This is a genomic window from Microbispora siamensis, from assembly GCF_016863095.1.
Lineage (GTDB): Bacteria > Actinomycetota > Actinomycetes > Streptosporangiales > Streptosporangiaceae > Microbispora > Microbispora siamensis.
Genome location: NZ_BOOF01000032.1, coordinates 57,672 through 112,912, shown reverse-complemented (window position 1 = coordinate 112,912; position 55,241 = coordinate 57,672). Strand labels below are relative to the sequence as shown.

At 70.1% G+C, this 55,241-nt stretch carries 59 protein-coding genes and 3 pseudogenes (2 of these 62 cut by a window edge); 35 read left to right on the top strand and 27 right to left on the bottom strand.

Going from position 1 to position 55,241, the window contains the following annotated elements; all coding sequences use genetic code 11:
* Positions 1-5,760: the 5' portion of a non-ribosomal peptide synthetase gene (locus Msi02_RS26575; RefSeq protein ID WP_239108722.1), read on the bottom strand. The gene continues 951 nt to the left of window position 1, outside the view; 5,760 of the gene's 6,711 nt are visible here — the first part of the coding sequence; its start codon is at positions 5,758-5,760; its stop codon lies off the left edge, out of view.
* Between the two features lie 172 nt (positions 5,761-5,932).
* Here Msi02_RS26575 and Msi02_RS26570 point away from each other — a divergent pair, with 172 nt between their 5' ends.
* Positions 5,933-7,042, top strand: coding sequence for an AMP-binding protein (locus Msi02_RS26570; RefSeq protein ID WP_373308311.1), 1,110 nt, complete (start codon positions 5,933-5,935; stop codon positions 7,040-7,042).
* A 51-nt stretch (positions 7,043-7,093) separates the two neighbouring features.
* Entirely contained in the window at positions 7,094-7,582 is a 489-nt protein-coding gene (locus Msi02_RS44615) for an AMP-binding enzyme (protein ID WP_373308310.1), read from the top strand.
* Between the two features lie 67 nt (positions 7,583-7,649).
* Here Msi02_RS44615 and Msi02_RS26565 read toward each other — a convergent pair whose 3' ends face one another.
* The 7 genes from Msi02_RS26565 to Msi02_RS26535 all read right to left on the bottom strand — a co-directional run bounded on the left by Msi02_RS26565 (position 7,650) and on the right by Msi02_RS26535 (position 15,050).
* Complete coding sequence (locus Msi02_RS26565; RefSeq protein ID WP_204050782.1) at positions 7,650-9,212, bottom strand: ABC transporter ATP-binding protein; 1,563 nt, start codon at positions 9,210-9,212, stop codon at positions 7,650-7,652.
* A gap of 20 nt (positions 9,213-9,232) precedes the next feature.
* Positions 9,233-10,084 carry an ABC transporter permease gene (locus Msi02_RS26560; protein WP_204050781.1) on the bottom strand — a complete coding sequence of 284 codons (852 nt, stop codon included), beginning with the start codon at positions 10,082-10,084 and terminating at the stop codon, positions 9,233-9,235.
* Positions 10,081-11,034 carry an ABC transporter permease gene (locus tag Msi02_RS26555; protein ID WP_204050780.1) on the bottom strand — a complete coding sequence of 318 codons (954 nt, stop codon included), beginning with the start codon at positions 11,032-11,034 and terminating at the stop codon, positions 10,081-10,083. Before Msi02_RS26555 ends, Msi02_RS26560 begins: the two co-directional genes overlap by 4 nt.
* Positions 11,031-12,620, bottom strand: coding sequence for an ABC transporter substrate-binding protein (locus tag Msi02_RS26550; protein ID WP_204050779.1), 1,590 nt, complete (start codon positions 12,618-12,620; stop codon positions 11,031-11,033). The genes Msi02_RS26555 and Msi02_RS26550 overlap by 4 nt, the downstream gene beginning before the upstream one ends.
* Before the next feature lie 128 nt (positions 12,621-12,748).
* The gene (locus Msi02_RS44315; protein ID WP_204050778.1) at positions 12,749-13,684 is read right to left on the bottom strand and encodes a (4Fe-4S)-binding protein; all 936 of its coding nucleotides are present in this window, start codon (positions 13,682-13,684) and stop codon (positions 12,749-12,751) included.
* 5 nt (positions 13,685-13,689) lie between these two features.
* Complete coding sequence (gene rpsR / locus Msi02_RS26540) at positions 13,690-13,914, bottom strand: 30S ribosomal protein S18 (protein ID WP_079314764.1); 225 nt, start codon at positions 13,912-13,914, stop codon at positions 13,690-13,692.
* Entirely contained in the window at positions 13,911-15,050 is a 1,140-nt protein-coding gene (locus Msi02_RS26535) for a CobW family GTP-binding protein (RefSeq protein WP_204050777.1), read from the bottom strand. The genes rpsR and Msi02_RS26535 overlap by 4 nt, the downstream gene beginning before the upstream one ends.
* A gap of 74 nt (positions 15,051-15,124) precedes the next feature.
* Here Msi02_RS26535 and rpmG point away from each other — a divergent pair, with 74 nt between their 5' ends.
* The 5 genes from rpmG to rpmF are packed head-to-tail and all read left to right on the top strand — an operon-like array spanning position 15,125 to position 16,239.
* Positions 15,125-15,289, top strand: a complete 165-nt coding sequence (gene rpmG / locus Msi02_RS26530; protein ID WP_079314766.1) for a 50S ribosomal protein L33 — start codon at positions 15,125-15,127, stop codon at positions 15,287-15,289.
* A complete protein-coding gene (locus Msi02_RS26525) occupies positions 15,286-15,531 on the top strand; it encodes a type B 50S ribosomal protein L31 (RefSeq protein WP_079314767.1) in 246 nt (81 codons plus the stop codon). The genes rpmG and Msi02_RS26525 overlap by 4 nt, the downstream gene beginning before the upstream one ends.
* Entirely contained in the window at positions 15,531-15,767 is a 237-nt protein-coding gene (rpmB, locus tag Msi02_RS26520; protein WP_204050776.1) for a 50S ribosomal protein L28, read from the top strand. The genes Msi02_RS26525 and rpmB overlap by 1 nt, the downstream gene beginning before the upstream one ends.
* On the top strand, positions 15,767-16,066 hold the full coding sequence (gene rpsN / locus Msi02_RS26515; RefSeq protein WP_204050775.1) for a 30S ribosomal protein S14: 300 nt from the start codon (positions 15,767-15,769) through the stop codon (positions 16,064-16,066). Before rpmB ends, rpsN begins: the two co-directional genes overlap by 1 nt.
* Before the next feature lie 2 nt (positions 16,067-16,068).
* A complete protein-coding gene (gene rpmF, locus Msi02_RS26510; protein WP_079314770.1) occupies positions 16,069-16,239 on the top strand; it encodes a 50S ribosomal protein L32 in 171 nt (56 codons plus the stop codon).
* A 135-nt stretch (positions 16,240-16,374) separates the two neighbouring features.
* On the opposite strand, the gene Msi02_RS26505 is transcribed toward rpmF, so the two are convergent.
* On the bottom strand, positions 16,375-16,905 hold the full coding sequence (locus Msi02_RS26505; protein WP_204050774.1) for a GNAT family N-acetyltransferase: 531 nt from the start codon (positions 16,903-16,905) through the stop codon (positions 16,375-16,377).
* 56 nt (positions 16,906-16,961) lie between these two features.
* The gene (locus tag Msi02_RS43460) at positions 16,962-17,201 is read right to left on the bottom strand and encodes a flavin reductase (RefSeq protein ID WP_239108721.1); all 240 of its coding nucleotides are present in this window, start codon (positions 17,199-17,201) and stop codon (positions 16,962-16,964) included.
* Between Msi02_RS43460 and Msi02_RS44610 the strand changes: the two genes are divergently transcribed.
* A complete protein-coding gene (locus Msi02_RS44610; RefSeq protein ID WP_373308313.1) occupies positions 17,200-17,295 on the top strand; it encodes a 4-hydroxy-2-oxovalerate aldolase family protein in 96 nt (31 codons plus the stop codon). The two genes, Msi02_RS43460 and Msi02_RS44610, sit on opposite strands and share 2 nt — an antisense overlap.
* Before the next feature lie 44 nt (positions 17,296-17,339).
* Here the strand turns inward: Msi02_RS44610 and Msi02_RS26495 are convergent, their stop codons facing one another.
* From Msi02_RS26495 to Msi02_RS26480, 4 genes are all read right to left on the bottom strand, one after another.
* Complete coding sequence (locus Msi02_RS26495) at positions 17,340-18,059, bottom strand: TetR/AcrR family transcriptional regulator (protein WP_204050772.1); 720 nt, start codon at positions 18,057-18,059, stop codon at positions 17,340-17,342.
* A complete protein-coding gene (locus Msi02_RS26490) occupies positions 18,043-18,180 on the bottom strand; it encodes a hypothetical protein (RefSeq protein ID WP_204050771.1) in 138 nt (45 codons plus the stop codon). The genes Msi02_RS26495 and Msi02_RS26490 overlap by 17 nt, the downstream gene beginning before the upstream one ends.
* Before the next feature lie 159 nt (positions 18,181-18,339).
* Entirely contained in the window at positions 18,340-18,645 is a 306-nt protein-coding gene (locus tag Msi02_RS26485; protein ID WP_204050770.1) for a hypothetical protein, read from the bottom strand.
* Between the two features lie 23 nt (positions 18,646-18,668).
* Complete coding sequence (locus tag Msi02_RS26480) at positions 18,669-18,842, bottom strand: hypothetical protein (RefSeq protein WP_204050769.1); 174 nt, start codon at positions 18,840-18,842, stop codon at positions 18,669-18,671.
* A 412-nt stretch (positions 18,843-19,254) separates the two neighbouring features.
* Between Msi02_RS26480 and Msi02_RS26475 the strand changes: the two genes are divergently transcribed.
* Positions 19,255-19,656: a hypothetical protein gene (locus Msi02_RS26475; protein ID WP_204050768.1), complete on the top strand. Its 402-nt coding sequence runs from the start codon at positions 19,255-19,257 to the stop codon at positions 19,654-19,656.
* A 494-nt stretch (positions 19,657-20,150) separates the two neighbouring features.
* Here the strand turns inward: Msi02_RS26475 and Msi02_RS26470 are convergent, their stop codons facing one another.
* Both Msi02_RS26470 and Msi02_RS26465 read right to left on the bottom strand, forming a co-directional pair.
* Positions 20,151-21,977: an FtsX-like permease family protein gene (locus tag Msi02_RS26470; protein WP_204050767.1), complete on the bottom strand. Its 1,827-nt coding sequence runs from the start codon at positions 21,975-21,977 to the stop codon at positions 20,151-20,153.
* A 5-nt stretch (positions 21,978-21,982) separates the two neighbouring features.
* Complete coding sequence (locus tag Msi02_RS26465; RefSeq protein ID WP_373308309.1) at positions 21,983-22,606, bottom strand: ABC transporter ATP-binding protein; 624 nt, start codon at positions 22,604-22,606, stop codon at positions 21,983-21,985.
* A gap of 446 nt (positions 22,607-23,052) precedes the next feature.
* Here Msi02_RS26465 and Msi02_RS44605 point away from each other — a divergent pair.
* Positions 23,053-23,250 (top strand): annotated as a pseudogene (locus tag Msi02_RS44605) (response regulator); the annotation flags it as partial.
* Positions 23,251-23,303: 53 nt separating this feature from the next.
* On the top strand, positions 23,304-23,393 hold the full coding sequence (locus Msi02_RS44600; protein ID WP_373308312.1) for a helix-turn-helix domain-containing protein: 90 nt from the start codon (positions 23,304-23,306) through the stop codon (positions 23,391-23,393).
* 438 nt (positions 23,394-23,831) lie between these two features.
* Here Msi02_RS44600 and Msi02_RS26455 read toward each other — a convergent pair whose 3' ends face one another.
* On the bottom strand, positions 23,832-24,617 hold the full coding sequence (locus Msi02_RS26455) for a DUF1963 domain-containing protein (RefSeq protein ID WP_204050765.1): 786 nt from the start codon (positions 24,615-24,617) through the stop codon (positions 23,832-23,834).
* Positions 24,618-24,753: 136 nt separating this feature from the next.
* Between Msi02_RS26455 and Msi02_RS26450 the strand changes: the two are divergent.
* Together Msi02_RS26450 and Msi02_RS43455 are read left to right on the top strand one after the other, a co-directional pair.
* A pseudogene (locus Msi02_RS26450) lies at positions 24,754-24,879 on the top strand (YciI family protein); the annotation flags it as partial.
* Between the two features lie 180 nt (positions 24,880-25,059).
* Positions 25,060-25,248: a DUF5999 family protein gene (locus Msi02_RS43455; RefSeq protein ID WP_239108720.1), complete on the top strand. Its 189-nt coding sequence runs from the start codon at positions 25,060-25,062 to the stop codon at positions 25,246-25,248.
* Between the two features lie 374 nt (positions 25,249-25,622).
* On the opposite strand, the gene Msi02_RS26445 is transcribed toward Msi02_RS43455, so the two are convergent.
* Positions 25,623-26,051, bottom strand: a complete 429-nt coding sequence (locus Msi02_RS26445; RefSeq protein WP_275414180.1) for a type 2 periplasmic-binding domain-containing protein — start codon at positions 26,049-26,051, stop codon at positions 25,623-25,625.
* A gap of 343 nt (positions 26,052-26,394) precedes the next feature.
* On the opposite strand from Msi02_RS26445, the gene Msi02_RS26440 reads away from it, so the two are divergent.
* Positions 26,395-27,471: a DEAD/DEAH box helicase gene (locus Msi02_RS26440; protein WP_204050764.1), complete on the top strand. Its 1,077-nt coding sequence runs from the start codon at positions 26,395-26,397 to the stop codon at positions 27,469-27,471.
* Between the two features lie 180 nt (positions 27,472-27,651).
* On the opposite strand, the gene Msi02_RS26435 is transcribed toward Msi02_RS26440, so the two are convergent.
* Positions 27,652-28,734, bottom strand: a complete 1,083-nt coding sequence (locus tag Msi02_RS26435; RefSeq protein WP_204050763.1) for a M20 family metallopeptidase — start codon at positions 28,732-28,734, stop codon at positions 27,652-27,654.
* A gap of 348 nt (positions 28,735-29,082) precedes the next feature.
* Here Msi02_RS26435 and Msi02_RS26430 point away from each other — a divergent pair, with 348 nt between their 5' ends.
* The 3 genes from Msi02_RS26430 to Msi02_RS26420 are packed head-to-tail and all read left to right on the top strand — an operon-like array spanning position 29,083 to position 32,064.
* Positions 29,083-30,411, top strand: coding sequence for an amino acid permease (locus Msi02_RS26430; RefSeq protein ID WP_204050762.1), 1,329 nt, complete (start codon positions 29,083-29,085; stop codon positions 30,409-30,411).
* Between the two features lie 30 nt (positions 30,412-30,441).
* Positions 30,442-31,284, top strand: a complete 843-nt coding sequence (locus Msi02_RS26425; RefSeq protein ID WP_204050761.1) for a 3-hydroxyacyl-CoA dehydrogenase family protein — start codon at positions 30,442-30,444, stop codon at positions 31,282-31,284.
* A gap of 15 nt (positions 31,285-31,299) precedes the next feature.
* Entirely contained in the window at positions 31,300-32,064 is a 765-nt protein-coding gene (locus tag Msi02_RS26420; protein WP_204050760.1) for a crotonase/enoyl-CoA hydratase family protein, read from the top strand.
* Position 32,065: 1 nt separating this feature from the next.
* Here Msi02_RS26420 and Msi02_RS26415 read toward each other — a convergent pair whose 3' ends face one another.
* Positions 32,066-32,737, bottom strand: coding sequence for a TetR/AcrR family transcriptional regulator (locus tag Msi02_RS26415; protein WP_079317239.1), 672 nt, complete (start codon positions 32,735-32,737; stop codon positions 32,066-32,068).
* Positions 32,738-32,840: 103 nt separating this feature from the next.
* Here Msi02_RS26415 and Msi02_RS26410 point away from each other — a divergent pair, with 103 nt between their 5' ends.
* From Msi02_RS26410 to Msi02_RS26400, 3 genes are read left to right on the top strand one after another with little or no spacing between them, the layout of a single operon-like run.
* Positions 32,841-33,992, top strand: coding sequence for an acyl-CoA dehydrogenase family protein (locus Msi02_RS26410; RefSeq protein ID WP_204050759.1), 1,152 nt, complete (start codon positions 32,841-32,843; stop codon positions 33,990-33,992).
* A 21-nt stretch (positions 33,993-34,013) separates the two neighbouring features.
* The gene (locus Msi02_RS26405) at positions 34,014-34,316 is read left to right on the top strand and encodes an acetyl-CoA C-acetyltransferase (RefSeq protein WP_204050758.1); all 303 of its coding nucleotides are present in this window, start codon (positions 34,014-34,016) and stop codon (positions 34,314-34,316) included.
* A 17-nt stretch (positions 34,317-34,333) separates the two neighbouring features.
* Positions 34,334-34,711, top strand: a complete 378-nt coding sequence (locus Msi02_RS26400; RefSeq protein ID WP_204050757.1) for an AMP-binding protein — start codon at positions 34,334-34,336, stop codon at positions 34,709-34,711.
* A 140-nt stretch (positions 34,712-34,851) separates the two neighbouring features.
* On the opposite strand, the gene Msi02_RS26395 is transcribed toward Msi02_RS26400, so the two are convergent.
* The 3 genes and pseudogenes from Msi02_RS26395 to Msi02_RS26385 form a co-directional block, all read right to left on the bottom strand.
* Positions 34,852-35,016 (bottom strand): hypothetical protein, encoded by a 165-nt coding sequence (locus Msi02_RS26395; RefSeq protein WP_204050756.1) that lies wholly within the window; start codon positions 35,014-35,016, stop codon positions 34,852-34,854.
* 26 nt (positions 35,017-35,042) lie between these two features.
* Positions 35,043-35,407: pseudogene (locus tag Msi02_RS26390) on the bottom strand (transposase); the annotation flags it as partial.
* Positions 35,408-35,754: 347 nt separating this feature from the next.
* Positions 35,755-36,684 carry a LysR family transcriptional regulator gene (locus Msi02_RS26385; RefSeq protein ID WP_204050755.1) on the bottom strand — a complete coding sequence of 310 codons (930 nt, stop codon included), beginning with the start codon at positions 36,682-36,684 and terminating at the stop codon, positions 35,755-35,757.
* Between the two features lie 92 nt (positions 36,685-36,776).
* Between Msi02_RS26385 and Msi02_RS26380 the strand changes: the two genes are divergently transcribed.
* From Msi02_RS26380 to Msi02_RS26360, 5 genes are read left to right on the top strand one after another with little or no spacing between them, the layout of a single operon-like run.
* The gene (locus Msi02_RS26380) at positions 36,777-37,766 is read left to right on the top strand and encodes a cyclase family protein (protein ID WP_239108718.1); all 990 of its coding nucleotides are present in this window, start codon (positions 36,777-36,779) and stop codon (positions 37,764-37,766) included.
* Positions 37,767-37,781: 15 nt separating this feature from the next.
* Positions 37,782-38,912, top strand: coding sequence for an FAD-dependent monooxygenase (locus Msi02_RS26375; protein WP_204050754.1), 1,131 nt, complete (start codon positions 37,782-37,784; stop codon positions 38,910-38,912).
* A gap of 35 nt (positions 38,913-38,947) precedes the next feature.
* Positions 38,948-39,886 (top strand): VOC family protein, encoded by a 939-nt coding sequence (locus Msi02_RS26370; RefSeq protein ID WP_193209162.1) that lies wholly within the window; start codon positions 38,948-38,950, stop codon positions 39,884-39,886.
* Positions 39,887-39,890: 4 nt separating this feature from the next.
* The gene (locus Msi02_RS26365) at positions 39,891-40,859 is read left to right on the top strand and encodes a fumarylacetoacetate hydrolase family protein (RefSeq protein ID WP_204050753.1); all 969 of its coding nucleotides are present in this window, start codon (positions 39,891-39,893) and stop codon (positions 40,857-40,859) included.
* Positions 40,860-40,903: 44 nt separating this feature from the next.
* Positions 40,904-42,160, top strand: a complete 1,257-nt coding sequence (locus Msi02_RS26360) for an alpha/beta hydrolase family protein (protein ID WP_204050752.1) — start codon at positions 40,904-40,906, stop codon at positions 42,158-42,160.
* A 148-nt stretch (positions 42,161-42,308) separates the two neighbouring features.
* Here Msi02_RS26360 and Msi02_RS26355 read toward each other — a convergent pair whose 3' ends face one another.
* On the bottom strand, positions 42,309-43,574 hold the full coding sequence (locus Msi02_RS26355; RefSeq protein ID WP_204050751.1) for an ROK family transcriptional regulator: 1,266 nt from the start codon (positions 43,572-43,574) through the stop codon (positions 42,309-42,311).
* Between the two features lie 380 nt (positions 43,575-43,954).
* On the opposite strand from Msi02_RS26355, the gene Msi02_RS26350 reads away from it, so the two are divergent.
* From Msi02_RS26350 to Msi02_RS26305, 10 genes are all read left to right on the top strand, one after another.
* Positions 43,955-45,253 carry an ABC transporter substrate-binding protein gene (locus tag Msi02_RS26350; protein ID WP_204050750.1) on the top strand — a complete coding sequence of 433 codons (1,299 nt, stop codon included), beginning with the start codon at positions 43,955-43,957 and terminating at the stop codon, positions 45,251-45,253.
* A 75-nt stretch (positions 45,254-45,328) separates the two neighbouring features.
* The gene (locus Msi02_RS26345; RefSeq protein WP_204050749.1) at positions 45,329-46,267 is read left to right on the top strand and encodes a carbohydrate ABC transporter permease; all 939 of its coding nucleotides are present in this window, start codon (positions 45,329-45,331) and stop codon (positions 46,265-46,267) included.
* 14 nt (positions 46,268-46,281) lie between these two features.
* A complete protein-coding gene (locus Msi02_RS26340; protein ID WP_204050748.1) occupies positions 46,282-47,124 on the top strand; it encodes a carbohydrate ABC transporter permease in 843 nt (280 codons plus the stop codon).
* Between the two features lie 56 nt (positions 47,125-47,180).
* The gene (locus Msi02_RS26335; protein WP_204050747.1) at positions 47,181-47,591 is read left to right on the top strand and encodes a C-glycoside deglycosidase beta subunit domain-containing protein; all 411 of its coding nucleotides are present in this window, start codon (positions 47,181-47,183) and stop codon (positions 47,589-47,591) included.
* Positions 47,588-48,682, top strand: a complete 1,095-nt coding sequence (locus Msi02_RS26330) for a sugar phosphate isomerase/epimerase family protein (protein ID WP_204050746.1) — start codon at positions 47,588-47,590, stop codon at positions 48,680-48,682. The genes Msi02_RS26335 and Msi02_RS26330 overlap by 4 nt, the downstream gene beginning before the upstream one ends.
* Entirely contained in the window at positions 48,682-49,080 is a 399-nt protein-coding gene (locus Msi02_RS26325; protein WP_204050745.1) for a C-glycoside deglycosidase beta subunit domain-containing protein, read from the top strand. The genes Msi02_RS26330 and Msi02_RS26325 overlap by 1 nt, the downstream gene beginning before the upstream one ends.
* 10 nt (positions 49,081-49,090) lie before the next feature.
* Positions 49,091-50,155 carry a sugar phosphate isomerase/epimerase family protein gene (locus tag Msi02_RS26320; protein ID WP_204050744.1) on the top strand — a complete coding sequence of 355 codons (1,065 nt, stop codon included), beginning with the start codon at positions 49,091-49,093 and terminating at the stop codon, positions 50,153-50,155.
* A gap of 3 nt (positions 50,156-50,158) precedes the next feature.
* A complete protein-coding gene (locus Msi02_RS26315; protein WP_204050743.1) occupies positions 50,159-50,935 on the top strand; it encodes a TIM barrel protein in 777 nt (258 codons plus the stop codon).
* Between the two features lie 35 nt (positions 50,936-50,970).
* A complete protein-coding gene (locus Msi02_RS26310) occupies positions 50,971-51,840 on the top strand; it encodes a ThuA domain-containing protein (RefSeq protein ID WP_204050742.1) in 870 nt (289 codons plus the stop codon).
* Positions 51,841-52,036: 196 nt separating this feature from the next.
* Positions 52,037-53,308 (top strand): ROK family protein, encoded by a 1,272-nt coding sequence (locus tag Msi02_RS26305; RefSeq protein WP_204050741.1) that lies wholly within the window; start codon positions 52,037-52,039, stop codon positions 53,306-53,308.
* Positions 53,309-53,410: 102 nt separating this feature from the next.
* Here the strand turns inward: Msi02_RS26305 and Msi02_RS26300 are convergent, their stop codons facing one another.
* The 3 genes from Msi02_RS26300 to Msi02_RS26290 form a co-directional block, all read right to left on the bottom strand.
* Entirely contained in the window at positions 53,411-54,433 is a 1,023-nt protein-coding gene (locus tag Msi02_RS26300; protein ID WP_204050740.1) for a sugar phosphate isomerase/epimerase family protein, read from the bottom strand.
* Positions 54,434-54,446: 13 nt separating this feature from the next.
* Positions 54,447-54,845, bottom strand: coding sequence for a C-glycoside deglycosidase beta subunit domain-containing protein (locus Msi02_RS26295; RefSeq protein WP_204050739.1), 399 nt, complete (start codon positions 54,843-54,845; stop codon positions 54,447-54,449).
* 255 nt (positions 54,846-55,100) lie between these two features.
* On the bottom strand, positions 55,101-55,241 hold the 3' end of the coding sequence (locus Msi02_RS26290) for a nuclear transport factor 2 family protein (protein WP_204050738.1). Its footprint extends 627 nt past the window's final position; 141 of the gene's 768 nt are visible here — the last part of the coding sequence; the start codon falls outside the window, past its right edge — the gene reads right to left on this strand; its stop codon occupies positions 55,101-55,103.

Genomic DNA, 55,241 nt, shown 5'->3' with positions numbered 1-55,241 from the left:
GCACCGGAGTGCGCGCTCGCGCAGCCTCCCCGGCAGGTCGAGACCGATCCAGTCGCCGGAGATCAGCGCGACCCGCAGGCCGCGCAGTGCCTCGGTTGGGGCGTGCTCCTCGGCCTCCAGAAGGAGGTCGAGGAGCGCCGGCACCGTGTTCCATACCGTTACGCCATGCCGGCGCACGAGGTCGGGCCACTTGGCGGGTTCGCGCCGCAGGTCGTCACCGGGGATCAGCAGGGAGCCGCCCGCCGACAGCAGGCCGAACATGTCATAGACCGACAGGTCGAAGTCGAGCGCGGACAGCGCGAACGCTCGGTCGGCGGGGCCGACGGCGTGGCGCGCGTTGACGTCGAAGACGGTGTTCCAGGCGGCGGCGTGCGTGATCCGCACTCCCTTGGGTTCGCCGGTCGAGCCCGACGTGAAGATCACGTAGGCGATCGTGTGGACCGGCGGTCGCGCGGGCCCATCCAGGGGAAAATGCTCCAGCGCCTCCCCGAGGGAGAGCACTCGGTGCCCGGCGGTCTGCGACGTGGCTTCCCCGGGCGAGGCCGGCCCGATGGTGAGGCGAATCCCCGCGGCGGCCCGCATCCTGTCGCGCCGCTCCGCGGGCTGATCGAGGCCGATCGGCACGTAGGCCGCTCCGGCCGCGAGGACGCCCAGCACCGCCATGACCTGGTCGGGCCCCTTGGGGAGGGCGACGGCGACGAGGTCGCCGTCGCGTATGCCGTACGAGCGGAGGGCGGCGGCGATGCGCAGCGCGCCGTCCGCGAGCGCGCCATACGACGTTGTGGCGCCGTCGGCGGTGACCAGGGCGACCCGCGTCGGCTTCGAGGTCGCGTGCGTGAAGAAGGCCTCGTGGAGCAACCGCGGCGGGATGGGCTGGCCCTGCCCTTCCAGAGCCACCGCGGCGCGCCGTTCCCGCTGGGACGCCGGGAGCAGGTCGGGAAGGGCCGCCTCCCAGTCGCCGTCGGCCAGATGGTGGAGCAGCCGCGTGTGGGCGGCGAACATGGCGTCCAGCACGCCCTCACTGAACAGTTCCTCGACGGCGTCCCACGTCACGACCAGCTCGCCGGACTCCTCTGTGACCTGGTTGTCCAGGCAGACCTGGGGCGACTGGGAAATTCCCCACACCTTCATCGGGAAGCCCTTGGCGGGGTCGGCGAGTCCCGCGTCGCCGACGCCAAGCGCGCTGGTGAACACCACCGGCGCGGCGGCGTCCACGGTGCCGGCGCGGCGGGCGAACTCCCGCAGCAGCCACGCGATCGGCACGTCCTGGTGGTCCAGGTCCTCGGCCTGCCGCCGCTGAAGGGCGGAGGCCGCCGCCAGCCAGCCGACCTCGTCCCGGTGGTAGGCGGCCAGCGACAGGGACGTGAAGTCGCCGAGCACGCGATGGACGTGCGGGTGCACGTCGCGGCGGTTGAACAGCGTGAGGGTGACGGTGACCGCCTCGGAGCCGCTCCAGGTCGCGAGGACTTCCCCGTACGCCGCGAGCAGGACGGTGGACGGGGTCAAGCCATGTAGCACCGCCCGATCCTTGATGCGCCGCCAGCGCGCCGCGTCGAGGCGCAGCTGCCTTCGGGTGAACCGGGGCGGTCCCATCGCTGTCCCGGGGCCGCCGTGCCCCGGATCCCGGCTGAACGGCAGCGCGGGGGCGGGCGGCAGCTCCTCCAGTCGTTTCTCCCAGTGAGATCGGGCCCGCTCCACGGACGCGGGATCGACCGGGAGCTGGGTGAGGTAGTCGCGGAACGACAGGCCGATGGGGGGCAGCTCGGCCTCGGGATCGGCGTAGAGCGCGTTGAGCTCGGCGTACAGGTTCGTGATGGACAGCGCGTCCAGCACGAGGTAGTCGAGGCCGACGGCGACGCGCGTGCGGACCTCTCCCTCGGGGCCCGGGTATCGGACGGCGGCGATGTCGAACAGCGGCCATCTCGCCGGGTCGCGTACCTGGTGGGACATGCGTTCGCGCAGCGCGGCGAGGGCGCGGCCGGCTCGGGACGCGTCCGCTTCCTCGCACTCGATCACGAACGGAGGCACGGTCTCCAGTACGGTCTGCATGCCGTCCTCGATGACGGCGCGCAGCATGTCGTGGCGTGCGACGAGGGTTCGCCAGGCCCGGCCGAGCCGTTCCAGGTCGACGTCCGCGCCGTCGAACTCGCTGTAGTGCCAGGTCCCCACACCGCCGAGGGCGAACCCGGGGTCACGTCCCGTGTGATAGGCGGCCTGTACGTCTGTGAGCGGGAACGGATCGTGGGCGTGACGGCGATCGGGCGTGATGACCGTCCGCGTGGCGTCGTCGGGCTCGTGCCCGTCCCGCAGGTACGCGCAGAACTCACGCAGAACCGGGTTGGCGAACAGCGTGGCCACGCGGGCGCCCGCGTAACCGGCGACGCGCAGGCGGCCGATCATGCGGGTGGCGACCAGCGAGTCGCCGCCGAGGGCGAAGAAGCTGTCGCCGCGCCCCACGTGCGGGACGTCCAGGAGCTCGCGCCACACCTCGGCGACCGCGGTCTCCACCGGTCCGGCCGGCTCCTCCGAACGTGCGGGGTGTTCCCGGGCGGCGGCGTCCAGGGCCCGCTGTACGGCTGCGCGATCGAGCTTGCCGTTGCCGGTGAGCGGCATCGTGTCCAGCACCAGGATGCGATCGGGCAGCATGTGGGCGGGCAGCCGTTCCGCCGCCCGGTCTCGCACCGCCTCGGGGTCCAACTCGTCGCCCACCGGCGACACCGCGATGGCGAGACGGCGGGTAGGCGTTTCCACCGCGGCGGCCACGGCATGCAGCACGCCGGAATGTTCCTCGATCGCCGCCTCGACCTCGCCGAGCTCGATGCGGTGCCCGCCGATCTTCACCTGGTGGTCCGCGCGGCCGAGGAACTCCAACACGCCGTCGGGCCGGTAACGGGCCAGGTCGCCGGTGCGGTACCAGCGTTCGCCGTCGTGCTCGACGAACCGGTCCGCGGTGCGCTCCGGATCGCCCCGGTAGCCCGTGGCGACGCCGGGACCGCCGAACCACAGCTCCCCCGGCACGTGGTCGGGACAGTCCCGGCCGCGTCCGTCCACGACGCGGGCCCGCATGTTGCGCAGCGGCACGCCGTACGGGATGGACCGCCACGAGGGATCGACCTGCGTGACTTCGAAGACCGTGGAGTGCACGGCCGCCTCGGTCACACCCCCGAGCGCCACGAACCGGCAACCGGGGACGAGCGCCCGCAGCCGGGCCGGCTGGTCGAGCCCGACCCAGTCGCCGCCGAGCAGGACCAGGCGCAGCGTGTCGCCGAGCCCGGAGCCGGCGGCGGCCGTCATCAGCAGGTCCAGGAGTGCGGGCACGCACTGGACGATGGTGACGCCGTGCTCGCGAACCAGGTGCGCCCAGTGATGGGCGTCGCGCCGGTGCTCCTGGCCGACGGCGACCACCCGCCCACCGGCCGACAGCGGGGCGAAGATGTCGTAGGTCGCCAGGTCGAAGTCGAGGGCCGAGATCGCGAGCGTGCTGTCGCCGGGACCGACGCCGAACTGGGCGCCCATCGCCTCGATGGTGTTGACGATGGCGCGGTGCGGGACCAGCACCCCCTTGGGCGTGCCGGTCGACCCCGAGGTGAACAGTAGGTAGGCGGGACTGTCCGGTCCGGGATGCGCCACGCCCCCGGGCACCTCGGCCTCCGCGTCGGCCAGCCGGACGACGGTGATCCCGGGCACATCCGCCGACAGGTGCGCGTGAGCGTCGTCGGTAATGACGACGGACGCGCCGGCCACCTCGTGGATGCGGGCGCGGCGGACGGCCGGCTGCTCGACGCCGACGGGCGCGTAGGCGGCGCCCGCGGCGAGCACGCCGAGGACGGCGGTGACCTGGTCGGCCCCCTTGGGAAGGGTGACCGTCACAATGTCGCCCTCCCGCACACCGTGGCGGCGCAGCAGGGCGGCAAGCTTGCGCGCCGAGGAGGACAGTTCGCCGTAGGTCACCGTGGATCCGTCCTCCCGTACGACGGCGGTCACCGCGGCATGCTCGTCGGCCAGCCGGAAGAACGGGATGTGCACGGCGTGGCCGGGCGGCGGAGCCGGGGGCAGCGCGGCGACCGCGCGGACCGTCGGCAGGTCGGCGGCCGGCATCGGTTCGACCGGCCGCAGCCAGGCCTCGTCGGTGGTGACGAGGCCGGTGACCAGCCGGCGGTAGGCGTCGAAGGCGGCGTCCGGCACGCCGGGGGCGAGGACGCCGTCGCGGACGTCCCAGTTGAGCAGGAGGCCGCCGTCGAGCTCGGTCACCTGGGCGTCGAGGAAGACCTGTGGTCCCTGGGAGATGATCCAGGCAGGGCGGCCGAAGCTCGCCTGCACATCGGGTGCGAAGATCTCGCCCAGACCGATGGCGCTGGTGTAGACGACGGGTGCGAGCACCGGGCCGCCCTCGGCACGGGCCAGGTCGCGCAGCACCTCGACGCCGCCGTACGCACCGTGAGAGATCGCCTCTCGCAGGCCGTCCTGGAGCCGCCGGGCCTGCTCGACGAAGGGCAGCGCGGCGCGCATGTCGGCGTCGAGCAGGATGGAGCTGCTGAAGTCGCCGACGAGTCCGGCCACGTCGGGTGTGAACATCTCCCGGTCGAACAGCGGGAGGTTGAGCAGGAAGCGTTGGCTGTCGCTCCAGGCGGCGATGACCTCGGCGAACGCGGTGGCCAGCACCGCGGCCGGGGTGATGCCACGCGCCCGCGCGCGGGCGTAGAGCCCGGCCTTGGCGTCGGGGTCGAGCCAGTGGTGCAGCCGCCGCGAGTGGGTGAGCGCGGAGTCGGCGGCCGACACCGGCCGCAGCGGGTCGACGGTCGTCGGCATCCGGGGCGCCCGTGGCAGCTCGGGAAGCCGGTCCCGCCACCATCGCGCGGCGCGCTCGCGTTCTGCGCTCCGGTTCCTGGAGCGTTCGGCGAGATATCGCCGGTAGTCGAGGGTCAGGGCGGGCAGCGACTCGCCAGGACGCTCGTAGAACCGCCGCAGGTCCGCGAGCAGGACGCGCAGGCTCATGGCGTCTCCGGCCATCATGTCCAGGTCCAGTTGAAGCCGGGTGCTCCCGCCGGGCAGCAGGCACAGGGAGACCTGGAACACCTGCCCGGCGGCGATGTCGAGCCGCCGGTGGGTGTGCTGCTCGCGTAGCCGTTCCAGCGTCCGCGCCACGTCGTCCGGTGCCTGATCCCGCAGGTCGTGCACGACGAGGCCGCCCGTGGCGTCGCCGACGCGCTGACGGCCGTCGTCCTCGAACCGGGCCCGCAGCATGCCGTGGCGTTCGGTCAGGGCCCGCAGGGCGACGCCGAGCCGTTCGGGGTCGACCCCCGTGCCGTCGAGTTCGACGTAGAAGTGAGCGGCGACCCCGCCGAGGGGCTGACCGTCCTGCCGGCCGATCCAGTACGCGTGCTGCATGGTCGCCAGAGGGAACGGCGCGTTCTCGTCGTCCTCGCGGGCCTGCCCGACAGTGGGCGGCGGGACGGGTGACTCCCGCCGCTGCGCTTCCCGCCTCAGCACGGCCGACCAGGCGCTGAGCGTCGGTTCTTCGACCAGGTCCTGGAAGGTGACGGCGCTGCCCCGGCGGCGCCAGGCGCCGACGAGCCCCATCAGAGTGAGGGAGTCGAGACCGATCTCGAAGAGGTCGCGCTCCTCGCCGATCTCGTCAGCGGGCAGTTTCAGTGCCTGGGCCACCGTGGCGCGCAGGTCGTCCAACGCCGGCGTTCCGGTGGGTGGTGGCGAATCGGGATGGTCCGACGCGTGCTCGATGACGGACTGCTCGTCACTCACGGATGAATACCCCTCGGGTCGTGCTCTGGGTTTCGCGCGGTTCTCGCCGTTTGGCCGTCCGAGACGGGCATCCAGCGTCATGGTATGAAAATGGTTATCATTTTCACGCCTGATCTTAGACACAGAACCCGAGCACGCGCTACCGCGGATCGGAACTCGAGAAGGGATCACCATGACGACGACCCATCCGGCCTGGCCCGACGCGTTCGCGGAGCGTTATCGCGCCGGGGGCCACTGGAGCGGCCGGACATTCGGCGACCTGCTGCGCACGTGGGCCGCGGAGCGCCCGACGACGACCGCTCTCGTGGACGGTGACCGCCGCTGGACCTACGCCGGCCTGGATGCCGACGTGGACCGGCTGACGCGGGGACTGCGCCAGCTCGGGCTGCGCCAGGGCGATCGGGTGGTCGTCCAGCTTCCCAACCGCGCGGAGTTCGTCCTGCTCTGGTTCGCCCTCCAGCGGCTCGGTGCGGTGCCGGTGCACGCCATGCCCGGGCATCGCCGCACCGAGATCGGCCATCTGCTGCACGTCTCCGGCGCCTCGGCCTGCGTAATCCCCGACAGGCACGCCCGCTTCGATCACCGCGAGATGCTCCTGGAGCTGCTCGCCGGGCAGTCTGAGGGCGGTCCGCTACGGCACGTGATCGTGGTCGGCGATCCCGGGCATCACCGGCAGTTCACCGGCTTCGACGAGCTCCTGGATGAAACCCGGGGCGGTCTCGCCCACGGCATCTTGCCCGATCGGCAGGAAAGCGGGCCCGCCTCGGGTGACCTGGCCCTGCTCCTGCACTCCGGGGGCACCACAGGCCTGCCCAAGCTCATCCCGCGCACGCACGACGACTACGCTTACAACGCCCGTGCCGCGGCCGAGATCTGCGGTCTCGGCGACGACTCGGTCTATCTCGCCGTTCTTCCGATCGCCTTCAACTTCACCCTGGCCTGCCCGGGTGTGCTCGGCACGCTCACGGCCGGGGGCACCGTCGTGGTGTCGCCCGACCCGAGCCCGCAGACCGCCTTCGCCCTCATCGAGCGTGAGGGCGTGACCATCACCTCGCTCACGCCGCCCCTGGTCCCGCACTGGATGAACGAGGCCGCGTCCGGCGACGCGGACCTGAGCAGCCTCAAGGTGCTCCAGGTCGGTGGAGCGCGGCTCCCCGACGACGTCGCACGTGCGCTCGGTCCCGCGCTCGGCGTGACGGTCCAGCAGGTCTTCGGCATGGCCGAGGGCCTCATCAATCTCACCCGGCTGGACGACTCCGAGGCCCTCATCTGCACCACCTAGGGCCGCCCGATCTCCCCGGACGACGAGATCCTCGTCGTCGACTCCGAGGGCATGCCGGTGCCGGACGGCGTCGCCGGCGAGTTGCTCACCCGTGGCCCGTACACCCTGCGCGGTTACTACCGTGCGGAGGAGCACAACCGTGTCTCCTTCACCGCGGACGGCTTCTACCGCACCGGAGACGTCGTACGACGGCTCCCCTCGGGGCATCTCGTCGTCGTCGGCCGGGTCAAGGACCAGATCAACCGCGGCGGTGAGAAAATCGCGGCGGCCGAAGTGGAAGAGCATCTGCTCGCGCATCCGGCGGTCACGGCCGCGGCCCTGGTGGGCGCTCCGGACGAGCGGTGGGGTGAGCGGTCCGTGGCGTTCCTGGTATGCGCGGGGGATCTTCCCGGCCCGCGTGAGCTCGCCGCCTTCCTCAAGGAGCGGGGGCTGGCGAGCTATAAGAGTCCCGACCAGGTGGTGGAGGTCGCGGCCATGCCGCTGACTCCCGTCGGCAAGATCGACAAGACGGCCCTGGCCGAGATGCTCCGTCCGGTGTGAGGTACGCAAGGGGCCGGGAGGAGGCGATCACTGCGCACCTCCCCGCCCCTTCTATTCAGGCGACACGTCATTCCACCGGGCCGTCCGCCGGCCACCCGGTCGCGTCCCGGAACGGGTTGCCGGCCCGGCTCGGCGACGGCGCAGGCTCCGGCCACCCCGGCACTGAACCGGGCACGCCCGCTTCGACGATCCGGCCGCCGTCGAGCGCGACGACCTGGTCGGCGTACCTCGCCGCCGCGGCCGGGTCGTGCGTCACCAGCAGCACGGTCAGGCCCAGCGTCCGGCGCAGCACGGTCAAGAGGTCGAGGACCTCATCCCCGATCTCCCGGTCCAGCGCGGAGGTGATCTCGTCGCAGACGAGCACGCGCGGTGCGGCTGCCAGCGCGCGTGCGAGGTTCACCCGCTGCCGCTCGCCTCCGGACAGTTCCCCCGGCCGTCGCGTGAGGAGACCCGGAGCCAGGCCGACGAGCCCGAGCGTTCGCTCTGCCTCGGCGGCGGCGTCCTGTGCGGGCATGCCGCGGAGTCCCCGCAGGGGCCGGAGCAGAGCCGTCCGCACGGTTTCACGCGGGTTCAGCGCACCGACGGAATCCTGCGCCACCAACTGCACCGCCCGACCGCGACCCGGAGGGTGCGGCGTCTGCGCCTCCCTCCAGGAGACCGTGCCTCCTGCGATCGGGTGCAGCCCGGCCAGGCAGCGCGCCAGCGTGGTCTTGCCGGAGCCGGACGGCCCGACCAGCGCGGTGCACGTGCCGCTGGGGACGGTCAGCGAGACGTCATGGAGGACCGTGGTGCGGCCGTGCCGCGCGGACAGGCCGCGCACCTCCAGCCTGCCGCCGGTCCCGGCGGCGGCCCCGCGGGTCGCGGCGCGCGCGTGGTCCGCCGCCGGCCTGCCGCGTGCTGTGAACACCTCCGTAGGCGGCCCGGACGCGACGATCCGTCCGTCGTCCAGCAGGACCACCTGATCGGCCAGGTCCGCCACCAGGCCGGGGTCGTGGCTTATCAGCACCATCGCGCCATCGGTGTGCCGCCGCAGCGACGCCGCCACGAGTTCACGCATCTGCTGGGCCAGCAGGACGTCCAGTCCGCTGGTCGGCTCGTCCAGCACCAGGAGCCGCGGCATGCCCGCGAGGGCGGCGGCGAGGGCCACCCGCTGCGCCTGCCCGCCGGAGACCTGATGGGGACGGCGCCGCAGGAACGCCCGGTCGGTCGGCAGCCGCACCGATGCCAGGAGTTCGCGAACCTGCCTGGTGACGTCCGTTGTCCCCGGGGAGCGGACCCGGAGCGCCTCTGCCACCTGGGTGCCGATCCGTAGGGCGGGATTGAGCGAGGCTGCCGGGTCCTGCCCCATGTACGACACCACTCGGCCGCGCAACCGGCGCAGCGCCCGCGAGTCGAACGGATCGAGCCCCGCCACCCGCACCGTGCCGGATCGGCGCTCCAGACCCGGCCGGATGCGCCCGAGCAGGCTCAGCGCAAGGCTGCTCTTTCCAGAACCGGACCGCCCCACCACGCCCAAGACCCGTCCGGGAGCCAGGGCGAGCGTCACTTCCCGGAGCACGGGCCGGCCGCCTCCGGCCGGACCGAGTGTCAGTCCCGCCACGTGCACGAGGTCTCCGCTGTTCCCGCTCACGGACGGCCGCATGTTCCTGCTCACGGGCGTCCGCCCGATGCGATACCGGCGAACCAGTCGGTGAGCAGGCCGACGCAGACCGACAGCAGCACGAGGAGCAGTGTCGGCGCGAGGAGCGGCGTGACGGACAGGGAGGCGCCGGAGAGGTTCTCGCTGACCATGCGCCCCCAGTTCGCGGCAGGAGCCCCGCGGCCGAGTCCGAGGAAGCCGGCCGTCGCCGTGAGGTGGAGGGCAGCGACCAGGCGCAACGCCGCGTCCGCGAGGGCCGGCCCGGCCATGTTGGGCAGGATGTCGTGGAGCAGCACGGCCCACCTGCCGTCTCCGCGGGCCAGCGCGGTTTCGGCGTAACCGGTGGTCACGATCCGGCGGGTCGCCGCGCCCAGCACCCGAACCGAGAACGGCGCGGTGGCGAGCGCGACGGCGGCCACCACGGTCACGTCGCTGCCCGGGAAGCCGGCGGCGAGCACGAGGATGAGGAGCAACGCGGGAAGCACCGCCAGCACGTCCACGAGCCGCGCCATGGCTTCGCCGGTGCGGCGTGATACGAGCCCGGCCAGCACGCCCGCGGTCATCCCTATGGCTGTCGCCACAACGGTCGCGCCGATCGCGGTGAGGATGAGCGCCCGGCCTCCCCACAGCACGCGGCTGAGCACGTCACGCCCGAGGAAGTCGGTGCCCAGGGGGTGGCCGCCGTCCGGGCCCTGAAAGGGCAGGCCCAGCCGCTCGGCCGGGTCGTACGGCGCGATCAAGGGTCCGAGCAGGGCGATCGCGACCATCATGATCGTCCCCGCCGCGGCGGTTAGCAGCAGGCGACGACGTGTCCGCGCCCGTGGGCCGCCGGCCCGGACCTGCGCCTCCAGAGTGGCCGTCACCGCCGCTCTCCCCGCATCGGATCGAGCAGCCGCCCGCAGACGTCCCCGAGCAGCAGGATCAGCAACATCATCGCGGCCGACGCCATGGCGATGCCCTGCACCATGGGGATGTCCCGAGCGGCGACGGCCTGTTGGAGCTCCCTGCCGATTCCGGGATAGTCGAAGACCCTCTCCACGACCACGGCGCCGCCCACCAGCGCGCCGACGGTGAGCGTGAGTGCCTGTACGGCGGGGCCGGCCGCGTTGGGCAGGACATGGCGCAGCGCCAGGCGGAGGCCTCGCACCCCGTTGAGCCGGGCCGCCTCCACATAGGGGGACGCGGCGACGTCCGCCACCGACGCGCGAATCAGGCGAGTGGCGGTCGCGGTCACGACTCCGGTAAGAGTGAGGACGGGCAGTACCAGGGTTCGCGGAGCGTCGAAGGGACCGGCGCCGAGCGGCACCAGCGAGACCCGGGGAAGCAGCCCGAGGTGCACCGACAGCACGGTGATCAGCAGGGCCGCCGAAACGAACTCCGGAACCCCCACCGCCACCTGTGCCGTCGTCGTGACCCACCGGTCGCCGGCGCCGCCCGCCCGCAGGCCGGACCACAGCCCGAGCAGCACCGCGAGCGGCGCGGCGACGACGAGGGTCAGCCCGGCCAGGACCAGGCTGTTGGGGACGCGGGCGGCCAGCACCTCCGTGACCGGCCGGTTCCCGACGAACCCGGTGCCCAGGTCGCCGCGCAGCGCGTGGGACGCCCACTCGGCGTACCTTTCGACCACCGGCCGGTCCAGGCCGAGGCTCGTCCGCACGCGTGCGCGGTCCTCCATGGAGGCGTTGGCACCCGCGACGGCGCTGACCGCGTCCCCTGGCAGCACGGTCGTGGCGGCGAACACCACACCCGACAGCACCGCGAGGGACGCGGCCGCGATCGCGAGGCGGCGGCCCACGAAGACCGCCCAGCTCACGGCAGAGCCGCCCGGGAAAAGCCGGGGAACTGCTCGAACAGGTCGTCCTGGACGCCGGTCACGCCCTTCGCCTGAGCGTTGACGTAGGGCTTGAAGACCGGCACCACCGTGTTTCCGTCCTCCCACAGCTTCTTCTGCGCCTCGGTTCCGGTCTTCTTCGCCTTCGTCGGGTCGCTCTGCGCGCGGGCCTCGGACACGAGCGCGTCGACGTCCGGCCGCTTCCAGCCGAACGCCGCGGGAGTGCCTCCGGCGGTGGTGATCTGGTAAGTCGAAAGGGCGGGGACCGGCACCTGGTACGACGCCGCCAGCGGCAACCGCGCGTAGGCGGCGAAGTCGGCGAAGAGTTGCCCGGCGGGCAGTTCCTTGAGCGAGGCCTTCACCCCGATCTTCTTGAGATCCTCGACGTAGAGCGTGGCCACCTCCACCATGCCGGGGGTCTCCGGTCCGGTGGTCAGCACGACCTCTATTCCTTCGGCACCCGCCTCCTTCAGCAGGGCGCGGGCCCTATCCCGGTCGTAGTCCCGTTGCGGAAGGCCCTCGGCGTAGTCGGGGAACCCCAGCGAGGACAGGTCGTTACCCACGGTCGCGTTGCCGTAGAACACCGTCCGCACCATGGCCTCGCGGTCGACGGCGAGCTTGAACGCCTCACGAACCCGCTTGTCGTCGAACGGCTTGACGTTCATGTTCATCCGGAAGGACAGGCCGACCAGATACGGGCTCCTGGACGGCACGATGTCGATCGCGCTGTTCGCCGACAGCGTGCGCGCGGTGACGGGGGCCAGATCGTGGACGAAATCCACCTCGCCGCTCGTCAGGGCACCCGCTCGGGCGTCGGAATCGGCGATCGAGCGCAGCTCCAGCCCGTCGAGGATAGGGGCCGGGCCGTAGTAGTCGTCGTTCCGCGTGAATGCGGCGCCCTGCCCGGCCGTGAACTCCGTGAGCTTGAAAGGTCCGCAACTCGGCATTCCGACCGAGAACTGCTTTGTGCCGTCCTTGACCACGAGGAAGTTGCCCTGGCAAAGGATCACGCGTCCGTCCGCGATCGGGCGGGTGGTCGGCAACACCACTTTCAAGTCGCCGTCGGCCTTGGCTTTGGCGAGATCGAAGTTGGCCGCGGCCATCCGGAACACGGGCAGCGTGCTGCCGGCCGCGAGCGTCGCCAGCGAGTACAGGACGTCGGCCGCTGTCAGCGTGGAGCCGTCGGTGAACCGCACACCGGGCCGCAGGTGCAGTGTGTAGGTGCTGAGGTCCTGCGACACGTCGATGCCCTGGAGGACCCCGTAGCGCACGCCGTCCTCGGCGGTGGGGTCGAGATTTCCGAGACCGCCGTGCCAGGCGCGGGCGCGCACCAGGTCGAGCGGGGTCGGCCCATTGAAGAAGTCGAGGGTCTCCGACGCGCCGCCGCCGACGAACGCCGCGCGCAACGTGCCACCGGCCCGGCGCGTGCCGGAAGAGGCACCGGCAGTCGGGGCGGCGGCGGGTTCTCTGGAGGTGCAAGCGGAGGTGAGGCCGCCTCCCGCGGCGATGGCCACGGCGGCCAGGGCTCCCTGGCGCATGAAGAGGCGTCGGTTGAGAGGGCTGGACATGGTTCTCCTGTAAGCAGGCGCCCGGCATGGGAGAGCCCGGGCGAAGCGGGGGGCCGCTCATGGAGCGGAAGCTCGGTGGCGTTTCGGTCGGTGGGAGCCACCTACGGTGGATCGGGGCCGGCCCGGTGTCAGCGGACCTCGTTGCGGACGGTCACGGCTCCCGAGGGGCACCGGTGCGCCGCTCGCCGTACGGCGTCGGCGAGCGGCGTCGGAGGAGCCTCGTCCAGGAGGACGACGAGACCGGTCTCCGCGTCCTGGTCGAAGACTTCGGGAGCGGCGAGCACGCACTGCCCCGCACCCACACATACCCGCGCGTCCGCCGTCACGGCCACGCCGGGCTGTTCAGGTGCTCTTGTGATGACGTACATCCCAAGCTCCGCGGGACCGGTGGGATCGAGCCGAAGGCCGTGTTCGCCGAGTTCCGCCTTGAGCCGGTCTTCGCCGAGCACCCACCAGGCGTACTTGACGGCTGTTTCCTCGGTGAGATGTCCGTCCTGGAAGGTGCGATAGGTCATGTGCCAGGTGATCTGGTCGGGACCTGCGGGCTCGGCACGGCCCCATCCCTCGTAACGGCGTCGTCCGATACGGAGATCGGAGAATCGAGCCTGCGGCACTTGCACCGGCGCGGCCGGTGGTTGGAGGTTCACCACCGCGCGTCCGGCGGGCAGGAGCCGCCGGGTGAGCAGGTCCCAGAGCATGTGCCGTTCGGCCGGGGCGAAATGTCCGATGACGTTCATCGCGACCACGGCACCCACCTGGGGCGGCAGCTCGGCGTGGAGAAGGCCGTCGGGGAGCACGGTCACCCGGTCACGCAGCTCCGGGCTTTCGTTCACCCTCGCCAGGAGGACCGAACGCAGAGCGGGTGACGGCTCGACGGCGACGACCTCCGCATCGGGCACCGCCTGTGCGATCACCCTGGTGCCGTGCCCGCCTCCGGCTCCGACGTCGACGATCGGGCCGACGCTGCCGTGAAGTGCCTCCACCAGCCCGGGTCCGAGAGCCGACCAGTGCGCCGCGAGCATGATGTCGACGAATTCCGCGGATCGCTCGTATTGATCGGTCATCGGAATCACCGGGGACGAGACGCGTACGGGAGCAGGGCCATCTCCCGGGCGTTCTTGATGGCCCGGGCGAGTTGCCGCTGCTGTTGCACGGTCACGCCGGTCACGCGGCGGCTGCGGATCTTGCCCCGGTCGGAGATGAACCGGCGCAGCAGGTCGGTGTCCTTGTAGTCGATGTAGGTGACCCCGAGCAGCGGGTTGGTCTTCTTCCGGGGGATACGGCGGGGCTTCACGCGATCTCCTTCATGTCGATGAAGTCGGCGAACGGGTCGGAGTAGGCGGCCCACTCGGCGGAACCGGGAAGGGCGTCCCGTTCGGTGAGCAGGCAGGAGTCGAGCAGAGCGCAGACGCGCTCGCGGTCGAGGTCGGGCCCGGTGAAGACCAGGTGCTGGATGCGATCGCCGGTGACGGGGTTCCAGTCCAGGGCGGCGGCGGCGCGGCGTGCCGGAGAGGCAAGGTCCCAGGCGGCCTCGGGCAGCGCGGCCAGCCAGGGTCCGGCGTCCTCGATCGAGACGACGCCTGCCACGGCGTCCCAGGCCAGCATCCGCCCGTGGCGGTTGGCCAGCCAGAACCGGCCACGGGACCGGACGGAGCCGGTCACCAGCTCGTCGACCGCGTCGAACAGGCGTCCGGGGTGCAGCGGGCGCAGCCGGCGCCACACAACGGTGGTGATCTCACCGGTCTGCGCGTCCCCGGGCAACTGCGCGGTGGCCGGGTCCACTCGTTCGCCCAGTTCGTGGACGCACAGAGCGGGGCCGGTCACCTCGGGCAGCGACGTGGAGAAGATCGGGGTGTGCGGAGCCAGGTGGCCGAGCACCGCGGCGGTCAACTCCATGTCCTCCTCGTCGCCACCATCGAGAAACAGCCCCGTGGCGTACTCCACCTGCCGGGCCAGCACCTCGGCGAGGTAGCGCTGGTCGCCCGCGGCGGCACGCTGCCCGGTCTCGGCCAGGCGCTCGCCGCGGCAGATGTCCACCGGCATCAGCCCGGCGTCGAGCGCGGTCAGCACGCCGGTGAGGGCCAGCAGGTCGGCCGCGTCCTCATGGCCCAGCGCCTCCGCCACGGGACGGGGCTCGACGGAATCCCACAAATCGACGATCAGCAGGGACGCCGTCCTCGCGTGCCGTACGAGCTGTGGGAGCAGATCCTCGCGGACGGTGCAGGTGACGCAGCCGTGGGCCAGGCGCACCTCGGTCCGGTCGAGGACGCCCGAGCCGTCGCGGATGACGCGCTCGACCCGGTCGGTGACGACGGCGGTCAGATCGTGGTGGATCGCGACGGCTCCTGGGCGGGTGCGTAGCAACCGGTCGACCAGGGCCGCCCGGGCGTCGCCGTACAGGCCTGCCACGAGGACGACGGGCGTGGGCATGTGACCTCCGAGGATGAAAATGAAAACCGTTGTCGTTATCATTGCACAGCCGCCAACCGAGAAGGACGTGAGGGATGGCCAGAAACGAGCTACGACCGGTGATCAAGCTGCGCTCCAGCGCGGGCACCGGCTACACCTACGTGACCACCAAGAACAGGCGCAACGATCCCGACCGCCTGAAGCTGCGCAAATACGACCCAACCATCCGCCGCCACGTCGAGTTCCGGGAGGAACGATGAAGAAGGGCATCCACCCCGACTACCGGCCGGTCGTCTTCCGCGACCCCGGCGCGGACTTCGCCTTCCTCACCCGATCCACGATCACCAGCGACAAGACCATCGTGTGGGAGGACGGCAACACCTATCCCGTGGTGGACGTCGACGTCTCCTCGGCCAGCCACCCCTTCTACACCGGCCGCAACCGGGTCCTGGACACCGCCGGCCGGGTCGAGCGGTTCAACCAGCGCTACGGGAGAAGCTGATGTCCGCGCACTGCCAGCTCACCGGCGTCAAGCCGGTCTTCGGCAACAACGTCTCCCACTCCCACCGCCGCACCCGGCGGCGGTGGAACCCCAACATCCAGCACCGCCGTTACTGGCTGCCGAGCGAGAACCGTTTCGTACGGCTCACGCTCAGCGCCCGCGCGATCAGGACCATCGACAAGATCGGCATCGAGAACGCCGTCGCGCGGATCCGTGCCAGGGGAGACAAGGTCTGATGGCCAAGAAGAGCAAGATCGCAGCCAACGAGCGCAGGAAGGCGACCGTCGCCCGCCACGCCGAGCGCCGCGCGGAACTGAAGGAGATCATCCGCACCGGCACGCTCCGGCAACGGGCCGAGGCCGTACGGCTGCTGAGCCGCCAGCCGCGCGACGCCAGCGCCACCCGGGTGCGCAACCGCGACTCGGTCGACGGCCGTCCCCGCGGCCACCTGCGCACCTTCGGTCTGTCCCGCATCCGATTCCGGGAGATGGCGCACCGGGGCGAACTGCCCGGCATCAGGAAGGCGAGCTGGTAGCCGTGGCCGTACCCAAGCGCAGGACCTCCCGCAGCAACACCCGGCACCGCCGCTCCCAGTGGAAGGCACAGCGCCCCGACCTCGTCCCGATCACCCTGAACGGGCGGGAACTGCTGGTGCCCCGCCGCCTCGTCCGCGCCTACCAACGAGGTCTGATCGACCCGCCGGCGTGACACGTCCGCCGCCACCGCCAGTTCGATCCGGTAGTGAACAGCGGTGGCGGCACCACCCGGCAGTCCCGACGCCGCACTGTCACGCCCTGCCCCGAAAGGCGGGTCTCACTGAGGGCCACCAATCGCGTAGCCCCATCACGTGGCCGGGGGCCGCAGGCCGAGCCACTGCTCGGCGTCCCAGGCCTGGAACCGCTCGACCTCGGTGAACCCCAGCTTCGCCGCGAGGCGCATCGAGCCGACGTTGGCGCTCTGGGTGGTGAGCACCACCGGCTCACCGGGAAGGGCGCCGTCGAACCAGTCGAGTGCCGCCGCGCACGCCTCGGCGGCGTACCCTTGCCCCCAGGCATTCGGCAGGAACAGGTAACCGAGATCGACCTTCCCCATGGCAGCCGGGCGACGGTGCCCGGTTGCTCTCCTGAGCAGGATCTGGCCGATCATCGCCCCGTCGAGCTCGACGACGAAACTCCCTGGCCATCGCTCGGGCACCTCGGGCATCTCACGCTCAAGCTCGTCACGCGGGCGGGGACCGCCGAGGTAGGTGTGCACCTCTGGCGAGGCGAGCAGCTCGATGAATGTTGTACGGTCCCGCGCCTCGGGCTCACGGAGCACGAGCCGCTCGGTCCGGATCAGCTCAGGCGGCCAAGCCACAAGTCCCAGATCTGACATGCGCGCAAGCTAACAACCCTGTAGGACGACGTTCAACGCGGGCGTCAACGCCGTGCTCACCGGCCGAGCCATGAGCGCGGCTGGGTGAACAATCCCGCGCCGTTCCGAACCTCCCGTCTATCCGGCGAGCGCCGTGTCGTCCCGAACACCCGGCCGTGGTAGGTCAGCGGTTGCCCGCCGGCCACCTTGGTGTGCACCACGTTGCCCAGGAGCACGACGTGGTCGCCGCCGTCGACATGCCGCTCCACTTCGCAGACGAGGAAGCCCACCGCGCCGGGCAGCAGTGGCGCCCCCATCGCCTCCGCCCATCTCGAGGTCGGCCGCCGGCGACTCGTCGGCGGCCAGGAGGACACGATCGTCGACATCGCTCTCGACCTGCTCAACGCCTGAGTCCAGCGAGAGTCCCTCCTCCCGCTGGGTCCCGATGTCCCCGGTCATTGGGCGGGGGCTTGGCTGAGTTCGATGAGGCGCAGGACCGCGTCCCGGGTCTGGCAGAAGACCGCGATGGTCTCCTCGGCGGCTGCGGCGATGGCCTCCTCGCCGGGCGCATCGGACGGTTCGAGCAGCAGGGCCACGGTGTCGGCGAGAACCGTGTACGGATCGTCGACGGCGATGGGAGCGGTCTCCGGCTCGGACACGGCCGTGAAGAATCCGCCCAGTACGGCGTGCAGCGCGTAGGCCTGGGCGGCGAGGGAACGGTCGTGGCGGATCAGACGGTGGCGGTGCAGGATCGGCATGACCGCGGTGCACATGGCGGCGGGCTGGGTGCGGGCGTACAGCTCGCGATCCCCGGGTTCCGGGCTGAGCAGCCGTAGCAGCTCCGGGTCGCCGCCCCGCAGCCGCCGCGCCAGGGGCAGCTTCTGCGCGGTGCCTACCAACGCCGGCGCCAGATGGCGGGGCAGCACGGTGGCGGGGTCGGCCGTGAGGCGGCCGATGACCTCCTCCACCAGGGTCAGCAGTTCGCGAGCGAACAGCCCGCGCAGGAGGTCTTCCTTGCTCGGCCAGTACAGATAGACCGTCCCCTTGCCGACACCGGCCGCCCGGCTGATCTCGGACACGGTGACCTTGCCCACGCCGTGGTCGAGCACCAGCTCGCGCGCGCTGCTGAGGATGCGCGCGGCTTTACGCGAGTGGAGCTCAACCAACTGACTCACGGGGCGGATCGTCCTTTCCGATCAGGCGGGCGGCGACGTCGGCGTTCTTGGCCTGCATGTCCTTGGCCATTATCCTGCCCATCGCTTTCCCGATGCCCGGGGCGGGCATCAGGCGCAGCATCCGGTGCGCAGGATCTGCTCCTTGCGGCGACGCCGTCTGCTCGCGTGAGCCAGGTCGGCGCCGGACCATGGATCGTCACGCTCGCGTCGGTCCGCGCGTACCGGCGAAGACGACCAGCGCGAGCGTGCCGACGACGACGATGCCGACGGTCGTCGGTCGTCATGCGAGGTGGACCCGCACGGCGTCGCCGTCCGCGCTGAGCCATCCCTTGCGGCGGGCGTACTCGACCATGGCGTCCCACCCGGCGGCCCAGCCCGGCGAGGTGGCCGAAGCGCTCGCCAGGCCGCGTAGCGCGGCGAGGTCGAGGTACGCGTGATCGGGACCGTGCAGCCGCCCCAGCCCGGCGGCCTGCAGGGCCTGTCCGGCGGCATCCGGCCCGATCTCGCGCAGTTCCAGATGCAGGCGGGTGAAGTCGTCGGCCTCATGCACGGACACGACCTGGTCCGGACCGATGCTGAGATACATGATTTTCCTCTCGGGATGACCGCTCAGCGGAAGGCGGGAATGACTTCCTTGCTGAACAGCTTGACCGACTCCGGCGGCACCTCGGGCGGCAGGAGGTCGGCCGAGAAGATGAGGTCGGCGATGCCCACGCCCGCCTCGCACACCGCCTGGAGCTGCGCGGCGACGGTCTCCGGGCCGCCCGTGATCGTTGGGCGCACGGGGCCCGCGCCGGGCGGGGGGCCGGCCGGGCCGCCGAAGCCGGCCGCGACCATGTCGTGGGCGACGTCGTACAGCAGCGCGTACGTGCATGGACGACGCGCTCGTGCGATCGCGGGGTCTGTCCATCGAACGGCAGCACGCCGGAGTGGGCAAGGCGCGCATGGCCGGGCCCGGCCGACGGCTGAGCCGGACCCCGCCGCTGCCCACCGCCCCTGTCGGGCCTCCCAGTGCCGGATCCACTGGTCGGAGCGCATCTCACACCCCGGGTTCCGAAAGAAACCCGGGGTCTGCCTCTGTTGGTACTTCGAAGCGCTGCAAGCCGTACGAGAATCATCCAGCTGCTCGACGCCGTCAACAGCCGACTTGTGGCTTGACAGCTGGATCGCCATTCAGGGAAAGGACACCGACACGATGACGCAGCCCGGCGACTACGGCATGCCCGGGTCGCTGAACCGAGCGCTGAGCGAGGTGGCAGCAGAACGAGCCGCCCAGGATGCGATGTGGGGCCTGCAGGAACACCCCGACGGCACCGGGCCCGCGTACGCGTCCGAGGCCGACCTGGCCAAACAGGCCGTGACCGACGCCGCGGCCGAAGGCCGGCTGACCTGGCGGCACATCCTGTACGAAGAGGTCCTCGAAGCGTTCGCCGAGGACGACGCCGACCGCCTGCGCTGCGAGCTGATCCAGGTCGCCGCGGTCGCGGTCAAGTGGGTCCAGGCCCTCGACAGACGCGCCCAATCACCCGGCAGTTCTCATACCGCACCCATCGGGGAGGTCACATCGCCGCGGCCGGGCACCACGGCGGCTCCGTGATGCGACGGAGCCAGACCAGCTTCAACGTGCACGGACGACCCGTCCCTACCTGAAGATCCACGGGACCGACGGCACCCTCGTCCTGCCCGGCCCCAACTTCCGTCACGGAATCGTACGATTCTGGCGCGCAACGCCAGGTCGACGCGGAACACGGCAAGCGGCCGCCCTCGGCGGCCATCAGGTAGGGCTCCCATGTCGGGTTCCACCCAGGCGTCACCGGCCGGCGGCGGCCTCCATGACGGCGGCGGCAAGGCGGGCGTTCTCCCGGGCGCCGCCTCCCCCGCTCGCCGCCGCCCTCAGCAAGCGGGACGATCTCGAGATTCCGGTACCGGGGCTCATGCACGGAAACCCCGCCCACTCCCGGAATCGGCTAGGGAAGTTGCTCGCAAGGAGCCGGCCACCGGTCACGCACTACCAGCACGCGGCCCTGGCCTGATCCCTCTCATGAGGTGCCGAAAACGGCCGGTGGGGACGAGATCGCCGTGGTGGCCGGCTTAGAGAGTGGCCGTCACGGGACGGCGTCCGCCAAGGTGGGCGGGAACAGAGGTGAGCGCCGCCACCACGAGCACGGTTGCCAGCACCAGGGCGACCAGCTGCCAGGGTGCGGGAAGCGTGGCCTTGTCGCCGTCGCCGCCGGTGATCGTGTTGATGGCGGCGAACAGCAGGAAACCTCCCGGGAAGACACCCAGGACAGCGCCGAGGAACGCGGGCAGCACCTGCGCGGTCGCCAGGGCGACGGTCACTTCCTGGGGGGTTGCGCCGAGGGCGCGTGCCAGCGCCGATGCGTACCGGTTGTCGAGCGCCGTCGCCCAGGTGATGACGATGGCGTTGACCGCCGCCAGGGAGAGCAGGATGACCGTCCAGACGAGGAGCACGCGCCGCAGCACCGCCACCTGATCTTCGGTGTATGCGCCGGTGCCTGGCTGCTCGCCGAGGAAGGCGTTGAGCACCAGCAGGACGTAGATCCCGCTGACCGTGACCGCGATGCTGACCACGCCCAGCACCACCCGTCGCGGCCGGCGGGCGGCGACCCGCAGAGCGAGCAGCAGCGGGACGGGTAGTCGTGCCGAGAGACTGATCAGCCAGCCGGTCCGGCGAGGCGGGCGTGCCGCGTCGGCCAGCGCGCTGACGGTGCTGGAGCGGGCCGCGCGCACGGCCGGAACAGCGGTCGCCACCACCGCGACGCCGAGTGCCACAGCGGTCACCAGACCGATCGTGGACCAGGTCAACGACGCCGTCCCCGCGCCGCCGACGAGGCCCGCGCTCGACTCGGTGAGCAACGGAGCGGTCAGCGCTCCGATCGTCAGCCCGGCCGCAGCCGCTACGACGGCCACCAGGAGGTACTCCGCGAGTAGCACGGCAGCGACCAGGCCCGGTGTGCCGCCGACTGCTTTCAGCAACCCGATACGCCTGGTCTGATCGGCTATCCGCCCGCCGACCAACACCGAAAGACTGGCCACAGCGAGCAGGCCGAGCAGCCACGCGCCGATCAGCAGCAGGATCTGGGAGTCCCGGGCCAGGTCGGTGGCGTCGGCGAGAATGCTCTCCCAGGTCTGCATCGGCATGGCGCCGCCATAATGGCCGCCGTTCCTGTCGACGAATGCCTGGGCTTCGTCCGGGTCGGCCAGCTTCAGGTTCATCACGTAGGACAGAGCGCTTCGGTCCATGGCAAGGCTCAGCACGTCCGCCTGGGTGAGCCAGGCCAGCCCGGGTTTGTACAGCAACCCCGCCGGCAGATTCCGGTCGTCCGGGATGGCGCCGTTGATGCAGCCGGCGGAGACGATGCAGGACGCTCCGGGATAGGGCGGCATCGCCGCGGTGACCGCGACTCCGACGACCTTGAACGACCTACCGTCCAGGGCGACCGAGTCGCCGACGCCGACATCGAGCGAGTCGGCGAAGGCGGCCTCGAGCACCACGCCGCCGTCACCGACCCAACTGCCCTGCGTCACCTCGGGCTGATCGACCGCCGCGTCAGCGGCGTCGCGCCCTTCCACCTGCACATCCGACGTCCGGCCGGACGCCTCGAGCTTCGCCGCGATGACGGGGTACGGTCCGCTGTGCTCAGTGACGCCGGAGGCGATGGCCAGTTTTCCGAGCTCCGCGAGGTCGTCGGCCTGGCTGACGCCGGCGACCACGTCAGGTCCCTTGGTCGCCGCCCGGGTGCTCTGATACGGGTCGCTGGCCGCGTCGCGCAGGACGAGCCCGAGCGTCAGCGTCGTGGTGGAGGCCAGGACGGCGATCAGCAGAAGCGCGGCCTCGGTGCGGCGCCGCCGGAGGTCTCGCAGGGCCAGGCGGATCACGAGGACGATGCGGCCCATTCCGGTCAGTCCTCCAGTCCGACGAGCGCGCCAAGCTGCCCGGTGGTGCCGCCGGTCAACCTGGCCTCATCGACGAACGCGCCGTCGCGCATCGAGAATTTCCGGTCCGCGGTGGCCGCGATCCGCGCGTCGTGGGTGACGATGACCAGCGTCTGCCCGGACTCGTGCAGGTCCTTGAAGAGCTGGAGGACGTCCAAGGTGGCGGCGCTGTCCAGGTTTCCGGTCGGTTCGTCGGCGAGGACGACCAGCGGCTCGTTGCTCAGCGCCCGGGCGACCGCGACCCGCTGCCGCTGGCCGCCCGACAGCGCGGAGGGCAGGAATCGCGCCCGGCCGGAGAGCCCGAGCTGATCCAGCAGCTCCTCCGCGCGCCGCCGGGCGACCCGCGGCGAGCGTCCGGCGAGCAGCGCCGCCAGCTCGACGTTCTCGACGGCCGTGAGCTCCTCCATCAGATGGAAGGACTGGAAGACGTAGCTGACCTCGGTACGCCGCATCCTGGCCAGGGCCTTCTCGCTGATGTTGTCGGTGCGCCGGCCGTTCAGCGACACCTCGCCGGCCGAGGGCCGGTCCAGCCCGCCGAGCAGGTGCAGCAGCGTTGACTTACCGCAGCCGCTGGGCCCCATGATCGCCACCGTCTCTCCCGCGCTGACGTCGAGGTCGACGCCGTCGACGGCGCGTACCAGTCCTTCCCCTTTGCCATGCTCCTTCCGCAGCCCCGGGCGCTCAGTACGGGCGTGTGGGCGGCATTGCTCACTATCCACTCCTTCCGATAGGTCCAGTTCTGCTCACATGCCGTGCGCGAATGCCCGAGCAGCCGCGTCACCTCGCGAGGCGACCCTCCGCCTGGCGGAGCGTGTTCACCGATGTCAGCGGTGCCGATTGCGGCGGTGGCGCCGTACCGGCGGTGCAGCCCCCGTCTGGGATGGCCGATGGGGACGCCGACTGGGACGTCGTGGCCGACACCAGGAGCCGCGCAGAGGGCTCTGATCATGGCCGCCAGCGTGGCCTGAAGCGGGTTGCACGGTCGTGAACGGATCCGTTAACGCCGTTGAAACCCCGGTTCGAGTATGAACGTCGGGTGCGCATTCTGGTGGCCGAAGACGAGCGCGACCAGGCCGATCTCGTGGCGGTTGGGTTGCGCCGCCATGCCATGGCCGTCGACGTGGTGTACGACGGGGCCCCCGCGGTGGAGCGGCTGGCGGTGCACGACTACGACGTTCTCGTGCTGGACCGGGACCTGCCCGAGATCCACGGCGACCTCGTGTGTCGTGAGCTTCGAACGGCTGCTTGAAGAGGCCTGGGACGAGAAACGCCGATCCGTTCACCACGGTGGTGGGAGTCCTGGTCAGCCGCCTAAGGGCCAAGCTGGGCGACCCGCCGTGCATTCAGACCGTTCCCGATGCGGGATACCTGCTGTGACGACGATCCGGGTCCGGCTCACGCTGATCTACTCCGGACTGTTCCTGCTCACCTCGGTCGTGTTGCTGGTCACGGTCAACCTCCTACTGCGCCGGGCGCTGGACGCGCGGATCGCCTGGCTGTCCGGCGGAGGGGCGGCGCCGCCGCTGGGCGCGCGGATCGCCCGGCTGTCCGAAGGAGGGGCGGCGCCGCTGCGGGTCGTGCCGAACGATCGGCTGCCACAGCTGCCCGAACTGGTGAACAACGTGATCGGCTACCAGTGGCAGGCGACCGTGCTGACGGTCGGAGCCCTGACACTGGTCTCGTTGGCCGTCGGATGGTTGATCGCCAGGCGGATCCTGCAGCCCATCCACCGGATCACCGCCACCGCGCAGCGACTATCCCTGTCGACCCTGCACGAACGGATCGCGCTCAGGCTAGGGGTCGGATGCCCGGGCGTCAGAAGGCGTCGACGTACACGTACACCCGGTCGAAGCGGAGAGCGGCCAGGTCGGCGCGGCGAATCACCCAGTGGAAGAGGCCCGCCTCCAGCTCCTCGCAGTCGTCTTCACCGCGCCAGGTGGCCAGCAGCGTCCACTCATCGCCGTCCGCGACGGGCAGCGGCACTTCGTCCCGGGCGACCTCGACCGGGTCCCAGTTGAAGAGGACCGGCTCACCGCCAAGCTGGAAGCGCCAGTGAGGGCGCCAGCCGACCACGTGCGACCAGGCGGACTCCAACTCGGCGGCCCGCTGCGACTCCTCGTCGTCGTCCTCCTCGCGCCACGGCCACGACCACTGATGGAAGCAGAAGTCCAGCCGCGCCCGGCGGTAGGTGTCCGGACCGCCGTCCGGGTCGACCCGTCGCTCTGCCGACAGCGTCCCTGCCGGTACATACCGCACGGCGTCGGCGACCACCGCCCCACTGCCCGGATCGGGATCGGCGAAGAACAACAGCAGACCCTCGGTAGGCAGCGGCAGATCCGTCGCCCCGGGCGGCAGGGCCGCGCAGTCGACGGCCGCGACGAACGCCGCCACCGGCGCGGGGGCGCCCTCCGGCAGCGGGGGGTTCCCGCCGGTCAGCGCCACCACCGGGCCGGGGCCGTCCTCCGCGAGGTAAACCGCCGGGCGGGCGGTGCGTATGTACGCCTCCACCTCGGCGGCCGGAATCCCCCGTGCGGCGGCCTCCGCACGAAAGCGGGCGGCCCTCGCCGCCGGGGTCTCGTCAACGGTTTCCGTGTCAGTCATGGGACGACCCTATGGCCGTCATTCGGTTCATGTGAGCCATCGCGTTATGCGTGGTTCGACGTCTGATTTGTCCGCGAGAACGGGAGCCAGATGTCGGTCACTTTCGGCGCCACTTCGCTGGCCTACCAATCCGGGCCAGGGCGTCGTGGTCGACTTCGGCGGCGAGGCGCCCGTGGTCACGGACGGGCCGTACGGCGAGACCAAGGAACTGTTCGAGGGCTTCTTCCTGCTCGACACCGTCTCGAAACAGGAGCTGGTCGAGTTGCCGCCAGCCGCCGAGCGCCGGGAGCGGCTGGACCTGTCTCCTACCCAGCTAGCACCCGCTACCTGGGTACGCCTCGAACAGGTATCGATATGGGGGTTTTCCCCCTGCCTGCCTAAAGGCAGGCCAAGGCAGTGTGGATGTGTCTAAAGAACGCATGACAGCCAGGGGGAATCAATCATGTGCCGGCACCCGCAGTGCCCGCCGGCGAATGCTCCCGACCGTGACGCGGCCTGCCTGATCGCCTGCCACCTCCGGCAGGGCCGGGGACGGCTGGGCAACGGCATGGTGCTCTGCTACGGCAGCGGCGAGCTTACGGCCAACGCACACAGCAGCCTCGCCCGCGAGTTTGCGGGGTGTGCACTGTGAACGTGATCTACTCCCCCCTCCGGAACCAGCTGATGCCGGCCGCGCACCACTGCGAGGCGACCAACGGCCCGCGGCGCCGCCCTTCTTCCTTCCGTCACCGCTGGGAAACGCTGCGACGGCGGGTCGAGGACTTGGCGATCCAGCTCGCGGACGGCCCCGACGTCGAGGTGACGTCCTGGCGGTTGCCCGCGCAGGCCACCTCATGCGGCCGAGCCCGCCACCTGATCCGAAAGCAACTGAGCGCGTGGGGCATGCACTACCTGTCCGACGAGGCTGAGCTCCTGGTGAGCGAGCTGGTCACGAGCGGGACCGACCCGGTGCAGGCGGCGTCGCGGACGCCACCTGCCCGGGGTGGTCGGTTGTCAGAGGGGAACTCACAGCCCGCCGCCGCCCTTGCGGTTGCCGGAGTCGAGCACGCTCTGCTGCTGCTTGGCGATCTCGTCGAGCGCGTCCTTCGGCTTCTTCGCGCCGTTGAGAGCCGCGTTCACGTTGGTGTTCTCGATGTCGACGAGGCGCGCGTACTCGGGCACGTTCCACATGTCCCGCATCCGCGGAACCGAGTCGGCGTACACCTTGTTGAACGGCCCGGCATTGAGGAACTCGGGCGACTCCAGGGCGTCCGTACGCGATGGCACGCCACCAGCGGCGGCCCATTTCTTCTGGATGTCAGCCTGCTCGAACCACTTCATGAAGTTCAGGGCCTCCGCCTGGTTCGCCTTCGGGGAGTAGGCCGACACGTGCATCCCCATGCCGCCGAGAGGCACCAGGTTCGTCTTCTGGCTCGGCAGGGGGGCGAAACCCAGCTTGTCGAGAATCTGCTCCCGCGTGGTGCCGAGCGTCGACTGCTTCGGGTCGAGCAGGCCGCCGCTCGCGGCTCCAGAGCTACGCCCTCTACCCGAAACTCACGGCGTACGAGAACATCGCATCGCCGCTTCGGGCATCGTCGAGCAGGGCCGCCGTCTTGTCGTTCATCTCGCCCTCCCGAGCAGTCGCCATCTCTCATCCTGCCCGATCAGGTCTCGCTCGGATGCGCAATACCTCGTACGGCCCGCGCGAGAGTCGGCGGTCGTGGTGCACGGCCTACTTCGGCTCGCCGGTGGCGTTGTTCGGCCCCGGCTCGCTGGCCCAGGCGCACAGCCTCGACGAGTGGGTGTCCGTCGACGACATGGTCACGGCCACCGCCGTCTATTCCTGCTGTTCGTGTTCTTCGTCGGCTTCGCGGCCGTGCTTGCGGCCCGTGCCAACCCGCTGGACCTGCTGATCCCGCTCACCCTGGCCGCCGACCGGGTGATCCTGGTGGGCGACCAGAACCAGCTGCCGCACATGCTGGAGCCGGACGTGGAGAACGAGCTGCGCTCCGACGCCGGCAACGAGCTGGCGAGGCTGCACGAGAGCCTTTTCGGGCGGATGTTCGACATGCTGCACGGCGGAGACCACACCCCCGGCACACGGCGGGCGGTGCGGCTGCGGCGGCAGTACCGGATGCACCCGGTGCTCGGGGATTTCGTCGGGCACGCCTTCTACGGCGACAATCTGGAGTCCCCGCGCCCGGCCGAGGCTTTCGCACACGGCCTGGACCGGTATCAGGGCCGCCCGGCCGCCTGGCTGCGGGTGCCGCACCAGGCCGGCGGCGAGCACGGCGGGCAGAGCAAGTCGCGCACGGCCGAGGCCGAGGCCGTCGTGCGGGAGCTGCGGCGACATGTCTTCGACCGGCCGGACCTCACCTTCGGCGTTATCGCCTTCTACAGCGCCCAGGTCCGGCTGATCTGGGAGAAGCTGGTCGAAGAGGGGCTGGCCGAGCGCTCCGGCTCGGGGTTCCAGCCGGTCGAGCGGCTGCGGCGGGACGGCGAGGGGCGGGAACGCGACCGTCTCCAGGTCGGCAGCGTGGACGCCTTCCAGGGCAAGGAGTTCGACGTCGTGTTGCTGTCGACCACCCGGTCGAGCAGGCCGCCCGCGCTGGATCCGGCCCAGGCCCGGCCGGAGCACCCCAAGCACGCCGAGTACGAGCAGTGGGCCCGCCGCGCGTACGGGCACCTCATGCTGGCCAACCGGCTGTGCGTGGCCATGAGCAGGCAGCAGCGGCTGCTGGTGGTCGTCGGAGACGACGCGATGTTCACCTCGCCGCTGGCCCCCGAGGCCGTCGGTCCGCTGAAGGACTTCCACGCGCTCTGCCGGTCGCGGCACGGGATCGTGCTGGCTCCGCACGCGGAAGGCGAGCGGTGAGCGCGGAGATCCGGTTCCAGATCCGTCGTGGCGTCCTCCGCCTGCGGCGGCCGCCCGACTCCGGAGACCTGCTCTTCCTGTGCTGGCCCGTGCTGGTCTACCGGGTCACCGCACCCGTGGTGCGCGTGCGCCACCTCGACATCATCGAGAAGGTCGTACTCGCCCTCTGTCAGGCGGGGATCAGGCAGCACGATGAGATCGCCGCGCACATCCACCAGAGCCCGGAGCCGCGTCGGAACTGGCGGGGAACCCGTGCGGCTCGCGGTCGGGGACGCCGCTGAGCCGGGCCGCCGTGCGCAGCGCCTCGGCCAGCCAGTGGCCGTGGGGCAGTTCGTAGGCGTCGACCGTCCACCACGCCTCACCGATCGACCACGTTCCCCGCTCCAGGACCGCCGCCAACTCGACAGGGACGTCCGCGGGGCTCTCACCCGGCAGCAGGCGACGGCTGAACTGGACGCGGCATTCGGAGGGCACGATGTTCGGCTTCGTGCCCCCCTCGATGACGCCGACGTTCACCGTCGCGGGGCCGAGCAGCGGATGCCGTCGCCGGTCGAGCGTGCGCTGGTAGTCCTCGAAGCCACCCAGTAGCCGGGCCGCCGTGAGGATGGCGTTGGCGCCGTGCTGGGGGACACTCCCGTGCGTGGCCACCCCCGCGACCCGCAGGTCGTAGGCCGCGAGCCCCTTGGTGGCCAGGCAGAGCGTCAGCTCCGTCGGCTCACCGATGATCACCGCGTCGGCCCTGGGCCCGCTCGCGCCGAGCGCCTTGGCGCCTTCCTGGCGGTACTCCTCATCGCCCACGCCCGCGATCAGCAGATCTCCGGCGAGGCTGATCGACCGCTCGGCCAGAACCTCGGCGACCTCCAGGTAGCAGGCGAGCGCGGCCTTCATGTCGCACGCGCCCCGCCCGTGAACCCTGCCGTCGCGGACGACGCCGGTGAGCGCCTGCGGGTAACCCGTCGTCTCGACCGTGTCCATGTGGCCGGCGAACATCAGCGACCTGCCCCCCGAGGCGCCGGGAAGCCGTGCCAGCGCGTTGTGGCGGCCGGGCGCGTACTCGTCGACGTCGCACGTCCAGCCGAGTGCGGTGAGCCGATCGCGAAGGTAGGCCGCTACTCTCCGCTCTCCCTCCTCCGCGCCCCTCGGCGCTTCGCCGAAGGGGTTCACACTGGGGTGTTCGATGAGTTCGCAGAGGGTCTTCGTCAGTCGGTCACGATCGATCTGCTCGACGCAGCGGGCCAATTCCTCGGAGTTTGGGACGGCCATGAACACGCTCCTATGTCCGGATCTTGGCGCGTATTGTATCGATCGTTCGAAACATTGGAAAGAGTGCAACTTGCGGCGTAGCTCCACCTCGCAAGGCGACTTCCGACGGTCGGACCCATCCACGGCCCGAGCCTGTGGCCGCCGTCCGCGGATTTAGAGCTCGCTATTGTATCGATCGATCGACTCAATTAGGCTGCCGCACCAAGCGCCGGGCAGCCGCGACCTCTCATCGCGCGCCGAGGCTCCCCATCTGCGGCCGGCCGTACTGGAGGCGAACCCTTGCCGCACCACAACGACTCGAATCCCCCGCAGGCGCTGCGGCGATCCCTGCGACCTCGGCATCTGTCCATGATCGCACTGGGAGGCGTCATCGGGGCGGGGCTGTTCGTCGGCTCCGGCGCCGTCATCCACACCGCGGGCGTACTGGCCCCGCTCGCGTACGCGGTGGGCGGAGTGATCCTGCTCCTGGTGATGCGCATGCTCGCCGAAATGGCCGCCGCACGGCCCTCGGTCGGCTCGTTCTCGGACTACGCCCGCCTCGCCCTGGGGAAGGGGGCGGGGTTCATCATCGGCTGGACGTACTGGTACTTCTGGGTCGTCGTCGTGGCCTTCGAAGCCGTGGCCGGAGCGGAGATCATCGGCGAGTTCCTTCCGCACCTGCCGCTCTGGGTCGTCTCCGCCGCCGTCATGGGCGTGATGAGCGTGGTCAACCTGCTGTCCGCGCGCGGATTCGGAGAGGCCGAGTTCTGGTTCGCCGCCGTCAAGGTGGCGGCGATCGTGGTCTTCCTGGCGATCGCGGTCGCCGCGCTGTTCGGTGTGCTGCCCGGGCAGCCGGCGCACGTCCTGGCCATCGGCGACGGCCCGCTCGCCCCGACAGGCGCCACCGGGGTGTTGAGCGCCATCACCGTGGTGGTCTTCTCCTACTTCGGCGCGGAGATCGTCACCATCGCCGCCGCGGAGGCCACCGACCCGGTCAGGGCGGTCGCCAGGGCGGCCACCACCGTGGTGTGGCGGGTCATCGTCTTCTACGTCGGTTCGATCGCTCTCATCGTGGTGTTGATCCCGCAGGCCGAGATCCGGCCGGGCGAGAGCCCGTTCGTCGTCCTCCTGGAGCGGCTCGGCGTTCCAGGGGCGGCCGTCGCCATGCAGCTCGTCGTGCTGACCGCAGTGCTGTCGGTGCTCAACGCCGGCATCTACACCGCGTCCCGCATGCTGTTCGCGCTGACCGCTCAAGGTGAGGCGCCGCGCTCCCTGGCCAGGACCACGGCCCGTGGCACGCCGATCCGCGCGATCGTGCTCAGCACGCTGGCCGGCTGGCTCGCGGTCGCGGTGGCTTACCTCGCCCCCGAAGCGGTGTTCGCGTTCCTGCTCAACGCCGCGGGCAGTGTCGCCTTGGTCATCTACGCGGTGATCGCGATCTCTCAGCTCCGGTTGCGCAGGCTCGTCGAGCAGGAGGGCGGAGACCTGCCCGTCAGGATGTGGGGTCACCCGTATCTGAGCTGGTTCACGCTGGGGCTCCTGGTGGCGGTCGCCGTCAGCATGGTCGTCCTGCCCGAATCGCGTGGCCAGCTCGGGATCGGACTGGTCGCGCCCGCCGGGATCGCGGTGATCTACCTCGTCCGGCGGCTGTCCCGGCCCCGCGCCGCGTCCGTCCTCGCGACCGAAGAGCCGCAGTGACCATTGGTCCACCGAACACTTGAAGGAGACATGACGAATCACCCGCGTCACGTGACGATCATCGGCGGGGGCACCATGGGGTGCGGCATCGCCGGCCTCATGGCCGCCACGGGCAGCACCGTGACCGTGGTCGAGGTCGACCAGGCGGCCGCCGGCCGGGTGGCCGAACGGGTCCGCCGGGAGTGGCCGGACGACCCCGCCGCGCTCGCCCGGCTGGAGACGACCACAAACCTCTCGCGCACCCCGCCTGAGGCGGACCTCGTCATCGAGGCCGTGGCGGAGGACGCGAAGCTGAAGGCGGACGTGCTCGCCGCGGCCGGCAGGGTGGCGCACCATGCGATCCTCGCCACCAACACCAGCTCCATCGCCATCGGCCGACTCGCGCAGGCCGTCCATGACCCGGACAGGTTCCTCGGGCTGCACTTCTTCAACCCGGTGGCGAAGTCGGCCCTGGTCGAGATCGTCGCCGGTGAGCGGACAGCGCCACGGACGGTGGAGCTGGCGAAGAGCTGGAGTGAGACGTGGCAACGCCACTCCATAGTCGTCCGCGACAGTCCCGGGTTCGCCACCAGCCGTCTCGGGGTGCTGCTCGGCCTGGAGGCGATCCGCATGGTGGAGGAGGGGGTGGCGGAGCCGCACGACATCGACACCGCCATGGTCCTGGGCTACCGGCACCCCATCGGCCCGCTACGCCTGACCGACCTGGTGGGACTCGACGTCCGGCTCGCCATCGCCGAATACCTCTCCGGTGAGCTCGGCGACCGGTTCGCGCCACCGCGACTGCTGCGCGAGAAGGTCGCCGCCGGCCTCATGGGCCGCAAAACGGGACAGGGCTTCTACACCTGGACGAGCCGCGCAGCCGAGGAACGATGACCGAATGGGGGACCCATGTGCGATGAAGTGATCACCGAGTACGCCGACGGCCTTGCTGTCATCACCATCAACCGCCCGAAGGCACGCAACGCCATCAACCTCTCCGTCGCCGAAGGCATCGCCGCCGCGATGGACAAGCTCGACGCCCGCCAAGACCTGAAAGTCGGCATCCTCACCGGCGCGGGAGACGTCTTCTGCGCCGGTATGGACCTCAAGGCTTTCCTGCGCGGAGAACGCCCCTACGTGCCAGGACGCGGGTTCGCGGGCCTGGTCGAGGCGCCTCCGCGCAAACCGCTCATCGCCGCCGTCGAAGGCTACGCCGTGGCGGGCGGATGCGAGCTGGTGCTGGCGAGTGATCTCGTGGTGGCCGCCCACAACGCCCGGTTCGGCCTGCCCGAGGTACGTCGAGGGCTGGTCGCGGCCGGGGGCGGCCTGCTGCGCCTCCCCGGACGCATCCCGTACCAGATCGGCATGGAACTGGCGCTGACCGGCGACTTGCTGCCCGCGGAACGGGCCCACGCACTCGGCCTGGTCAACCGGCTGACCTCGCCGGGAGAAGCACTGGCGCAGGCCCGGCGGCTCGCCGCCGCGATCGCCGCGAACGGGCCGCTGGCGGTCCGCGTCACCAAGCAGGTGATCGTCGAGTCACGGGGATGGCCGGCGGAGTCCGCCTTCGACCGACAGCGGGAGCTGATCGCCCCGATATTCACCTCGCACGACGCCCAGGAGGGCGCCCGCGCCTTCGCCGAGAAACGGCCGCCGGTGTGGAGGGGGAAGTGATTCAGGTGACCCGTTCCGACGGGTCACCGCCTGCTGTCACGGTCCTATACCGCAGCTCAAGCCCGTCGAGAAGGGACTCAAGACCGACCGCGAAGGCGCTCTCGTTGATCTCCTGCTGTCGCTCGGCGAGGAGATGCGCCTGCCCCAGGTGCGCGTAGTTCTCCTCGTACACGGTCGCGTCATCGGGAAACCCGCCGGCGAAGGAGCCGAGCGCCGAACCCGTGACGAAATACCGCATGAGCGCTCCCACCCGGGTGGCTTCACGGCGAGGCCACCCGGCCGCGACCAGCCCTCCGAAGACGGCGTCGGCGATGTGCAGCGCATGGGGACGCCGTCCGGGCCCCTTGGCCACCACCGGGACGATGTTGGGATGCGCGGCCAGTGTGGCCCGGTAGGACTTCGCCCAGGCCGCCAAGGCCGCGCGCCAGTCACGGTCATCGCCGCCGAGCCGGGCGAACATCGACGTGTCGACCTCGCTGAGCACCGCGTCCACGACGGAATCGACCAGTTCTTCCTTGGTGGCCACGTGGTTGTAGAGCGATGGCCCGCTGACCCCGAGTTCGGTGGCCAGCCGCCGCGTGGAGACGGCGTCGAGCCCTTCGGCGTCGACCAGGGCGAGAGCCGCGGACACGATGCGTTCCCGGCTCAGCAACGGCCGACGAGGTCGCGCCACGACATTCTCCCTGCGCCTGGATGCCATCCCCTAAAACTTGCACCGCTAGTTTACCTGGATTACGATGCAACTAAAACTTGCACTGCTAGTTTTGGAGGACGGGATGAACCTCGAACTGTCCGAGGAACAGATCGCCGTACGGCAACTCGCCGCCGAATTCGTCGCCCGCGAGATCGCTCCCCACGCCGCTGACTGGGACCGCGCGGAATCCGTCGACCGGTCGATCGTGAGCCGGCTGGGCGACCTCGGATTTCTCGGCCTGACGATCCCCGAGGAGTACGGCGGCTCAGCGGGCGATCATCTGGCCTACGCCCTGGTGCTGGAGGAACTCGGCCGGGGTGACTCCGCCGTCCGCGGAATCGTGTCCGTCTCCCTGGGGCTCGTCGCCAAGTCGATCAACACCTACGGTGACGAGGACCAGAAGAACCGGTGGCTGCCCGCACTCACCAGCGGCCAGGCGTTGGGCTGCTTCGCGCTGACCGAGCCCGGCAGCGGATCCGACGCGGCCGCGCTCACCACCAGAGCCGAGCGCGACGGCACGGACTGGGTGATCAACGGCTCCAAGATGTTCATCACCAACGGCACCTGGGCGGACGTCGCCCTGGTCTTCGCCCGCACCGGGGAGCCCGGCCACCGGGGCATCACCGCCTTCCTCGTCCCCACCGACACCCCCGGTCTCGAACGTCGGGAACTGCACGGCAAGCTCGGCCTGCGCGGACAGCCCACCGCTGAGCTGATCTTCGACGCCGTACGGGTACCGGAGCAGGCCGTCCTGGGCCCGGAGGGCAAGGGCTTCTCCATCGCCCTGGCGGCGCTGGCCAAGGGCCGTATGTCCGTCGCCGCAGGATGCGTGGGCCTGGCGCAGGCCTGCCTGGACGCGGCCGTCGCGTACGCCAAGGAACGCGAGCAGTTCGGCAAGCCCATCGCCGCCCACCAACTGGTGCAGGACCTGATCGCGAACATCGCCCTCGACGTCGACGCCGCCCGGCTGCTGGTGTGGCGGGTCGCCGACCACATCGACCGCGGCCTGCCGTTCGCCACGGAATCGTCGATGGCGAAGCTGTACGCGAGCGAGGCGGCCGTGCGCGCCGCGAACGACGCGCTCCAGGTCTTCGGCGGCTACGGCTACATCGACGAGTACCCGGTCTCCAAGTACCTGCGGGACGCGCGGGTGATGACCCTCTACGAAGGCACCAGCCAGGTCCACAAACTGCTGATCGGCCGGGCCCTGACGGGTGTCGCCGCCTTCACCTGAGCCAGTGAAAGGGAACCCCTGATGCGTCCCGTCCCCTTCGCCGCTGCCCGCCGGACTCCCATCCGCAAGGCGTTGACCCGGACCGGCTGGGCGATCGACGACCTCGACACAGCCGAAATCAACGAGGCGTTCGCCGCCCAGGCCCTCGCTTGCCTCCAGGACCTGCACCTCGACCGCGACGGCGGTGCCATCGCACTGGGCCACCCACTCGGCTGCTCGGGCGCGCGCATCCTCACGACCTTGCCGTACCGCATGAACCGCACGGACGCCAGGAAGGGCCTGGCGACCATGTGCGGTGTGGCCGTCCTCGTCCAGCACGACTGAGTCCGCCGGCGGAGACCATGACCCCTGGAACCTGGCGCCGGGTGCGCGCGTTGGCCGCGGCAGTGAGAAAGATCAGCCCAGGTCGCGGCGACCGGATCGCACTGTTGTGTCCTGGCACGATGAGGTCTCACCACATCCGCCACGCCATCCTTGCCGCAGGAGCGGAGGCCGTGCAGGTGAGCCCGCTGATGTCGGTCGACGAGATCATGCGACTGCTCGTGGACAGCGGTGCCGTCGTGATGTTGTGCCACCGCGACATGATCACCCTGGGTTCGCAGGCAGCACGGATGGCGGGCATCCGGCTGTTCACCATCGGCCCACCATCCAGCGCCCCGGGCTCCGACGGCCGTCTGGAAGACCTGGCAGAGGCGCTGGCGGCCACAGCAAAGGGATGAAGCATCACCTTCCTGCGGCGGGAACGCCATCCGGATTCGCTCTCCTTCGTCATCGCATTCTGCTCGGCTAGCCACCCTCCAGGAGGAGGCGGCGAGTGGGTCTCCGCCACGGTATTCGAGCATGCCGAGCGGCCGCCGTGTTACGGCATGAAGCCGCCTTCGTTGACGCCGCCGTCCTGGCGTTCCCAGGGAAGGGTGGGGGCGGGGATGCGGCGGCCGAACGCGCTCGCGGTCCAGGGGTTGGACAGCGGCGCGAGGTAGAGCGACTGCAGGTTGTCCTCGGGGGCGAAGGCGGAGAAGGTCATGTAGAGGGCGCCGTTGAGCCGTACTACCTCTGGGTCCTGGCCTGCGGGAACACCTCAGCGAGCGCCGCCCAGAACCCCAGCGCGCCGTCCCCGGAAACCAGCACCGGCGCGCGCATCCCCGCCGCTTGCAGTCGCGCAGCAGGTCCGCCCACGACTCGGCCGACTCCCGATAGCCGTCGGACAGCGCGATCAACTCCTTGCGGTCGTCGGCGCGCACACCGATCATCACCAGCAGGCACAACCGGTGTTCCTCCAGCCGGACGTTGACGTGCACGCCGTCGGCCCACAGGTAGACGTAGTCCACGCCCGACAGGTCACGATCAGCGAAGGCGCGCTGCTCGGCCTTCCACTGCTCGGTCAGCTTCGTGATGACCGGAGCCGACAGACCGGCAGAGGGTTTCGCGCCACCGCTTCGGCTCCGCCGACCTACACCCCCGCCTCGACCACCAACGTATCCTCCCCGCCCTGCAAGCCCACGGAGAACTCATCCGAGTAGCCGCCGCCGGCGAGAACGTCGCCACCATCTGGGTGAGCGATCAGCAGCATCGGGGCAGCGTTGATGACCTCGAGCGGCTATACGACGGCAGGCCGCCGAGGCTGCTAAGTTCGCCCCCCGCATCTACCGGGGGCTGCACCAGCACCTGGTGCCAGGTGGGTGCCGCAACCACACCCGCCTAACCTGGCTTCGACGTCATCTCACCATCGCGGGTCCACCTTCGGCACAGAACCAGCCGAGAACTAGCCGCTCACCTGTTGGGCGGCGCGCAGGAGCAGATCGCGGAAGAAGGCGTGCTCGGGATTGCGGTCGTAGACCGGGTGCCACCACATTGCGTCGACCAGCGGGCCGACTTCGAAAGGGCAGGGCAGCGAGCGGATCCCGACGTCGACCGAGAGCAGGCGCACCAGCCGCTCCTGCAGCAGCGCGATCCGGCGCGTCCCGGCGACGAGGCCGGGGATGGTCAGGAAACTCTCCGTCACGACCTGGACCCGCGGCTCGATCCCGAGCATCCGCATCTGCCGGGCGGCCGGAGTGGACGCCGTCGGCCCGTAGTAGGTCGCGACCCATGGCATGGCTTCGATCTGCTCGATGGTGAGCGTGTCACCGACGTCGGGGTTGTCCGCCGAGACCACCAGCACCCACCTGTCCCGCAGCACCTCCGCGTGGGGTAGGTCGGTGACGAAACCGTGCGGCACCACCAGCAGGTCCGTTGTCAGCAACGTCTGCTCGGCGTGGTCGACCGCAGCAGGGGTGTTGTGCATCAGCCTCAGACGGGCGCCCGGCGCCTCCTGCCCCAACAGCTCCGTCAGGACGTTGCCGAGGACCGCACTGGCATAGTCGCTGAGCAGGACGCTGAACTCCCGGCTGGACTCCTTCGGGTCGAAGACCGGTTGCGCGGTGAAAATCCGCTCCACACCATCGAGGGCCAACCGCACCTGCGGCTTGAGCTGCGCGGCGAGCGGGCTGAGCCGGTACTCGTTGCCCACCCGGGTGAGCAGCTCGTCACCGAAGTGCCGACGCAGCCGGGCCAGCGACGCCGACAGCGCCGGCTGGCTCAGCCCCAGCTGCTGGGCGGCCCGGGTGACGCTGCGCTGGTCGAGCAGCGCGTCGAGAGACACCAGCAGGTTGAGGTCCAGGTTCGAGAGCCGCATGACCAGCAGCTTATCCATGGCACTGATGGGCGGCATCACCCATTGCGTCTTCCCTGATAACCCTCCCTCCCGCACCATGGTCCACGTCCCCGACCCGAGAGAGGACCTTCGTGCCCCACGTCCCCGCCATGGCGCCCCTGGACCCTGCGGATCCCGAGGGAGCCATCGCCGCCGCCGCCAAACGGAACTCCAATTGGGGTCGCTGGGGCGATGACGATGTGCTCGGCACACTGAACTTCCTCGACGAGGCCAAGCGCCGCGAGGGCGCGGCGCTGGTGCGCCGGGGAGTGAGCTTCTCGCTCGCCCAGTCGTTCGATATGAATGGTCCGCAGAAGGGCTGGCGGCGGCGCACCAACCCGGTGCACACGATGCTCGACACCGGGACCGACGCCGAGCGCGGCACGCAGGGCTTCCCACATGGGCTCGGCGGCGCCGACGATGTGATCTTCATGCCGCTGCAGGCCTCCACTCAATGGGACGGCCTCGGGCATATCTTCGACCACGGCCGCGCCTGGAACGGCCGCCGCGCGGGTGACGTCGTGACCAGCGACGGCGACGCGGTCACCGGCATCGAGACCGTGGCCTCGCTCATCTGCGGCCGTGGGGTGCTCCTCGACGTCGGCCGGGCCATCGGGACCGGCGGCGAACTGCCCGACGGCTTCGCCATCACCACCGAGCACCTCGAGGCGACCATCGCCGCCCAGGGCGAGTCGGCGCATGTCGGCCGCGGCGATCTGCTGTTGGTGCGCACCGGCCGGCTGGCACGGGCACGGCGAGAGGGCTGGGGCGACTACGCCGGCGGGCCCTCCCCCGGCCTGTCGTTCACCACGGCGGACTGGCTGCACGACACCGAGATCGCCGGCATCGCCACCGACACCTGGGGCTTCGAGGTGCGCCCCAATGAGTTCGACGTCGCCTTCCAGCCGCTGCACCAGGTCGCCATCCCCAACATGGGGCTGTTCATCGGTGAGATGTGGGACCTCGACGCGCTGGCCGCCGATTGCGCCGCCGACGGCGTCTGGGACTTCTTCCTCACCGCCGCTCCCCTGCCCGTGACCGGTGCCGTGGGCGCCCCGGTCAATCCGATCGCAGTCAAGTGATCAAGGAGTCCTGACATGCCCGCCGTGAAGAACGTCCTCATCGTCGGCAGCGGCCTGGCCGGCGCCGGAGCAGCCATACACCTGGCCTCCGCCGGGGTGGCAGTGGACCTGGTGGAGATCGAGCCACAGGTCACCGCGCTCGGCTCGGGGATCACCCTCCAGGGCAACGCACTCCGCGAGCTTGACAGACTGGGCGTCTGGGAACGCGCGCGCCAGCGCGGCTACCCTTTCGACGTCACCGGCATCCGGGCGCCCGACCCGTACGGGACAGTGCTCTTCGAGATCCCGGATGCCAAGACCGGCGGCCCGGACTATCCCGCCGTGATGGGGATGTCCCGCCCCGAGCTGGCCCGCGTCCTGCACGACCGCGCCGATGAGGTGGGCGTCAAGATCCGGTACGGGACGACGTTCACCGAACTGCGCCAGGACGACCCCGGGGTCGCCGTCACCTTCTCCGACGAGTCGACCAGCCGGTACGACCTCGTGATCGGTGCGGACGGCATCCGCTCCTGGACCCGCCGTGCGCTGGGCATCGACCTGGAGACCAAGTCGGTCGGCATGGGCATCTGGCGGAGCTTCGGCCCGCGGCCGGCCGGCGTGACACGCACCGACCTCTACTACGGCGGCCCCTCTTACATCGCCGGCTACTGCCCCACCGGTGAGGATTCGCTCTACGCGTACATCGTGGAGGACGCGCAGGACCGCTCCACCCTCACGCCGGAGCAGCGGCTGGCCGTCATGAGGGATCTCTCCCAGGCCTACCACGGACCGTGGGACGAGATCCGGGAGACGCTCACCGATCCCTCCCGGGTCAACTACACGTGGTTCGAGACCCACGTGCTCGCGCCGCCGTGGAACCGCGGGCGAGTCGTGCTCATCGGCGATGCCGCGCACACCTGCCCGCCGACCATCGCCCAGGGCGGCGCCCAGGCTCTTGAGGACGCCGCCGTCCTCACGGAGCTCCTGATCACTCATGACGCCGTCGATCAGAATCTTTGGGACGAGTTCCACGCTCGCCGTGTGGACCGCGCGAAGACCGTCGTCGACGCCTCCAACCAGCTCGCCGCCTGGCAGCTCGCGCACGAACAGGGCGACATTCCCGGCCTCATGCGAACCATCGCGATGCTCGTCAGCCGCCCCGCCTGACCTACCCCTGGCCGATCCGCTACCGGAGAAACCCGATGCCCGAACGTCTGATCACCCATCTACGGCACGTCGATCTCGCCGTGCCCGACCACGCCAAGCAGCTCGAGTTCTACACGAACCTCTGGGGGCTCAAGGCCGAGCACAGCGACACCGGTCTGACCTTCCTGGCCGCCGAGGGGTCGCCCGAGCAGTACGTCGTCCGGCTGCGCGAGTCGGCCGACAAGCGCATCGACCTCATCGCGTTCGGCGCGGCCAGCCGTGCCGACGTCGACACCCTCGCCGGTAACCTCGCCCGCGACGGCGTCCGGCTCATCACGGAGCCGGGCGACCTGCAGACCCCCGGAGGCGGTTACGGCTTCCGGTTCTTCGACAATGAGGGCCGTACGATCGAGATCAGCGCCGATGTCGCCGTACGGAAGCACAGAGCGGTCGAAGAGGGGGAGTCGATCCCCGTTCGACTCTCGCACGTCGTCATCAACTCCGCCGACCCTGAGAGCACCCGCGCCTTCTACGAAAAGCACCTCTCGTTCGCCCTCTCGGACACCCTGATGCACCCTCGCATGGGCGAGATGATGTGGTTCATGCGGATCAACGCCTGGCACCACAGCCTGGCGATCGCCCGCTGCCCGCACCCCTCGCTGCACCACGCCTCGTTCGAGATGCGTGGCCTGGACGAGTACATGCGGGGCACCGGCCGGGTGCTGCGCGCCGGCGTGGAGAAGATCTGGGGGCCCGGACGGCACCTGGCCGGCAACAACACCTTCAGCTACTTCCTTGACCCGTCCGGCAACACCATGGAGTACACGACCGAGCTGGAAGTCCTCGACGAGGACACCTGGCACCCCCATGTGTACGACTTCAGCAAGCCCGAGGTCAGCGACCAGTGGGGCACCGCGAACGCGATGAACGAGTTCGTCGCGCAGCGCTCGTTCAACGACCCCGACCAGGGTCTGTTCGTCGCACCTCCGGTCTGAGCCCATGAAGTTCGCAACCTGGGAAGACGGCGGGACCGTCACCGCCGGCGTCGTCGGTGAGCACGGGCTGCACGCCCTTCCAGCCGGCGTGACCGTGCTCGACCTGGTCCGCGCGGGGCTGCCCGCGGCGCTGGAGGCGGGGGCGGCCACGCTGTCCGCGCCGCCGGTCCCGCTTGACCGTGTCCGGCTGCTGCCGCCGCTGCAGCCGGAGACGATCCGCGACTTCGTCGCGTTCGAGGAGCACGTCGAGGGCGTGGTCATGAGTGTCGGCGATGGCGGCGGGGTCGCGGCGGAGTGGTACGAGGCGCCGACCTTCTACTTCACCAACCCCTACCCGCTCTACGGTGCACACGACGACATACCGGTGCCTCCCGGCTCCCGGCTGTTCGACTTCGAGCTGGAGGTCGCGGCCGTGGTCGGCCGGAAGGTGGCCTCGGAGACCCCGGACCGAGTCCGTGATGCGATCTTCGGGTACGCCGTGCTCAACGACTGGTCCGCCCGGGACCTGCAGCGCCGGGAGATGAAGGTCTTGCTCGGCCCGGCCAAGGGCAAGGACTCCGCCACCACGTTGGGCCCCTGGCTGGTGACCGCCGACGAGCTGGAGCCCTACCGGGACGACGAGGGCTTCCTGCCCCTCGACATGCGAGTCAGCGTCAACGGCGTCGAGGTGGGTCAGGACCTGCTGTCGAACATGGGCTGGCCGTTCGAGGATCTCATCTCCTACGCCGCCCGCGGCACCGTCCTGCGTCCCGGCGACGTACTCGGTTCGGGCACATGCGGCCACGGCGGCTGCCTCGCCGAGCTGTGGGGCCGCCGCGGCGAGATCAGCCCTCCTCCGCTGCGACCGGGCGACGTCGTGGAGATGACCGTGGAGGGTATCGGCACCATCCGCAACCGCGTCGTACCCGGACCCGAGCTGCCGCCTGTCGAGCCGGCCCGGCCACGGCCTCGGGCGCGTCAGCGGACTAACTGATCAGGAGCGCGCCCTGCCCGCGCTCCGGCTTGAGAGGAACCACAGTGTTTGAGTATTTTCCGGGCAACTACGTCTGGAACCTCGGCGTCGTCGCCACGCTGAACTCGGGCGGGCTGATCGACGAGGTGGACCGCGCGTGCCGCCCGATCAAGGAGGCCGCCGCCCAGGGCGAGGACGCCGGCACGCCCGACCTGCTACGCGCCTGGACCGCCCTCACCGACCAGCTGGTCGCCCAGGCGCAGGACGCGGAGAAGGCGGGGCACACCCGTACGGCCGGGCAGCTGTACTTCCGCGCGACCAACTACCTGTGTCAGGCCGAGCGGATGCTGTCGAACTCCGACCCGAACCGCATCCCGACCTACAAGCGGGTGCTGGAGCTGGCGCAGAAGGCGTTCGACCTCAGGGACCCGCGCGTCTCCCGGGTGGCCATCCCCTACGAGGGCACGACGCTGCCGGCCTACTTCAGCGCCGCCCCGGCCACCGACGCCGGCCCCGCGCCGGTCGTCGTGCTGGTCAACGGGCTGGACTCGACCAAGGAGCACATGTACTCCTCGAGTCACTGGGAGGAGCTGGCCGCACGCGGCATCTCCTGCCTGATGCTCGATCACCCCGGCACCGGTGAGGCGCTCCGGCTGCAGGGGCTCACCGCCCGCGTCGACGCCGAAGCTTGGGCCGGGGCGGTGGTCGACTGGCTGGAAGCCCGGCCGGACGTCGACCGCGGCCGCATCGGCATCGTCGGCTGGTCGCTGGGCGGCTACTACGCTCCCCGCGCCGCGGCCTTCGAGAAGCGCTTCGCCCTGTGCGTGGCTTGGGGCGCCAACCACGACTGGGGCGCTGTCCAGCGCCGCAGACTCGAACGGGAGGGCGAGCGGCCGGTCCCGCACTACTGGGAGCACGTCTTGTGGGTGTGGGGCCACACCGATCTGCGGGAGTTCATCGAGTTCGCCGACCAGGTGAACCTGGAAGGCGTCGTCGAGAAGATCACCGTACCCTTCCTCATCGCGCACGGGGCGAACGACCGGCAGATCCCACTGGAGTACGCACACCGCTCCTACGAACAGGCGGTCAACTCCCCCAAGCGGGAGTTGCGGATCTTCACCGCCGAGGAGGGGGCCACGGAGCACATCGGCTTGGACCATCTGCCCCACGTCAGCGTCTTCATCGCCGACTGGGTCGCCGACACCTTCGCCCGAACTCGGCGGCCCCGCGGCCTGACGGCGCGCCACGAGCCGAAGTCCGCCGACAAGGGACATTCGATGACTGAGGCTCGGCGACAGCAGGGTTATGCGCTCACATCCTGAGGGCGAGGCCGGGGTCGTCGAGGTCCACCGGCCCGGGAGCGGGTAGCCGCGCTCGTGGCCGGCCTCGCCGCCCGCGACCGCGAGCAATCCCCGCGTCCGGTGCTCGCGGTCACCTTGGCGAGGTGGACGGGAGCACGGACTCCTCGGCTCAGGCCGCGGAGCGCTCCCCCGCCGAGGGCAGGTCCGGATGCCCCGCGGGCGTGGAGAACGGGAGCCACTGCGCGAGCAGGCGAGGTGTGAACAGCTCATCGAGAACCAGGTGCACCGCCCCGGCGAGCCCCGCCTCCCCCAGAGACGTCGGTTCGATCCGCAGTGTCCGCGTGGCGAGCGGAAGAGAGCGGCGGTAGACGGCCTCACGAATGGCGGCCAGGACGTGGTCGCCGGCGCTGACCACCCCGCCGCCGAGGACGACGAGCGCCGGGTTGTAGAAGCTGACGAGCGTGGCGAGCGCGGTCCCGACGAGCCGGCCGGCGCGGGCCAGGAGGGCGCGGGCCGCCGCGTCTCCCCTCCCGGCGGCCACCGTGACGTCAGCGGTGGTCAGTGTGCCCTTCGCCGCCAGGATCTCCGTCAGCACCCGGCTGCCCCCGCTCTCGGCCAGCCGCCGCCCCTCGCGCGCCAGTGCCGCCCCGCCGGCGACCGCCTCGAGACACCCGGCATTCCCACAGCGACAGATGACGTTCTCCGCCTCCGGGACCGCGATGTGCCCGATGTCGCCGGCGCACCCGTTCGTCCCCCGGTGCAGCCGACCGCCGGACACCAACCCGGCCCCGATCCCGGTGCCGATCTTGACGTAGAGCAGGTCCTGCGCGTCTCCTATGGTGGAATTGGTACGCAGCTCCCCCAGTGCCAGCAGGTTGACGTCGTTGTCCACCCAGGTCGGCGCGTCGTAGCGGCGCGACAACCGATCACGGATCGGGTATCCGTCCCAGCCGGGCATGATCGGCGGGGACACCGGAAGGCCGGTCGCGAATTCGACTGGTCCTGGGACACCGACCCCGATGCCCCACACACTCCGCCCCTCCACAGCCCCGGCCAGTAGCCCGTCGACGAGCTGCTCAACCCGGGCCATGATCACCTCCGGGCCGTCGGCGATGTCAACGGGCTCTTCCACGCTCTCGAGCACCCGACCCGAGAGGTCCGCGACGCCGATCTCCATTCCGGTCGCACCGATGTCCACACCGACAACCCGGCCGGCTTCCGCGCGCAGCCGCAGCTGACGAGGAGCGCGCCCCCCGGTGGAGGGACCGACCCCCGCGCGGGCCACAAGCCCCGCCGACTCCAGCTCCGCGATGCGCGCCGCGACGACGCTGCGGCCGAGCTCCAACTGCTGGGAGATAAGCGGCTGGGTCATCCCGTGGCTGCCGCGGATCGCCGCGAGGACGGCGGCCAGGCTGTCCATCCGCCCAGAGGGCACTTCCCCTCCTTGCTTCCCCTAGGACACAGGCCAGGAATTCCGATCATGCTCGACAAAAGTAGCAGCAGACTGCTTGACCGGAGGAGCCCCTTGTGCGCGGGCCGGTCCGGCCGAAGCAGGTTGCCGACAGGAGACATCGCATGTGAGAGGCCATTTCCAAAGAACGGAACCGCGATGCACTCCCGTGGCCAGAGAGTTCCGGCGGGCCATCGCAGGGTCCGTGGTTCGCCCGGCCTCCCAATAGATCCGGTCTATGCTGCCCATCAGCAAACTTATGTTGTTTACCGACAGAATAGCTGTAACACTCCCGACATACGCGATTCGTCCAGTGGATCCCTCACTCACTGTCACCCCTCTTCCCGGCCCTCGAAAGGCTCACCATGACGTTCTCGATCGCCCGGCACCGCCGCCGCGCTGCCGCCGTGGCGTTGCCTCTGGCCACCGGCCTGCTCCTCGCCGCCTGCGGAGGCGAGGACGGCAGCACCGCCAACGGTGAGGAGCCGCAGACCATCACGTTGTCCTACGCGAGCGCGAACACCGGCGAGAAGGCGTACGAAACCCTCGCTCAGGACTACATGAAGGCGCATCCGGGCGTCACGATCAAGACCAACCGGATCGCGCTGAACGCCTACAACCAGACGCTGACGACGCAGATGCAGGCCGGCAACGGACCGGATGTCATGTACATCAACGCCGGCACCGGTCAGGCGGGCTCGGTGGGCCAGCTCGGAAAGGCCGGCCTCCTGATGGACCTGGACTCCAGCCTCAAGAGTGTCCTTCCCGAGGGCACCGAAGAGCTCTATTCGCTCGACGGCAAGCTCTTGGGGGTGCCGTCCGCCGTGACGATCAGCGCGATCGTCTACAACGACGACCTCGCCAAGCAGAACGGTGTGACGGTCACGCCTTCGTCCACCCTCCAGGACGTGCTGTCACAGTGCGGCAAGGTGAAGGCGGCGGGTAAATCGATCTTCGGGCTGGCCGGGTCCGTTCCGCAGAACCCCGGCATCATGGCGATGGAGATCGCCTCCTCCACCGTGTACGGCCCGAACCCGAACTGGAACCAGGACCGGGCCGCCGGCAAGACCACCTTCGCGCAGACGCAGGGGTGGCGCGACGCCCTGCAGGCCGTGATCGACCTGAACAAGTCGGGCTGCTTCCAGGACGGCGCGGCGGGGGCCGGCTTCGACGCCCTGACCAACGGCGCCAGCCAGGGCAAGCTCTTCGGTTTCTTCGCGCCGAGCGGGGCGACCAAGGACATCATGGACGCGGCGCAAGGGCACGTGAAGCTCATCGCGCTGCCGTTCCCGGCGCCCCAGGGCACGCAGACCTACGCTGCGCTGACTGCCAACATCGGTCTGGCCGGCAACGCGAAAACGAAGAGCCCGAAGCTCGTCCAGGACTTCATCAAGTTCTCCGTCTCTCCGGACGAGGCGAAGAAGTTCGCCGACGCACAGGGCAGCATCCCGGTGGGCAGCGACATCGCAACGTCGGACCTGCTGCCTCAGTACCAGCCCATCGCGGACATGCTGAAGAACAAGCAGTACCGCCCCTTCGGCATCGACACCTGGCCCAACGGCCAGGTTTACGACGCCCTCGGCAGCGGCGCGACCGGCCTGCTCACGGGTCAGAAGACGATCGACGACGTGCTCAAGGCGATGGACGCTGCCTGGAGCAGCTGAGCCCGGCCGGCGTTGGGGTGGGATCTGCCGCCCCGCACGCCACCCGACGCGGAAACAGGGACTAGGGACGGCAAGATGACCATGACGGAAAGCCAAGCCGGCGCGGTGGGAGCCACGGCCGCGACCCCGAAGCCGGCGGCAGGCAGACAGCGCGCGTACCGCATCGGCTACGGCTATTGGTGGTGGGCGCTGCCGGCCGTGGCGCTCATGCTGGCCTTCATCTACGCGACGACCGCCAGCGGCGCCTTCTACGCCTTCACCAACTGGACGGGCATCGGCTCCTTCGACTTCATCGGTCTCAAGAACTTCACACGGATCTTCCAGACGGAGGAACTCACCGGAGCGCTCGTCAACACGCTGCTGCTGGCATTCGGCTTCGTGCTCGGCAGCAACATCCTGGGACTGCTGTTCGCACTGGCCCTCAACCGCGGCCTCAAGACGCGATACGTCCTGCGGACATTGCTGTTCATGCCCGTGGTCATCGCCCCGATCGCGGTCTCCTACATCTGGAAGTTCATCTTCGCCTTCGACGGCCCGCTCAACGAGACGCTCGGCGCCGTCGGCCTGAAGAGCTGGCAGCGCGACTGGCTGGCCGACCCGAAGCTCGCGCTCCTGGCCGTCCTCGTCGTCATGGTCTGGCAGAACATCGGCTTCACCATGGTGATCTACCTCGCCGGCCTGGCCACCGTCCCCGTGGAACTGGAGGAGGCCGCCGCCCTGGACGGCGCGGGCCCCCTGCGTCGTTTCCGGTCGGTCACGATGCCGATGATCCAGCCCTCCATCGCGATCGCGACGACACTATCACTCATCCAGGGGCTGCGGATCTTCGACCAGGTCATCGCACTCACCGGCGGGGGCCCCGCAGGCGCCACACAGACGCTGGCGACAGAGGTGTACCAGCACACGTTCGTCTTCAGCAATTTCGGTTTCGGCGCGGCCCTGGCCCTGGTGCTGAGCGTGCTCATCCTCATCTTCACCGTCGTCCAGCAGTACGCCACCCGCGACCGCCTCTAGATCGGACGAAAGCCGTGTTCCACTACACGAAGAAGACGCTGCTCCTCGAGATCGTCACGATCCTGGCGGCGGTCGTGATGTTGATGCCCTTCTACTTTCTGATCTCCACGTCGCTGAAGACGCAGGATCAGGTGCTCACCACGTCGTCGCTGTCCTTCCCGGTCAGTCCGACCTTCGAGAACTTCGTCACGCTGCTTTCGCCCTCCAGTGACGCGTCGTCGAGCATATTCCAGGGGTTGCTCAACAGCGTGATCATCACCGCCGGGACCATCGCCGCCCTCGTGGTGATCGGCTCCCCCGCGGCCTACGTGTTCGCCCGCAGCACCAGCCGCTGGAGCACCCGGACGTACTACCTGTTCATGATCGCGATCCTGCTGCCCACCCAGCTCGGTGTCGTGCCGCTCTACGTCGAGGCGCGCGACCTCGGCCTGGTGGGGACGCCGTTCGGGATGATCGTGGTCTACACCGGCATGCTCATCCCGCTGTCGGTATTCCTCTACGGCGGCTTCTTCCGGAGGCTACCGCGAGACTACGAGGAGGCGGCGACGGTCGACGGCGCCTCCCGGACCAGGATTTTCGCCCAGGTGGTGTTCCCTCTCATGGGCCCGGCCACCGGAACGGTCGCCATCCTCGCCGGCCTGATCGTGTGGAACGACTTCTTCACCGCGCTGATCTTCCTGAACGGTTCGGGATTCCAGACGTTGCCGGTGGTCATGTACAACTACGTCGGCTCACTGGTCTCACAGTGGAACCTGATCTTCGCTGTCGTGATCATCTCGATGGTTCCCATTCTCGCCTTCTACTTCTTCGCCCAGAAGAAGTTCATCCAGGGCTACGCCGGCGGGCTGAAGGGCTGACCCCTTCCTTCCTGCCCCCGGCAGCCCTCTCACGCCTTTGAGGAACACCTGCATTGATGCCGGAACAGATCATCGAGCCCGGGACGCTGGCCGCCCGGGGGGACCGGGTGCGGCTCTCCGTCCGCATGCCCTGGTACCGGGCCCTGCCGCTGTCGTCCGTCGCCGACGTCCGGTGGATGGTCGACGGGGCGCAGGTGCCGCGTGACTCCATCACCTGGACCGTCGACGGTCGCTCCCACCGGCTCGACGACCTACCCGCCCGCCATGACCTGTGGTGGTACGTCCTCGACTCCGCGGAGCTCGAGGGCGATCTGCCCGCTCTGGACGACCGGGCCGAGCACCGGGTGAGCGTGACGTTGAGCCTGTACATCCCCTACATCACCACCGACCTGGGGGTTCTCAGGATCGAGGAGAAGGACGCCAAGACGATGCCGCTGACGGTGACGCGGAAAGGCAGGTCCGCATGACCGCGCCCGGCACGCCCGTGCAGGGGGTCACGCTCTACAGCTTCACCCGCGCCTTCCACGGGCGGCGGTACACGTTCGAGGAACTGGTGCGCGAGGTGGCCCGCCGTGGTCTCGGTCCCGGGCTGGAACTCGTCGGCTTCCAGAGCATCAAGGGATTCCCGGACGTCGACCCCGGTTTCGTGACACGCTTCCGGTCGCTGATCGACGAGACCGGTCTCGTACCGACCTGCCTCAGCGCGAACGCCGACGCCGGGCTGCGCCGCGACCGGATGCTCACCGACGACGAACTCGTCGACTACATGCGCCCCCAGATCGCCGTCGCCCGCGAGCTCGGCTTCCCTGTCGTACGGGTGCAGATCTCGCTCACCCCCGACGACATGGAGCGGCTGCTCCCGGTGGCCGAACAGCACGGCGTCCGGCTCGGCCTGGAGATCCACTCCCACCAGCACCCCAGGCACCCGCGCATCCAGGCGCTGCTCGAACGCTACGAGAAGCTCGGGTCGCCCCTGCTCGGCTTCGTCCCCGACTGGGGCGCGTCGCTGCGGGCGGTGCCGTCGACGCTGCTGCGCAAGTACCGCGAGGCGGGGTACGACGAGGACCTTCTGACGGGGATCGAGCAACTGTGGCGGGAGCACCACGCCGAGGGGCCCCCGATGACCGAGCCGCAGCACGGACGGTGGTTCCGGCAGGTCATGGAGCTGGCCCACCGCCATGGTGCCGGTGACCGGGCGATCGAGATGGCGGTCAACATCACCGGACTGTTCGGCCACGCGCCGGCGTCCGACTGGGCCGAGGTCCTTCCCTGGGCCGTGCACACCCACGGAAAGTTCTACGAGATCGACGCCGACGGCGACGAGCCGTCGGTGCCGGTGCGCGAGCTGGTCGACCTGTGGGTCGGGAGCGGCTACTCGGGAGCGATCTCCAGCGAGTGGGAGGGCTTCCACTGGAACGACTGGGACGACCCCTTCGACGTCGTCGCCCGTGAGCAGGCCCTCATCCGTGCGAGCGCCGCCGCGAACGGCTCTCGCGTGATCGTCGATCCGGCCGAGGCCCGCCGCCTGGTGGGCCTGCGGGAAGGAAGGAACATCTGATGGCCACCGATGACACGGTCCTGACCGAGGACAGCCTGACCCGGCGTCCCGGCGGTCTGGCGGTCGCCCTCAAGGTGCCGTGGTACCGCAGCCTCTGGCTGTCGAGTGTCAGCGACATCGCCGTGACAGTGGACGGGGAGCGCGTCCCCCGCGACGACCTGCGGGTCGAGCTGGGCGAACGCACCTACCACGTCGACGAGCTGAAGGAGCAGTGGGACACGCTCTGGTTCATCCAGGACCGCCTCCAGGTCGTGGTCCCACGCGAGAAGCCGCCGGCGGAGGGCCAGGAGGTCGATGTCGAGGTGGCCGTCGAACTACGGCTTCCGTACATGCAGATCGCCCCCATGACGTACGTGACCAACCACGCGACCAACCGCCGCACGCTGACTGCGCGTTGAGAGGCCCCCGATGACGACGACCGTCCCCTCCCTCGTGGCCGCGCCCGCCGTACCGGGCAGCGGCATCAAGCTCGGTCTCACGCTCTACTCGCTGACCAGCGAGTGGGCCGCCGGCCGCTACGACCTGCACGGACTGCTCGACGTGGTCGCCGCGGCCGGGATCGGGCCTGGCATCGAGATCGTCGCCTCTCAGACGATCCGGACCTACCCCGTGGTCACCGACGAATTCGTCCGTGAGTGGCACGAGGCGTTCGACCGGCATGGGTTCGCCCCGAGCTCGTTCGGCGCGAACCTCGACATGGGCCGCCGCCGCGACAGGGACATGACCCTGGACGAGGAGTTCGAGTTCACCGCCGCCCAGTTCCGCAGCGCGCGGGCGCTGGGCTTCCCGCTGGTGCGCATCCAGAGCGCCAAGCCGGAGCTCATCCGCCGGCTGATGCCGCTGGCCGAAGCGCTCGACCTCACGCTCGGCTGGGAGATTCACGCTCCCCTCGGCCCGAACTCTCCGCAGGTCGTGCGGATCCGTGAGCTCTACGACGAGATCGGCTCGCCTCGGCTGGGCTTCGTCGCCGACTTCAGTTCGACGATGCACAGCATGTCCCCCACGCTGCTGCGCGGGCTCGCCAAGAAGGGGCTCGCGCCGCGGGACCTGACGCGGCTGCAGGAGATCTGGGCGAAGGACTCCGGCATCAACGAGCGGCACGCCGAGTTCGTCGACTATCTGCGCTCACGCGGCATCACGCCGGAGAGCCTCGGCTCGTTCGCGCGGCTCGCCTTCAACATGCACGGGCACGTCGACCCCCGCGAGTGGGCCGACATCATGCCGCAGATCGTGCACGTGCACGCCAAGTTCTACGACATCGACGAGAACGGCGACGAGCCGGCCATCGACTACCCGGCCATCGTCCGCGAGTTCGTGACCGGCGGCTACTCGGGCTTCTTCTCCAGCGAGTGGGAGGGCCATGCCTTCGCCGACCTGGACGAGGCCGACCCCGTCGATCTCGTACGCAGGCAGCACGACCTCATCCGCCGTGCCATATCGAACACCCTCAGCCACGAAGGAAAGCAGGCCTGAACCGTGTACCAGCTGTCCCCCAACATCGAACTGCTCTTCACCGAGGCCGGCTCGGACGCCGCCGACCGGGTCCGCGCGGCGGCCGCCGCCGGCTTCGACGCCGTCGAGATGTGGGGCACGTCCGACAAGGACGTCAAGTCTCTCGCCGACGCCCTCACCGAGACCGGGGTCGCCCTGACCTCACTTCTCGCCGAACCGCGGACCAACTTCACACTGCCGGGGACCGATCTCGGCCCCTTCTTCGAGGGCCTCGACCGGGCCGTCGAGAACGCCCGCCTTCTCGGCTGCCCGCGTGTCGTCCTCGGCTCGGGCATCGGCTTTCCCGGCGCCAAGCGCCCCCAGAACCTCCAGAAGCTCGTCGAGGTCTTCTCCCAGGCCGTCGAGCGGACGCGCGGCTCCGGCGTGAAGCTCGTGCTCGAACCGGTCAACACGCGGGTCGACCATCCCGGCGCCCTGCTCGACCGCACCGCCGACGCCGTCCTGGTCGCGCGCGGGGTGGACTCCGACTCCTTCGGGATCCTCTACGACCTGTACCACTCCGTCACCGAGGGCGAGGATCCCGCGAAGGAGCTGGCGAACGCCGCCGGGCTCGTCGACTACGTGCAGATCGCCGACGCCCCCGGTCGCGGCGAGCCGGGCAGCGGCGCGATCGACTGGCCGCGGCACCTGTCGGTCCTGCGGGCCGCGGGCTACAACGGCCCGATCGGGCTCGAATACTTCCCGACGGTCCCGTCCGCGGAGTCCCTCGCGTACATCAGGTCTGCGGCCGCCGGCGCATGAGAGAAGGGCAGGCCGCGCCGGACAAGCTCGATGTCATGATCGCGACCGGCCGGGTCACCGAGGAACACGACAACGAGCACCGCAGCTTCCGGCATCACACCGGGATGCTGACCACCCTGCTCGAGTCGACCGGCCGCTTCCGCGTGCGGGTGCTGGAGGAGTTCCGCGGGATCGGCGAGGAACTGCTCGACCGCTTCGACGTCGTGCTCGTCATGTACGAGGGCCGGGACAACTACCGGCAGAAGGCCGAGGGTTTCGGCGCGACGACGAACGACGCGCTGCTGCGTTTCGTCCGCGACAAGGGCCGTGGAATGGTGTGGTTCCACGGGTCGGCCGTCCAGGACAGCGACTGGGGTTACCCCGAGGAGTTCAATGAGATGCGTGGCGCCACGATGAGCCGCGATCTCGGGCTGCGCCCCCGCCCCGTGGGCGAAGTCGTGGTCCGGACGGCGGAACCCCGCCACGCGATCACCGCCGGTCTGGATCCCGAGTGGGGAATCTCCAACGACGACATCCTGACCGGGGTCGCGATGCACCCGGGCGCGCGGGTCCTGCTGACCGTCTTCGACGACGTCGAGACGTACCGCCGCGCCGGATGGCCCCGGCCGCACACCCCGGTCGAGATTCCGCCCGGCGGGCTGGAGCAGCTGCGCGGGATGAACCAGGACCAGCCGCTCGCCTGGATCAACGAGTGGGGCGCCGGCCGGTGCTTCACCGTCACCCTCGGCCACGACTGGGACACCTTCCGCCGGGTCAACTTCATGACGCTGCTCTGCCGTGGCGTGGAGTGGGCCGCGTCCGGAAAGGTGACCCTCGATCCCCCCGACCGCGACGGCGAAAACCGGTGGCGTGTGTGGCCCTACTACGCGGGTGACACCTCCCGCTGGGACCGTTCAGGGTCGTGACGACGGCACCCGGGCCCCCGTCCTCGCGATGACGGGGGCCCGATTCCGCGGCCGGGTCCCGCGACCTCGACACACCGATCGGCTCGCCGTGGAATAATTATGTACGAATACAACGGAAGTCCTAACCGGCAAGGTTCGCGGAGACCCTGGCTGATTAGCATGGCCCCCGTCGGGCCCGCGCAGGGAGGAGACACACGTGCAGCCACCGCCGTCCGCTCGGGACATCCTGGTCCTGGCCCAGATCGTCGATCTGGTCCGGGCCGGGGCCGCCATGACCCGTCCGGAGCTGGAGGCGGCGACCGGCCTGGGCCGCACCGTGGTGAACGAGCGGCTCCGCGAGGGGGTCGAGCTCGGCGTGCTCGCTGAGGTCGACGCGGTGCCGTCGGGCCACCGTCGTGGCCGGCCGTCCCGCTCGGTCCGGTTTCGCACCGAGGCGGGACTGCTGCTGTCCGCAGCCCTGGGCGCCGTCTCACTCCACGCCGCCGTGACCGACCTGGCCGGCAACGAACTCGCTCGGGACTTCCGCGACATCAACGTGCAGGACGGTCCCGAGGCCGTGCTCGGCGCGGTCCATGAAGTGTTCGGGGAACTCGTCAGGCGGGCGGGCCGAACAGTGCCGGTCTGGGGCGTCGCCGTAGGCGTCCCAGGCCCGGTCGATGTCGCTTCCGGCCGCACCGTCGCTCCCCCCAGCATGCCGGGCTGGGACGACTACGACGTACGGTCCTGGTTCCAGTGCCGCTGGGAGGCGCCGGTGTGGGTCGACAACGAGGTCAACCTGATGGCACTCGGCGAGTGGGAACGCGGCGTGCCGCGGGAACGGCGCGACCTTCTGTACGTCAAGGTCGCCACCGGGATCGGCAGCGGCCTGGTCACCAACGGCCGCCTCCATCGCGGCGACAGCGGAGCCGCCGGCGACATCGGACATGTGCGGGTCACCGACGACCGGTCGGCGCGCTGCCGATGCGGCAAAATCGGCTGCCTCGAGGCCGTCGCGAGCGGATGGGCCCTGATGCGGACCCTCTCCAAGCATGCCAAGTCAGGAGAGAGCCCGCTGCTCGCCGAGCGGCTTGCCCGCCGGGGCCGCATCACGGCCGAGGACATCGGGCTGGCGACCGCCGCGGGCGATGAAGTCGCGCGGTCCGCGGTCGCATCATCGGCTCGGCTCACCGGCAGGACGATCGCCGGCGTCGTCAACTTCGCCAACCCGGGAACCCTCGTCCTCGGTGGCGGGGTCATCCGCTACAGCCCTCTCTTCTTCGAGGAGTTCCGCAGCGCGGTCCTGGACGGCACGATCGAACTCGCCGCGCGCAACCTGACCATCCGCACGGCGTCGCTGAACTTCGCCGAAGGCACAATCGGCGGCGCGCTGCTCGCCGCGCACAACCTCTTCCGGCCCTCCGCGCTGCAGATCTGGCTGGGTGCAGGCACACCGGTCGGTTCGGCGCTGTGCCTGCAGACCGCCGCCTGAGACCATCGACTCGGCGGCCGAGAAGCCGCGCGACCTGACGGAGGACTGGCCGCCCGGGTCGTCGGCCGGCGCGTAACCGCCGGCCGACCCGGGCTGTGGTGGTCATGGGGAGACTACCGTCGCCGGCTGGTCCTCGAGCAGCCGTTTGAGCATGTCGTGCTGGGCTCTGACCTGGTCGAAGGCGCTGTATCTGTCCGTGTAGGCGTGTGCCTCGTACTCGCTGGAGATGAAGCCTGTGTAACCCTGCTCACGCAGCACCCGGGCGATCGCCGGGAAGTCGATGGACGGGTCCTCCCCGTCGAACACTCCGTAGAACTTGCCATGCACGTGGATGACGTGCGGGAAGAAATCGGCCCACCGCTCGGGATCCATCCGCCCGTGCATGGTGAAGATCATCTTCAGATTGCCGATCTCCGCGGGGCTGGCGCCGAGTTCGGTGGCCCGCCGCTCGAGCTCGGGGAACTTGGCCATCGTGGGACCGGGCTCGGCCCAGAGCCGCCGGGTCAGTGCCGTCAGCTCGGGCGGGATGCCCGCCTTCCGGTGCGCGTCGTCGACGGCGGCCGGCACGGCGCGCATGCTGGCGGAGAAGTCGGGGATGAAGCCTAGCCACTCGGTGTCGAGCCGGGTGAACAGCTCCTTGAGCTCGGCGACCGGCGGTGCGTCGATGGTCAGCGGGGCGTGAATCTCCACGCCGATCTTGACGCCGAGCTCCTCGGCGAGCGGCAGCAGCCGGGTCATGATCGCCGGTCCGCACTCCGCGCCGACTCGCACGGCCGGGAAGCCGAGCGCGGCCGCGCTGCGCATTTGGACGGCGACGTAGTCGTACGCCTCGTCGTCGGTGAGCAGCCGTCCCGGATGGAGTGCGAGGTCGAGGTTGACGGCCAGGCAGGCGGGCGTCAGGCCGGAGTCTGCGATCAGGCCGCGGACTTCACGGACGGCCTCGTCATCCAGTCGTGGCCAGCCACGCAGGCTCTGGAAGGCCACCATTTCAACGCCCGGGCCCAGGTCGCGGTCGGCGACCTGGCGGATGAGAGCGGCGAGATCGTTTCCGGGCGCGCGCTGCTCGAGAGTGAGGCTGAACAGGGTGATGCCGAGGCGGGGCAGGCCGGGGGCGGTGTCGGTCATGAGCTTGCTCCTGTCAGGCAGCGGTCAGCGTCTTGTCGGTCGAGCTGGGCGCGAGCAGCGGCACCCGGTCCGGGCCGGTGAGGATGTACGGGATCGACAACCCGAGCAGCAACTGCACACGGTGCCTTCGCCCGGACGCCGTGGACACCGGCACGTGGAGCACCACCGGGTCGGTCGTGAACCAGAAGTCATCGGTCCTGTCCGCCAGCTCGCCGAACTCGTAGCGGTGCCCGTTGGCGGTCACCGACAGCGTGTCCGGGTCGATCCGCCGACCGTCGACGGTCAGGTCGATGTGGGCGAGTGAGGTCAGGGGCAGCGCCCGGTACCAGTGGGAGTAGACGGCTATGTCCAGGCCGTCAGCGGTGGCGGTGAGCGAGTCTTCGCGCACCACCTGGTCGTCCAGCGGACCCATCGATCGGTTCCTCTCAGAAGTCGGGGCAGGGGTGGGGGCCAGGAGGCGAGGGTGAGCCGTTTCGTATTCCGGCCGCCGCCGGGAACGGGCATGTAGGGGGAGACGAAGCCCCGGACGGAGACGGCGACCTCGTGCTCGCCGGGCGCGAGAGGCTCACGGGTCCCGAATGCGAGATGGCCGCTCCCCCACCCGGCCGGCGCCTGCCGCTGACCAGATCGATTCCCCGCAGCAGGCGCCGGTCGGACCGCGGTGCCGTCAGCGGAAGGTGTCCTCGAATTCGGCGTAGGGCTGCGGGGGCTCGGGCAACAGGTGCTGAGCGGTGTCGATGCGGTAAGGCTGCGAAGGCGTGACGGTGGGCCCGTCCACGGGCGGCAGGAATACCGGTTTGCCGTCCTC

Coding starts and splice junctions, on each gene's coding strand:
- Msi02_RS26570 (WP_373308311.1), top strand. CDS start 5,933: ATGACGACGACCCATCCGGCCTGGCCCGACGCGTTCGCGGAGCGTTAT.
- Msi02_RS44615 (WP_373308310.1), top strand. CDS start 7,094: ATGCCGGTGCCGGACGGCGTCGCCGGCGAGTTGCTCACCCGTGGCCCG.
- Msi02_RS26550 (WP_204050779.1), bottom strand. CDS start 12,620: ATGTCCAGCCCTCTCAACCGACGCCTCTTCATGCGCCAGGGAGCCCTG.
- Msi02_RS44315 (WP_204050778.1), bottom strand. CDS start 13,684: ATGACCGATCAATACGAGCGATCCGCGGAATTCGTCGACATCATGCTC.
- Msi02_RS26535 (WP_204050777.1), bottom strand. CDS start 15,050: ATGCCCACGCCCGTCGTCCTCGTGGCAGGCCTGTACGGCGACGCCCGG.
- rpmG (WP_079314766.1), top strand. CDS start 15,125: ATGGCCAGAAACGAGCTACGACCGGTGATCAAGCTGCGCTCCAGCGCG.
- Msi02_RS26525 (WP_079314767.1), top strand. CDS start 15,286: ATGAAGAAGGGCATCCACCCCGACTACCGGCCGGTCGTCTTCCGCGAC.
- rpmB (WP_204050776.1), top strand. CDS start 15,531: ATGTCCGCGCACTGCCAGCTCACCGGCGTCAAGCCGGTCTTCGGCAAC.
- rpsN (WP_204050775.1), top strand. CDS start 15,767: ATGGCCAAGAAGAGCAAGATCGCAGCCAACGAGCGCAGGAAGGCGACC.
- Msi02_RS26505 (WP_204050774.1), bottom strand. CDS start 16,905: ATGTCAGATCTGGGACTTGTGGCTTGGCCGCCTGAGCTGATCCGGACC.
- Msi02_RS43460 (WP_239108721.1), bottom strand. CDS start 17,201: ATGGGGGCGCCACTGCTGCCCGGCGCGGTGGGCTTCCTCGTCTGCGAA.
- Msi02_RS26490 (WP_204050771.1), bottom strand. CDS start 18,180: ATGCTGCGCCTGATGCCCGCCCCGGGCATCGGGAAAGCGATGGGCAGG.
- Msi02_RS26485 (WP_204050770.1), bottom strand. CDS start 18,645: ATGTATCTCAGCATCGGTCCGGACCAGGTCGTGTCCGTGCATGAGGCC.
- Msi02_RS26475 (WP_204050768.1), top strand. CDS start 19,255: ATGACGCAGCCCGGCGACTACGGCATGCCCGGGTCGCTGAACCGAGCG.
- Msi02_RS26470 (WP_204050767.1), bottom strand. CDS start 21,977: ATGGGCCGCATCGTCCTCGTGATCCGCCTGGCCCTGCGAGACCTCCGG.
- Msi02_RS26455 (WP_204050765.1), bottom strand. CDS start 24,617: ATGACTGACACGGAAACCGTTGACGAGACCCCGGCGGCGAGGGCCGCC.
- Msi02_RS43455 (WP_239108720.1), top strand. CDS start 25,060: ATGTGCCGGCACCCGCAGTGCCCGCCGGCGAATGCTCCCGACCGTGAC.
- Msi02_RS26435 (WP_204050763.1), bottom strand. CDS start 28,734: ATGGCCGTCCCAAACTCCGAGGAATTGGCCCGCTGCGTCGAGCAGATC.
- Msi02_RS26430 (WP_204050762.1), top strand. CDS start 29,083: ATGATCGCACTGGGAGGCGTCATCGGGGCGGGGCTGTTCGTCGGCTCC.
- Msi02_RS26425 (WP_204050761.1), top strand. CDS start 30,442: ATGACGAATCACCCGCGTCACGTGACGATCATCGGCGGGGGCACCATG.
- Msi02_RS26420 (WP_204050760.1), top strand. CDS start 31,300: ATGTGCGATGAAGTGATCACCGAGTACGCCGACGGCCTTGCTGTCATC.
- Msi02_RS26410 (WP_204050759.1), top strand. CDS start 32,841: ATGAACCTCGAACTGTCCGAGGAACAGATCGCCGTACGGCAACTCGCC.
- Msi02_RS26405 (WP_204050758.1), top strand. CDS start 34,014: ATGCGTCCCGTCCCCTTCGCCGCTGCCCGCCGGACTCCCATCCGCAAG.
- Msi02_RS26400 (WP_204050757.1), top strand. CDS start 34,334: ATGACCCCTGGAACCTGGCGCCGGGTGCGCGCGTTGGCCGCGGCAGTG.
- Msi02_RS26395 (WP_204050756.1), bottom strand. CDS start 35,016: ATGACCTTCTCCGCCTTCGCCCCCGAGGACAACCTGCAGTCGCTCTAC.
- Msi02_RS26385 (WP_204050755.1), bottom strand. CDS start 36,684: ATGGATAAGCTGCTGGTCATGCGGCTCTCGAACCTGGACCTCAACCTG.
- Msi02_RS26375 (WP_204050754.1), top strand. CDS start 37,782: ATGCCCGCCGTGAAGAACGTCCTCATCGTCGGCAGCGGCCTGGCCGGC.
- Msi02_RS26370 (WP_193209162.1), top strand. CDS start 38,948: ATGCCCGAACGTCTGATCACCCATCTACGGCACGTCGATCTCGCCGTG.
- Msi02_RS26365 (WP_204050753.1), top strand. CDS start 39,891: ATGAAGTTCGCAACCTGGGAAGACGGCGGGACCGTCACCGCCGGCGTC.
- Msi02_RS26350 (WP_204050750.1), top strand. CDS start 43,955: ATGACGTTCTCGATCGCCCGGCACCGCCGCCGCGCTGCCGCCGTGGCG.
- Msi02_RS26345 (WP_204050749.1), top strand. CDS start 45,329: ATGACCATGACGGAAAGCCAAGCCGGCGCGGTGGGAGCCACGGCCGCG.
- Msi02_RS26335 (WP_204050747.1), top strand. CDS start 47,181: ATGCCGGAACAGATCATCGAGCCCGGGACGCTGGCCGCCCGGGGGGAC.
- Msi02_RS26330 (WP_204050746.1), top strand. CDS start 47,588: ATGACCGCGCCCGGCACGCCCGTGCAGGGGGTCACGCTCTACAGCTTC.
- Msi02_RS26325 (WP_204050745.1), top strand. CDS start 48,682: ATGGCCACCGATGACACGGTCCTGACCGAGGACAGCCTGACCCGGCGT.
- Msi02_RS26320 (WP_204050744.1), top strand. CDS start 49,091: ATGACGACGACCGTCCCCTCCCTCGTGGCCGCGCCCGCCGTACCGGGC.
- Msi02_RS26310 (WP_204050742.1), top strand. CDS start 50,971: ATGATCGCGACCGGCCGGGTCACCGAGGAACACGACAACGAGCACCGC.
- Msi02_RS26300 (WP_204050740.1), bottom strand. CDS start 54,433: ATGACCGACACCGCCCCCGGCCTGCCCCGCCTCGGCATCACCCTGTTC.
- Msi02_RS26295 (WP_204050739.1), bottom strand. CDS start 54,845: ATGGGTCCGCTGGACGACCAGGTGGTGCGCGAAGACTCGCTCACCGCC.